The sequence below is a fragment of the Mucilaginibacter sp. 22184 genome (assembly GCF_052045695.1).
GTDB lineage: Bacteria > Bacteroidota > Bacteroidia > Sphingobacteriales > Sphingobacteriaceae > Mucilaginibacter.
In genome coordinates, this window is sequence record NZ_JBQEPI010000001.1 from 57,672 (window position 1) to 115,342 (window position 57,671).

Here is a 57,671-nt window from a genome sequence, read left to right on the forward strand (position 1 = left end):
TTTTTCATGATGATGCAACGTTGCTAAAAATGATGCGTCATTTAATCTGAAACCTGATCAGAAATTTGGAAGCCATATATGTAGATAAGCATTATAACCTGGTGGTTGAATGCAAACAGGGAAGCAAAAAGGCCAGTTACGAGTTGTACCGGTTGTATTCTAAAGCGATGTTGAACGTCGCCTTTAGGATCGTGGGCAATATTGCCGAAGCTGAAGATGTTTTGCAGGAGGCTTTTCTGGATGCTTTTAACAAACTGAAAGATTTTAGGCAGGATACCACTTTTGGTTTATGGCTGAAGCAAATAGTGGTGAACCGATCCATCAACCTGTTGCGCAAGCGCAGGCTGGAGCTGATTGAACTGGAAGGCGACCACCTGGAAAATATACCAGATGAAGAACCGGAAGATGATGAAGAAATACAGTACCAGGTGGCCTGGGTAAAAGAAGGCATGAAACAATTGCCCGATGGATACCGGGTGGTACTGTCGCTTTACCTGCTGGAAGGTTATGATCATGAAGAAATAGGACAAATATTGAATATATCAGAAAACACCTCAAGAACACAGTTTTTGAGAGCTAAAAGAAAGTTAATGGAAATTTTAAAAAGGAAAGGACCCGAATTATGAGCAAGCGATTTGAAGATTTCATTAAAAACAACAGGGAAGAGTTTGACGAGATCGAACCATCGGTTGATCTGTGGAGCAAAATTGAGCAAAGCCTTAACATGCCGGAGGAGTTGCCAAAAAAGCCGGAAACAAAAACTTTTTCGCTTGCATTCGTGCTTCGCGTGGCCGCATCAGTGATCATTGTTATGGGCATAGGCTTCGGAATATACCTCCAAAGTCAAAAAAGCGCAAAAACCGTGGACCTGGCCGCCATAAACCCTGAGTATGCCAAACAGCAAATGCACTATGCATCGCTTGTTGAAACTAAGCTCACCGAGCTAAAATCGGTTTCCAAAGCCGATCCGCAGCTGTATAAAGAGTTTAGCGCCGAAATAGCCAAAATGGATTCTACTTATAAAAGGCTTAATGCCGATTTAGCCACCAGCCCCAACCAGGAGCGTGTTTTACGTGCCATGATCCGGAACTTGCAGGTACAAACAGAGGTGCTTAATCAGCAATTGAGTGTGATAGAACAGTTCAATCAAATGAAAAAAGAGCAAAAAGATGAAATCAAGAATATTTAAACGGTCGATCCTTACACTAATGGCCCTGTTAGCCGTTAACACGATCAGTTTTGCGCAGGAAACCCCTGCACCCGTTCCGGCTCCGGCTCCAGTGCTTCCGCCTATGCCTCCGGTTGCCCCTTTAAACAAGCTTACACCTCCGGACAGCAAAGATTTTCAGCTAAAAATGAAGGATCTGCATGTTAAGTTAAAGGATCTGCAAATACGCATGGGCAAACTTAACCTGCAGCACCAGCAGCAAATGAACCTGAAATTCAAGAATTTTAGTAAGCAGTTTAAACAGCTGGATAAAAATTTTACCTATAAGCTGAATGACAGCATCATGAACTTTGCCTATGATTTCAGCAATATAGCGCCGCAGATAGCTTTAGGCTTTAAAGATTTTGATACCAATTTTAGCTACAGCACCGATACTGATAAACAGCATGATGATGGTGTTGAAAAGGTAAAAAACTACAGTAAAAGTTATTCGATAGATGGTAACGACGTGATCAACCTGGATAACCGCTTTGGCCGGATTACGGTGAACACCTGGAACAAAAGCGAGGTTAAGGTTGATGTACAGATAAAAGTGGGCGCCAACGATGATGATCTGGCTCAGAAACTGCTGGATAATGTAACCATCAGAGATAGCAAAGATGGCAATGGTGTTTATTTTAAAACCAGTATCAACAGCGACGACAATGGTGGCTCATGGTCGTTATTTGGTGGCAAACGCAATAATGTGCGCAAAATTGAGGTGAATTATACGGTATATATGCCATCCAGAAACCCATTGAATGTAAGCAATAAATATGGCGCCACCAGCCTGCCCGATCTGGATGGAAAGCTTACCGTTAACAACTCCTATGGCAGCCTGGTGGCTAAAAACCTGAGCAGTCCGGGTAACCAGATCACGGTAAAATATGGCAGCGCTACTATTGGCTCACTTAATGGCAGCGACCTGGATGTTGCTTACGGCAGCCTTAGCCTGGGAGAATGCAATAAACTCAATGCCGACATCAGTTACGGCTCGGCCAAAATTGGCCGTATTACCACTTCGGGTAATATCAACGTAAAGTTTAGCGGCAATTTGAATATTAATGAGGTTGATAAAAACATCAAAAGCCTATCGGTAAACTCCTCTTACTCCAGTGTAAAACTGGGTATCAGCAATGATCAGAACGCCGACTTTGATGTAACGGTACGTTACGGTAGTTTTAATTACGGGGGGCATGATATCAACATTACCAGCAAAAGCCCATCTGATAACGATAGGGGTTATAACCCAACTAAAAATTACAAAGGCCATCTGGGTAAAGGATCAAACGATAAAAACATAACTATTAACACCAGCTACGGCAGCGTAAGCTTTGATTAAAAGAGTCAAGAAATAAGAGTCAAGAATCAAGAAAAACAGCCTCACTCCTGGCGCTTGATTCCTGACTCTTATTTCTTGATTCTCTTCACAAACACCTTATATTTTAACATTGATAGCAAGCCTCTGCCATTTTCGGCAGGGGTTTTGTTATTTTAGGGGCAACCAAATCCAAATTACCCTGCTATGGAAATATTCGCTCATGCCGAATCCTGGATATCGCTCATTACCCTAACCCTGCTGGAAATTGTACTGGGGATAGACAATGTGATATTCATATCCATTTTATCTGATAAACTCCCTGCAAATCAGCAAGCAAAAGGCCGCAGGCTTGGTCTGGGCATGGCCATGATCACCCGGGTGCTGCTTTTATTATCCATCAGTTGGGTAATGACGCTTACCTCCCCGCTGTTTAACCTTGCGCATTTAATTAATATTACCGATGCCGATTGGGTAGAAAAATTAGCCATATCCGGCCGCGACCTGATCCTCATCATCGGCGGATTATTCCTGATATACAAAAGCACTGCCGAGATACATCATAAAATTGAAGGCGAAGAAGAAAATACTGATAAAGTAAAAAAGCACAGCTTTTGGGGAACCATCGTCCAGATCATGCTGCTGGATATCGTTTTCTCGCTCGACTCAGTGATTACCGCGGTGGGTATGGCCAGCCATGTAGAGATCATGATACTGGCGGTTGTAATAGCCGTAGGCATTATGATGTGGGCATCAAACGGGGTAGCCAGCTTTGTAAATAAGCATCCAACGGTAAAAATGCTGGCGCTGTCGTTCCTGTTATTAATAGGTGTTTCGCTTTTAGCCGAAGCCTTTGAACAGCATATCCCTAAAGGCTATATCTACTTCGCCATGGCCTTCTCGGTACTGGTGGAAATGCTGAACCTGAAAATGAAAGCAAAAGCGGTTAAGAAAGCGGGAAGCAAGAAATAAGAGTCAGGAAGCAAGAGATTGAGCAATTAATAAATACGTCATTGCTGTAAGGAACGAAGCAATCTCCTCGCGTGCTCTTCAACGAAAATTTCCCTTTGTCATGCTGAACGGAGTGAAGCATCTATTTTTAGAGATGCATAGTTCGTTAACAGATCCTTCGCTCCCCTCAGGATGACAAAATAGTTATAATAAGATTCTGACCTTATATTGCGTCTTGATTCCTGACTCTTATCTCTTGATTCTAAATCAAAACACCCTGCACAGCAATCCCTTCAAATATTCGCCTTCGGGGAAGGATGCCCGTACGGGGTGGTCTTCGGGTTGGTGGAATTGGTAAATGAATTGAACCTGCTTGCCTGCATCCAGCGCGGCCCAGGCAATTACTTGTTTAAAGGTTTCCATATCCATGGCGCCCGAGCAGGAATATGTGGCCAGCAGGCCGCCTTCATTCAGTAACAGCATGCCTAAACGGTTCAGATCTTTATAGGCCCTGGATGCCCGTGTAAGCGCGGAGCGGGAAGGCGCGTACTTTGGCGGATCGAGCACGATAACATCAAATTTTTCGCCCTCATCCCTGAATTTGCGCAGCTGCACATTGACATCTGATTTTATGGCCGTGTGTTTACCAGCATCCAATTTATTTAACAGGATATTTTCTTTCAATGTTTCAATAGCCAATGCCGAGCTATCCACACTGGTTACCGATGCAGCTCCGTTTTTTAAGCTATTGAGGGTAAAGCCCCCGGTATAACAAAAACAATCCAGCACTTTTTTACCATTGGCATAGTTGGCTACTATATGGCGGTTATCGCGCTGATCGCAATAAAAGCCAGATTTTTGACCTTCGGTGATATTGATGCCGTAAACAATATTGTTCTCCAATACTTCTACTATCTCTGGTGGCGGGTTACCAAAAAGCACCTTATTTTCGGCTTCGGTCAGACCTTCATGCGCCCGGGAGGAGTTATCGCTTTTATCAGATATGCTTTCGGGGTTCAGCAGCTTTTGCAGTTCATCAATAATTACCGGCATCACCCGTTCCATACCCGAGGTGAGCACCTGTACGGCCAGGTGACCTGCATATTTATCAACAATCAGCCCCGGCAAGTAATCCGCTTCACTGAAAACCAGGCGGCATGTATTGGTTCCATTATTTAACACATGGGCACGGCTTTTAATAGCGGATACCAGTTTACGGCGAAACCAATCGTCGTTAATTTCAACGGCTTCGCCCCATTCCAGCAGGCGCAGCGCCACCCGCGATTGATCGTTATAAAAACCATAGGCCATAAAATCGCCTTTTGCGTTAAGCAGCCGTACCACATCGCCATTGGCAGGTTTACCCTTTACTTTTTCAACAGCTCCCGAAAATACCCAGGGGTGTTTTTGCAAAACAGCTTTCTCTTTACCTTTGTTTAATAACACATCAATCATAACCGCAAAGGTAATAAATTAGTGAATTGTGAGTGGAGAGTAGTAAGTAGTTACTTTTTTCACTGTTTGATATTAGATTGTTACATAAAAACCGCTCTCTACTCTTGTAACTCGCCACTTACCTCATTAAACTTTCATAAAATTTATTACTCCAATACAATATTTACCGAATAAAAACATTTGGTATCTTAGTATCGAAAACATAACATGAGAAAGACTTACTTATTTTTAGCAACCATGCTATTGGCATGTGCAAGCTATAAAAGCTTTGGACAGGCAGTACCCCGCATTCCTGAGGCCAGTTCAACACAAACCATTATCCAGGATTTTGGATTGGGAAAAGTGACTATTACCTACTCACGGCCAAACGTTAAGGACCGTAAAATATTTGGTGGTATAATACCTTATGGTGAAGTTTGGCGCACAGGGGCCAATGCGGCCACAACCATTACCTTTACAGAAAAAGTAATTATTGAAGGGCATAATGTACCAGCCGGCACTTATTCCTTATTCAGCATCCCACAAAGAAACGGATGGACCATCATCCTGAACAAAACCGTTAAGCAATGGGGCGCTTACAGCTATAAACAAGCCGATGACTTTTTACGTTTTGAGATAAAATCCATCCGCGTAAACGAAAAACGGGAAACATTTACCATGGCTTTTGCCAACTCTAATACCCGGTCAACAGATCTGTACCTGGTTTGGGACCATACAGCTGCCTTTATACACATGGAGACCGACGATGACGCCAAGATCATGGCCAATATTGATGAGTTGATGAAAGGCGATCGTAAACCCTATTATTTTAACGCCATCCAATGGTATTATGAAAACAACAAGGATACCGATAAAGCATTAGGCTGGGTAGCCGAGGCCGAAAAGGAAGATCCTAAAGGCCCATGGTTTAAACTATGGGAATCGCGCTTATTATTAAAAAAGGGAGATAAAGCCGGCGCTGTAGCTGCCGCCGAAGCCGGAATTGAGCTTTCAAAAGAAAGCAATGATGATGAATATCTTCGATTAAACCTGGAGGCGCTTAGTCAAGCCAGAAACTAATTCAGCATAAAAAATATTACAGGCCCGGTTCTATCAGACCCGGGCTTTTTTGTGGCAACAATTTATTGATCAGATAAGCTACGATCATTACTAAAAAGCAACCTATGGGGTTAAGCCATAAATAAGCAACTGTTTTACTCAATCCTAAATATAATATGATTACTTCGCTTATAATGGCGCCAATAAAAACCGGGGTTCCGCTTACCCGTTTCATATAAAAAGCTACTACAAACACGCCCAATACGGTTCCATATATATAGGAGCCCAGTTGGTTCACGGCTTCCAGTAAATTGCCAAGTTTACCGGCATATAAGGCCATAATTACGCACACTATACCCCAAAATACGGTTGACATGCGGGATACCAGCAAATAGTTTTTATCAGACGCATCCTTATTGATGGTGCGTTTGTAAATATCGATCACGGTAGTTGAGGCCAGTGAATTAAGCGCGCTTGCTGTTGACCCCATCGAAGCCAAAAATATAATAGCTATCAGTAGGCCCACTAGTCCCTGGGGTAAGTATTGCTTTACAAAGGTCAGAAATACGTAATTGGTATCGTTTTCATCAGCGCCTGCATTATTCTTTTTCATGAGCGCAATGGCGTCCTGCCGTATAATGCGCGATTGCTTATCGGCTATCTTTAAGGCACCTTTAGCGTGATCTATCTGTTCCTCATTTTTGCCGTCAAGCGCTTTTACCAGTTCATTCGCTTTTGCTTTCCGCTGTTCAAAAGCCTGGGTATATTGCCGGTCGAGGTAATTATATTGTGTAGCATAGCTGCTTTGTTTTACCCGCGCTACCTCGTAATTATTAAAAAACATGGGTGGCCGGTTAAACTGATAAAAGGCTAAAACCAATACGCCAATGAGCAGGATGAGGAACTGCATAGGAATTTTGATAAGCCCATTCATAATAAGGCCCAGTCTGCTTTGCCCAATGGAGCTGCCCGTTAAATAACGGCCAACCTGGCTTTGGTCTGTCCCGAAATAGGATAACTGCAAAAAGAAGCCGCCTATCAGGCCGCTCCACACGGTGTAGCGGTTACTCCAGTCAAATTTCCAGTCTATCACATTCATATGGCCAAGCTTGCCCGCCATTTTCAGGGCATGTGTAAAACCCACGCCCGATGGCAGTAAGCGTACCACCAGTATCCCGGCCAAAAACATACCTGCAAATATGATACTCATTTGCAGCAACTGCGTGTATGATACCGCTTTACTGCCGCCATAAACGGTGTAAAATATTACCAATCCACCTATAAACAAGGTGGTATAAACCGTATTGATATTAAGTATGGTTGATAAAATAATGGCTGGCGCATAGATAGCCACACCTGTTGACAGGCTGCGTAATACCAAAAAAAGAAACGAAGTAAGCGCACGGGTCTTGAGATCAAAACGTTGCTCCAGGAACTCATAAGCCGTATAAACTTTTAGGCGGTGGAATATAGGGACAAAGGTTACGCACAGCACAATCATGGCCAGCGGTAAACCAAAGTAAAACTGTACAAAACGCATCCCATCTGAATAAGCCTGGCCGGGAGCCGAAAGAAAAGTGATGGCACTGGCTTGGGTAGCCATAACCGAGAAACCCACATGGTACCAGGGTAACGAGCGGTTACCCATCAAAAATTGATCGATATTTTTATTGCTGCCGCTTTTCCATACGCCATAAGCTACTATGGCCAACAGCGTAAGTCCTAAAACTATCCAATCGGGTAAACTCATTCAAAAGATTTTGTAATGAGCCAAAATACTAAAATTAAAAAAACCAGCCACACGACTACAATGCCGTAAAACTGGTTCCAATTTTTTATAAAAGAGGGCAGATCAGGATCAGGCCTTTTCACCACGGCCTTTAACCAATACAGTTAAAAAGAAACCGGCGGTTAATAAGCCCAAAACACCACCAACGGCTATCCAGGTAAATCCTTTATCAATTATAGCTCCTGTAAAAAGCCCGGAAACTAAGCCAACAAGATAAAATACAAAATCAAGGCTTTTTTCTTCTTCTTTGTGTTGTTCCATATTACTGTTATTATAACGTTTGCAAAAATAGATGATTAATTGATTTTTTCAACATTTTATTTAATGGTGATTTACAATTGTTACGCATAGCTGCTTATTGAAGACTTACGAAGTTTTTGAAACTTCGTAAGTCTTATCTGTCTGCTGTCGCGGGCTTCCAGTCTGTGGTAACTATGGTTTCAGCTTTCAGCTGAAAATATAAGCTGAAAGCTTATAACATGCGCCCCACGAGATACGCTGCGCTAATCTCGCGGGAGCAAAAGAGGTGTCATGCTGAGCCTGTCGAAGCATGGCGGGCAGGCCTCTGCGCCCGAGTCTTCGACAAGCTCAGACTGACAGCCCCCTCTTTTTCTTATTACAACGACTGCCCCTTCGGCTTACTCAATAAATTGATGAACAAGCGATAAGCTCCCGGTACACCGGCAGGTAATTCCCTGAAAAAGGCCAGCGAGGTGTATACAAAACGTCCTTTACCATAATCGCCTACTATTAACGATCCGTTATTGGGCTGCTCGCCTTTATCGTTCATCTGTAAAACGGTTTTATATTGTGAGTCGATATCGCTTACAAAATATAGCCCCCGCTCCTGGATCCAGCCTTTAAAATCGTCCTGGGTAATTTTGTTGGGATAGTTGAGCACCGGGTTTTGTTTGTCTAATATGGTTACTTCGGCATTTTCGTCGGTAACCCTTTCGTTTACCACCCGGAAAGGATATGGACCTATTTGTTTTATTACCAGACCCGCGTTATTATTGTATTGTACCAATAAATTACCCCCGTTTTTAACATAATCCATCAGGCGGCTTTGCTCATAGCGCAGGCGCTCATTCACATTATAAGCGCGTACCCCGGTAATGATGGCATCATATACAGAAAGATCGGCATTCATGATCTCATTTTCCGAAAGCAGGTGTACATCATAGCCTACCTGGCGCAGGGCCTCGGGCATCAGATCGCCGGCTCCTGTAATGTAAGCCAGTTTTTTACCCGCGATTTTCAGGTCGAGGTTTACCAGCCTGGTTTCGGCGGGTGGGAACAGCGTAATAGCCGGCACATGATCATACCGGATGCGGCGCAGAGCCAGCGAAAAAGTTTTCCCGTTTACCGTTACCACAGCCTGTAAATTATTAACGCGGGGTTTATTATCTGTTGGAGCGATGGAAAAAGTCACCGTCCATTCATCGTTTTTATTTTTCCCGGTAAACTCAATTTTTTTGGGGTCGATCTTCCAGCCTTCAATAGGTTTTAAGCTGATGTTACCACTGGCAGCGGTAAAGCTTTTTAATTTGATTTGAACCTGCTGTTCCTGCTGCGAGTTAAAAATATAATCCTGGTTTTCGATATTGGCGGTAACCGGCGGGGTTATTTCCAACGGCTGGTATACTTCGCCTCTCACCGGGTCGACATATTTATATAGCAATCTGCGCTCAAAACGCACCGGCTTACCTTCTATAATAAATTCAAAATCAACTTTGGGCAAATCGGGGTTTTCGGGATTGCCTGCCAGTGTTTCGTCAGCTAAATTATAAGCACCTAAACTGTGAGGTGTTTCCAACCAGTAAGGCTGTGTCAGTTTATCGGCAGTACCGCTTTGCTCAAATGTTTGTTGCTGATTGGCCGGGATCACCTGGCTGTTGAGGTTGGAAACATTGTTTTGAAATGCGATGCTATTGATCTTTACGCGGTTGCTATAACGGTCAACCACCTGGGCGCGTACCTGTATCTGATCGCCAAGAGCATAAGTTGGTTCGGTGGCGTAAGCTTCAAACCACAAGCCAGAGCAGGCGGCAATCAGTTCGCTTAGTTCTTTTGTTTTTTGGGTGCGCCAGTATATATCAGAGATCTTTTCCACCTTGCTCAACAATTGCACCAAAGCGGGAACTGATTTTTCAGGGGCCTCCGGATTAAAATCACGGTTAACAATACCTATACCGGCGCCGATAGCCTCGCCATCCTTCACCCGTTTCCAGGTAGTATTTACGCCATCCATCAGATCGTTCTGCGGGGCATCACCCAAAATGGTCTTGAAATATTCATAAAACTCACCACGCTGCTTAGCTGAGCCAAAACCCTGTGTTTTATGGTTGCTGCGGCTTTCGGCAGCAAGTTCGCCATACCCCTTACCTAAAATGGGGTTATAAACACCTACATTGATCTTAAACTGATCGCTTGCCGTGGTATTTACACTGCCAAAACTAAAAGTGTTCCAAAGCAGGCGTTTGGCTTGCCAGGGCTGTACGTATTTTAATTGTTCGGGATAACGCTTAGGATCGGCGGCGGCGGCGAATGCTTCCTGAGCCAATATAGCCGATGAGGTATGATGACCATGGCCACCTTCGCCGGTGGTTGGAAAACGGCAGATCATCACATCAGGCCTGAATTTGCGGATCACCCAAACCATATCGCCCAGCACCTTATCCTTATCCCATATTTTCAGCGTCTCTTCGGGACCTTTAGAAAAACCAAAATCATTGGCCCGGGTAAAAAACTGTTCGGCGCCATCCACACGGCGGGCGGCCAGTAACTCCTGCGTGCGGATCAATCCCAAAAGTTCACTTTGTTCATTTCCAATGAGATTTTGGCCTCCATCGCCCCTTGTGCAGGAAAGATAACCCGTACGGTAATGTTTTTCCTGGGCCAGGTAAGCCAGCAAGCGGGTGTTCTCATCATCGGGATGAGCGGCTATATACAGCACGCTGCCCAGTGTATTGAGCTTTTTGAAATTTTGCTGTATGGCAGCCAGATCTGCCGGCGGCGAAGTTTGTGCTGATACTATGCTGGTGGAAAGGTATAAAAAGATGGTAATGAGGTTTATCCGCTTCATGCTGGCAAATATATTTGAAAGATGGAAATTTATTATCTTTATATCAATAATATAACATTGCATCAATATGGAATGCATTATATTTCAAAAGGATAAGGGACAATCCATAATAGCTGCAATAACCTAAAATTTCGGCTGATTAGTAAAACAAATCTGTCATTCATGAGTAATCTTAATCAAGTGATTAGCTTTTTGGCCAAGATTACTATGCTTTAATCAATCGTTTGATTAATTTTGTGCCGTTAAAAGAAAATGGACAAAGATAAGATAGATAAAAAAGACCACATCCTGGACGTAGCCGAGCGCGTGTTTTCAGAGATGGGTTTTGACGGCTCTTCCACCCGCATGATCTCGGGCGAAGCCGGCGTGAACATGGCCATGCTCAATTATTATTTTGGTTCAAAAGAAGGTTTATTCCTGGCAGTTATTGAACGTAAGATCACTTCGTTTCAAAATATACTGCAAATTTTAGGTAACGACGAAAGCATCAGCTCCTGGGCAAAAATAGAATCATACATTGATATCTATGGCGAACGGGTAGTGAACCATAACTGCTTCCAGAAATTACTTTACCAGGAACTCACCATGAACCGCCGCACTGAGCTTGCCGAAACGATACGCAACATGTTGATGAAAAGCGTATCCGAACTGTTCAGGATAATACAGGAAGGAATAGATAATGGTGAATTTCGTAAAGATACCGACATGCAAATGGTTGTATCTACGCTTTACGGAACCAAAAACTTCATTTTAAATACCCCGCTAATGTCATCAACCATGCTGGGGTACGATATACAGGACGAAAAAGTGCTGGAGGAACAATTTAAGCCCCGTATTAAAAAATATTTAAAAACCCTCTTAAAAGCGTACTTAGTTAATGAAACCATCATGAGCTAAAGCTCACCAACCGAATGTATAAAACGGCTCATGATAGCTTCATTACCTTTAAAAAACAAATTGCTCCAATGAAAATGACAACTCTAAATAAAAAACCCAAGCACCTATCACTGTTTAATGCAGTGCACCCCTTCTGCCTGTATGCTGTTACGTTTGTAATAACAGCTACGCTATTTGTGGGAACCGCAAACGCGCAGGACAGAACCATCACCCTGGATGAGGCTATAAAACTTGGTCTGGATAACAGCAAGACTTTAAAGCTTTCACAATCAAAAATTGACCAGGCCGTTTCTGAATACAATCAGGCTAAAGACCAATCGTTGCCAACCGGTAAAATAAGCTATGGCTACACCCATGCCGAGATTCCGGCCAACAGGCTGGCTTTAGGTCCCGAAAGCTTTAACTTACCAAACAGAGCTGACGCTTACCTGGGTATACTGACCTTGAATCAAACCATTTTTGAAGGCAATAAGTTGAAGTATGCCCGCCAGTCGACCGATCTGTTAACCCAGGTTGCCCGTTTGGATGTGGTGAACGATAAAGATCAGATCACTTATGACATTATCAGCTCTTACTACAGCTTGTATAAAGTACTGCAAAGCAAAAAGGTAGTTGCCCAGAACTTAACCACCGTTGACGCCCAGATAAAACAAGCGCAAAGGTTTTTTGAGCAGGGACTGGTAACTAAAAATGATGTACTGCGTTTTCAACTGCAACGATCAAACATTGAGATTAACGGTGTTGATCTGGAAACTAATCGCCGCATTGTTAACTACAATTTGAACGTGCTGTTAGGGTTACCAGAAGGCACACAGCTCAACATTGATCAGATAACCGAAGCCGACAGGCAGATTGCTCCATTCAGCAATTACCTGGATACCGCTATGAGCAACAGGCCCGAACTGCAACAATTTGATCTGCGTACCAAAGTAGCCGAAACAAACATTAAAAGCATCAAAGGTAATACGTTGCCTACACTGGCAGCCTCTGTTGCAGGCTATTATGTAGATGCCAATATCAACCCTATACCTAAAAGCGGCAACTACATTACACCGCTAACAGGTGGTTTAACCCTGTCATGGAGCTTTAGTTCATTATGGACCAACAAAAACAAGGTTACCGAAGCCAAGATACAGCGCGAACAATCTGTTATCAACAAAAACATCATGGTTGACCGTATCAAGGATGAAGTGAACCAGGATTACCAGAACTATACTTCGGCTTTAAACAAGATTAAACTTTTACAGGTAGCTATTGAGCAGGCCGGTGAAAACAATAAAATACTGGAATCGAAATATAAGAGCAATATATCATCAGCTACAGACCGTGCCGATGCCGAAACATTGCTTTATCAGGCACAGATAAACCTGGAACTGGCTAAAGCCGATGCAGGTTTGGCTTACTATACCTTATTAAAATCAACTGGAAAAATTAACAAACAATAATACTAAACCAATCAATACTATATACAATGGCAAAGGAACAAGAAACACAGGAACAAGCACCAAAAAAGAAACCGAATAAAGTTATTCCGATTATATTAGGCGTATTACTTATTGGCGGTATCATTTTCGGTATCAAAGAATATATATATTTCGGTAAACACATCGATACTGATGATGCGCAGATCGACGGCGATATCAGCCCGGTTGTTACCCGCGTTGGTGGTTATGTAGATTCGATATATTTTGAAGAAAACACCCACGTAAACGCCAACCAGGTACTGGTTAAAATAGATGACCGCGACTATAAAGTTAAACTGGAGCAGGCACAAGCCGCGCAGGTGGGTGCAAGCGCAGGCATTAACGTAAATCAATCACAGATCTATGCTAACGAGGCCAACTCGTCAAGTGCAAGGGCAGAAGTTGCTTCAAATGTTGCCAAGTTAGAGAAAGTGCAAAAAGATTACGTGCGTTATGCCAACCTGGTAAAAGATGGTTCTGTAACCCAGCAACAATTTGATCAGGTTAAATCTGATCTGGATGTGGCTAAAGCTAACCTGCGTGCTTCACAAGATCAGTACAAAGCAGCCCAGGAACAAATTGGCACCACACGCAGCCAGTTAAAGGTTACCAATACCGGCGTAAATCAAAGACAGGTTGATATTGATTTTGCTAAACTGCAGTTAACCTATACCACTATTAAAGCGCCTGCAGGGGGACTGGTATCTAAAAAAAGCATTCAATTGGGTCAATTGGTGCAGGCTGGGCAAACATTGTTTTCGATCATTAACGATAACAGCCTTTACATTACCGCCAACTTTAAAGAAACTCAGCTTACTGATATGAAAAGCGGCCAGAAAGTTGACATTGAAGTTGATGCTTTCCCGGATATGAAACTGGAAGGTGAAGTTTACAATTTTTCGCCTGCTACAGGTGCCAAATTCTCTTTACTGCCACCAGATAACGCTACCGGTAACTTTGTAAAAGTTGTACAACGTGTACCTGTTAAAATCAAAATAAAAGGTACAAAAGAACAAATAGAGAAATTACGCCCGGGTATGAGCGTAAATGTATCTGTAATTAAAGGATAATCGAGGGTTTGGGATTTCGGGTTTAGGATTTCGGATTTATTATTCTGTTAATTCTTTAATTCTGTAAATTCTGATTCTGATCCAAAGTTTAGGAATTTAGAATTTAATAAAATCATGGCTGAAACAGGCTTTAAAAAATGGATCATCACGATCACGGTAATTACGGCTTCGTTACTGGAGCTGATTGATACCACCATTGTGAATGTAGCGTTGCCCAAGATACAGGGTAACCTTGGCGCGACTCTCGAAGACGTTGCCTGGGTGGTTACCGGTTATGCTGTTGCCAACGTAATTGTACTTCCGATGTCGGGATGGCTCGGCAACCGTTTTGGGCGTAAAAATTATTTTATAACATCAATTATCGTTTTTACCATCGCTTCATTCTTATGCGGTAATGCTACAAGCCTTGGCGAGCTGGTATTGTTTCGGATTATACAAGGTATAGCCGGGGGCGGTTTGATATCAACCTCACAGGCTATCCTTATAGAAACCTGGCCGCGCGAACAAATTGGTACAGCTACAGCTTTATTTGGTTTAGGCGCGGTAGTAGGGCCAACTGTGGGCCCTACCATAGGTGGTTATATAACCGATCACTTAAACTGGAGCTGGATATTTTATGTAAACATCCCGGTAGGTGCCGTAGCCGCGTTTTTTGCTTATACCTTTGTGCGCGAAACCCCTAAGGATGCGAAAGGAAAACCGGTAGACTGGTGGGGCATCCTCTTCCTGGCCATATCTGTGGGTAGTTTACAAACCATCCTGGAAAAAGGTGAAACCGAAGATTGGTTTGCTACAACCTATATTACTGTACTTACCATTACCGCTATATTGGGACTGCTCCTTTTTATATGGCGCGAAATGAGCATAGATTACCCGATAGTAAACTTTGCCATATTAAGGCACCGCAGTTTCGCGGTAGGTATGTTCACCTCTTTCATTCTCGGATTTGGATTGTACGGGTCGGTATTCGTGTTCCCGGTATTTTGTCAGAACCTGCTTGGTTTTACGGCACAACAAACGGGCGAGATCTTGTTTCCGGGCGGGTTATGTACCATTATCATGATGCCGTTCATCGGTAAAATGCTTAATAAAGGTATCCCGGCACAGTTTATGGCTACGGCGGGTATGTTCCTCTTCTTTGTATTTACTACCATGCTCAGCAATTCAACGCTGGCGGTGGGTACAGGCAACTTTTTTATACCATTGGTAATACGTGGCGTAGGTATGGCGCTGTTATTCGTACCGCTAACCACGCTGGCTATTGCCGATCTGAAAGGTGCCGAAGTTGGACAGGGAACCGGCTTAAACAACATGATGCGCCAGTTGGGCGGTTCATTTGGTATTGCTACCCTTACCACTATTATTCACGTTCGGCAGGGGGTGCACCGTAATAATTTGTTAACCAATATTACGACAACCAACCCTGCCTTTACCGAGCGTTTTAATGCTTATTTGCATGGCTTTATGGCCAAGGGACATTCCTTAATAGATGCTACCCGCATGGCTTATGGAGCAATTGAAGGTGCCGTTACCCGGCAGGTATTGCTGTTAACCTATGATGATGCCTACTGGATATCAGGGTTGGTGATGCTATTCTCGATACCGTTACTGTATCTGCAGCCATTCAAAAAAGCTGTTAAAATGCCGGTCGACGCGCATTAATAAAATGATAAAAGCCGTTCCTCTATTACCAGGAACGGCTTTCCCCAAAAAAAATTAACAATTAAAATTTAAGTACTGCCCCCAGTAAACACTTTGCTTTATGAAAAGATTCCGCAGATCCAGGGGGCGTTTAATCTTAGGTATAAATTTAGAAGTTTTTAATTAACAAACGCAAATTTAATTAACCAATTAAGCATAATTTATGAAAAAGGCATGAAATTTTTAAACCTCATGCCTTTTTTTATTAAATCCTGAATTATTCGTTCAAAAAATCACCTTACCGGCAGATGTTACCAATGAGGCGATACGTACCGCGTCAAAAATACGCTCTTCGGTAGTAGATAATTTGATCAGTGAATCCTCATGAGCGTTCACACACATCTCGCAACCATTAACCGCGGATATAGCCAGACTCATTAATTCAAAAAACTCCTTGCCGGTTACCGGCTTCATCATCAGCTGCATGCGGATACGGGCCGGGATCTGCGTATATTTCTCTTTCTGAGTAAAATGCCTGAACCTGTAGAATACATTGTTTGAAGCCAGCAAAGAGGCGCAACCAACGGCTTCTGCTACTTCTGCAGCATCAGCACCTTGTTCCTGGGCATAATTTGTAAAAAACACGGTAAGCGGTGTGTTATTATTATTAACAGCGGTGCTTAAACCCAGCAAGGCACACTCTTTAGTGCTTAAATGAGCCGAGGTAAGGGTGCTCGTAAAATTCAATTTCAGATCGCGCAGGTAACGCGACTCGCCTTTTTCCAATAGGGTAAGGGCTTCTGTTCTGTAGTTTTTATCTACTCCAATACTCTCCAGCAGTTCCTGGATCACTTCGGTACTTTCGTTCATGTCTTTTATGCTTAAAGCTAAAAGCCGAGGGCCTAAAGCTCTGATTAAATGATGGCTGCAAAACAGCTTTCAGCTTGTATAAATGGTATAAAAAATCCCCGCACAAGTTTGCTGTACGGGGACGTATCTTATATATCGGTATTAAACGGTAAGGGTTTCTTGTCCTTTTTCCCAGTTGCAAGGGCAAAGCTCATCTGTTTGCAAGCCGTCAAGTACGCGTAAAACTTCGTTAACGTTACGGCCAACGCTTAAATCATTAACTGATACCCAACGGATGATACCTTGAGGATCGATAATGAAAGTAGCACGGTAGGCAATTTTCTCGGTTGGCTCTAATATACCCAGATCTTCTGCCAATGATTTTGAAGTATCAGCAAGCATCGGGAATTTCAGGTCGCGCAGGTCGTTATGATCACGTCTCCAGGCAGCATGTACAAATTCAGAATCTGTAGAAGCACCAATTAAACGGGTTTCACGATCACGGAACTCGCCATAGTTTTTGTTGAATTCAGCAATTTCTGTTGGGCACACAAAAGTGAAATCTTTTGGCCACCAGAACATTACAGTCCAAACGTTATCGTCATTCACCAGGTACTCAGAAGTTAATGTTTCAAACTCTTTACCTTTTTCAAGACTTACCACAGCGGTTTTAGAAAATTGAGGGAATTTTTGTCCTATCGTTAACATATTAGCTATTTTATTATTATTTATGCAACAAAGATACGCTTTTTAAAGAAAGCTATTAATTCTAAAAATCTATAGCGTATCAATTTTTTCTATATGTACTCCATGTCATATCATGCTATTCTATCCCCCTGACCTTCATCGGTTTTCGACGATTTTTTTCTATTAAAAAAAATACTTTACCTTGGTTGTATGAAAACTAAACCTGTAATCATAGTAGTAGCCGCCGTGGTGATTTTGGTATGCGGCTTCCTGTTTATCCGTAGCAAGTACCTAAGCAAGCCCGAAAAAGGCGAAATAACCCAGTTCTTAAACGCCTTTAACGCGCAGATAAAGGCTGGCAATATTGATTCGGCAAGCCTTTATTTTGAGGCAGATCAAAAAAGTGGCCGGCTGGTAAAAACCCTGCTTAAAGTGCTTACCAATAAAACCAACACCGGCGGTAAAGAAACTCCTATCTTTAAAGTAAGTTTAAATACCGAAGATGCGACAGTTAAATTTGTAAACCCCGAACTGGCCACTGCAAATATCACTGCAAATTTCAATCATGATGCGCTGAAGGCAGAAAAAGCAACCCTTGTATTTACTATTCACAAAACGGGCAGTCATCAATATAAAATAAGCCAGGTAAATGCCACCAATTTTGTAAAAGGCTACATTGCTTTTCAAAACAAGGTGATCAACAAAACCATACCCGAAAAAGATATTTATGACCCTATCACCCTGGCAGCCTTTAAAACAGCCGATCAATTAAAAACCAAATATGATACCGTGTTGTGGTTTGAGCATATAAATGGCAAAACCTATTTCTACGTATCAAAAAGCCCGCTTGAAAAGGAAACTTATTGGGGAGCTGACAATAAAGATGGTAAAGTACCTACCCACCAGATGGCCCTTTTAAATCCTGAGCTTAAGGAGATCATCCCGCCGGAGTACGACCTGATACACAATATCGGAGGTACCGTAGATGGCCTGATAGAGGTTGAAAAAGGCAGTAAAAGAGGCTTTTTTGACTTGACCGGCAAATTGGTAGTACCTGTGGATTATGATCAACTTTATCCCCTGAGCGATGAGGAGAACCTGGCGTTACTCAAAAAGCAGGACGATTATTTTTATCTGAAAAAAGATCTGACTGTAAGCGAAAAGCTAACTGACTTTAAAATAGCCGATGTTTTATCTAAAATAAAGCTCTACGGATCATCTGTTAAACTTTCAGACAAGAGCTCAAAGAACCTCATGGAATATAACAGCAGGGAACGCACCTCCTCTATATTGATACCCCCTTCTTATTTGACCGACTGGCAGATCACCTCCAAATTGATCGACTTCCAAAATCCTTTAAGAAAAGGGGTAAAAAGTATGGATGAGGGCGATGGTGAGGGCAGTTTAAGTTTGGCTATTACCTTTGGCGGAACAAAGCAACCAGGTGATAATTGGTTTGAAAGCGCTTTTTACTCTATTGCAGATGACTACCTGGGCGGGCGGTCAGGTCTGTACACCACCAAGGAAGTGCTTTTGGTTGACAAAAAACAAAACCGCATACTAGGTTTTAATGCAAGCACTTACATGGGCGATGGTGAAGGTGGCGGTGCCTTATCCGGTCCATGTAATGAAAATACATTGAGGGCTATCAACGATTCGTTGTTTGAGTTTAAAACCACATCGCAGCTTTATCAGCCCCTGTTAGACACTACTGAAACCCTGGACGAAGGACCATACTACCATTACCTGCAAATAAAAGATGGTAAACTGGTACCCGCATTTCAAAAGGGCGACCGCATATTTCCAACACAATATGTAAAACTGGATGATTCTTATCTGCAAAACTGTTATGTACTGTCGCACTATACTAACAACCAGTCCACAAGCAGAACCGTTGACCATGTTACCCCGGCCATCTTGCAGCTGATGAAAAATGAGATCTATGCATCGTACCAGTACAAATTTAAAAACCAACGCTGGAACGACGTATTTATGAACAAATTTAACAGGTACGAAAAGGGCAATCTGGCTAACGTTGATGATTCCCTTACCGTTATTGATAAGTACAATATCAGCTTTATCAACAGCAAACTAAACGCGCAAAAAGGCAATACGCTTGCGGCTAAATGAGTATTACCGTGCGCTTATTACGGTATTTTGCTTTCTTCTGGATCGCGGTATTGAGCCTGGGAACTCTTTATCAATATCTTGACTTTAAGCAGGATACAGTCTTTTTAGGTTTTAAGCAGGCGGCCATTAAAACAGGCTGGTATATGCCGGCCTTTTATTGCCACATTTTTGGCAGCAGCATTATTTTGCTGGCCGGCTTTTTCCAGTTTTCAAAAAAGGTGTATAACAACCGTCCCTTGCATAAGGCGCTAGGCAAACTATACGTTTTTGGTGTTTTGTTTTTCGCAGCACCTGGCGCGTATGTCATGACACTATTTATTAACCGGGGCAAGGGCGTATTCGCCTCCTTTTTAATACAAAATACCTTGTGGGTGACTTTTACCTTATCCGCTTTCCTGCTGGTGAAGAACGGCGAGATAGACGACCACGTTAAAATGATGCGCCGTAGTTACGCACTGGCCTTTGCCGCGGTAACGCTGCGCTTTTATATTTGGCTGTTCACCGTTTTAGGCAACGGCGTAAACTTTGAGAACAATTACCTCATTATCGCTTTTTTAAGCTGGGTGCCTAATTTAGTGCTGGTGGAACTGATTAACAAGTATTCTAAGTCTCCTTACGAAATAATATAAAGCCATGTCATTGTGAGCGATAGCGTGGCAACCCCTCGCTTGTTCATTGGATGAGAATAGCTACTAGATTGCTGCGTCGTTCCTCCTCGCAATGACATGGTTCAAATTTGGGCTCTACAGTATAAACTTCGTGCTCAGGAAATTGGAATCGCTGCTGTTCACAATTTCGTTGATGATCTGTTTATTGGTTTCGTTCAGTTTGGTAGCCACCAATGAGCGGATAGAGAATGCCCGTAGCGCGTCAAATACAGAAAGCGTACCCTCGGCACTGTCTTTACGACCGGTAAACGGAAACACATCTGGCCCACGCTGACACTGGCTGTTGATGTTTACCCGGCTCACCAGATTCACAAAAGGATCAATCAACGACGAGATCTCCTGCGCATCGTTACTGAATATACTCACCTGCATACCATGCGGCGAATCGATCTGGTATTCGATCGGTTCTTCTATCGATTCAAACGGGATAACCGGGATAACCGGGCCAAACTGCTCTTCGCGATACAGCTTCATTTTTTCGTTCACCGGGTAAACTATAGCCGGGTAATAGAATGAAGCTACGCTTTCGCCGCCATTTTCATTGATGATTTTCGCGCCATGGGTTATGGCATCGTCCACCATTTCTGTTAATGATTCGGCTTTGTTCAGCTCGGGCATGGGGGTCAGTTTTACGTCCTTATCCCATGGCAGGCCAAATTTTAGTTTGGATACGGCATCGCTGAGTAGTTTCAAAAACTCATCGGCAATATCTTTATGTACAAATATCACTTTGATGGCTGTACAACGCTGTCCGTTAAATGAAAGGGCGCCCAAAACACATTCGCTCACGGCCAGTTGCAAATCGGCATTTTTGGTAACGATAGCCGCGTTTTTCGCATCCAGGCTTAACACCGCCCGTAAACGGTTTATTTTAGGGTGGCGCTTTTTCAGATCGTTGGCCACTTTGCTGGAACCAATAAAGGCCAGTACATTTACCTTACCGGTTTGCATCAAGCCAGGTGTAACCACCGCGCCACGACCATAAACCGTATTCACCACACCCTTAGGAAACGATTCCTGGAAGGCTCTTAACAGTGGGTAATGCAACAGCGTACCATGCTTTGGTGGTTTAAATAAAATGGTATTGCCCATAATAAGGGCGGGGATCAGGGTGGTAAAAGTTTCGTTAAGCGGATAGTTGAACGGCCCCATACACAGCACCACACCCAATGGCGAGCGACGGATCTGGGCTATCAGGCCTTCGGCCATTTCAAAGCGGGATGATTTACGGTCGAGCGCTTTCAGGGCATCAATAGTAGCGTTGATGTATTCGATGGTACGGTCGAACTCTTTTGCTGAGTCGCCATATGATTTACCAATTTCCCACATCAGGAGCTTTACCACCAGGGTGCGCTGCTCAATCATTTTGTAGATGAAACGTTCCATGCATTTGATCCGTCCATCAACACTCATGGTAGGCCATTCGCCGCGACCATTGTCGTAAGCTTTAATGGCTGCCTCCAGGGCGTCGTTAGCTTCGGTTTCGGTACAAACAGGGTAAGTACCTATTAGCTTGCGCTTAAACCCATCCGGGCCGGGAAAACAAACAGGCGAATACACCTCGGTCACAGGCCCGTTCCAGGGCTTCATCTCTCCATCACACAGGTATTCACGCTGATGCACTTCTGATATCTGGAATTCGGCCGGTATCTGGCTTTCCTCCACGAATATCGAACTGATCTGTTCTTGAAAACTCATATTTTAATTGGCGTTTGATTTCTATAAAGGTAAAAAAAGCCCGCTTTTATTAGCAAGACTTTTTATTGCGATATGCATTATTAACAATTTCATAATTTAAAACGCAACAACGGTATCGGAATCTACCTTTTTATTAATGGCTATGGACATAAAAAATCAATCCATCAGTAAAACCCGAAAAATCTTTTTTTAACTGTCGCGAAACAACCTTTACCGAATCACGGGATGGCTCTACTTCCAGATAATGGAACATAGGTTTATAGTTTTCCGAAATATCGGGTGTTTTCATCTCCCGGGACAAGGGCTGATGCGGACCTCCGCCACCGCCTATCACCAGGAAATCTTTACCCCGCACCTTAAAATGTTCAAAATTATGGGAGTGCCCCGACAGAAAAAGTATCCCCTTTTTGGAGCTTACAAAAGCAGGAACGAATTTTTGCTGTACCAGGTCTGCCGGCGCCACTACTTTGCTGTTAGTATAAGGGGAATGATGGCAGCCGACGATAACCCATTTTATCGCCGCGTCTTCATCTAAGCGATGCATCGTATGAATATACCAATCATCCTGCTTTTTGATAAGGGAATCGGGCATTTTACTAAAATTGGAATTCAGTAAAACCACCGCAAACGAATCAACTACCTCTACATAACCTGCAGGATCATGCATCGGGAATCTCGATTGAAATTGCGTGGCTCCCTTGCGGGCGTTGAGCATGAGTTCGTGGTTTCCCAATAGGGCATAAACCGGGATATGATTTTGGCTGCATGCCAGGAGATAGGCATCCATTTTTTGCCATTTGCTGTTTTGGTAGCCCAAGGATACCACATCGCCCAGTATAAACAGGCTTGAAGGATGAGTATTGACAATGTCCTGGAAGATGAGTTCTGTTGCCCTGGTATTGTGCTGCAGCTTGCGGATCACATGCTCAACCAGCAGAGGCGCTTGCGTATCGCTGACAAAAACTATGGCTGGCCTTTTATCCTGGGCCTGAACTGGGGCAACAATCCCCAGCCATAAAATATACACGCAGAAATTACGCCATTTGATCATGCTACCTGGCTGTATTTTAATAGGATACCTTTTGTGAAGATACCATAATATTAAATACAATTAGTTAGCCTAATGGTAAGCCCGGCATAGCCGGGCTTTTAAGCCGATTCTTTATATAAAACCATGCCCGCATGGTAAAATACATTGCCATCAAAATCGCCATCGGCAGTAAAACCGGTATCGTCCAGGTATTCGATATGTTTACCCCTGATACTGTAAAAGCCGGTGTAGGCTATTTTACGGTTACCGCGGGCCTCAACATAGCGGCCGTTTGGTAATAACTCGTGGCGTATGTAACCATCACTTGTTACCCAAACGCCTATATGCTGATCCTTTTCCATATTTATACTATTGCTGTTGAGGTTGTTAATTCTTTCCAGGTTTCCAGGTCGCCCTGAACAAAAGCTATCTTGTTATTTGCTGCATTGTAGGCATCTTCACCCAAAAACAAATTAACTGGTGGGTTTTCGGCCTGCACAATAGCTATCATAGCATCTGCTGCTTTATCCGGATCTCCGGCTTGCTGCTGATTCAGTTCGTTTTGGTGCAGATCCTGCGAAGCGCGCACGTTTTGGTAAGCATCTATCTGGTGCTTTGGCACCACCAATGAACCTTCTGACAGAAAGTTGGTGCGGAAATAACCCGGTTGTACTATAGTTACCTTAATACCAAATGGCCTCACTTCCTCGGCTAATGACTCAGAAAAACCATTCACCGCGAACTTGGTAGCGCAATAGATACCAAAACCCGGGAAGCTACCCGTAAAGCCACCAATAGATGATATATTGAGAATATGACCCGATTGCTGTTGGCGCAGGTAAGGCAACGCTTTACGGATCACATTCAGGGAACCAAATACGTTTACATCAAAATTGTCGCGAGCTTCCTGATCGGTTAATTCTTCCAGGCCGCCAACCAAACCGTAACCCGCATTGTTCACCACCACATCGATCTTGCCAAACGTGCTGATCGTTTTTTCAATGGCTTCCTGTACACTTTCTTCGTTTTTGATATTCACGGCCAACGGCAAAAACTGCTCGCTATGGGTGTCAACGGCTTTGCTCAGATCGCTCAGGTTTCTGGAGGTGGCAGCTACAGAGTAGCCTTCGTTTAATAATTTTTTTACTAAGGAGAGTCCCAGTCCTTTGGAGGCTCCGGTTACAAACCAAACTTTTTTATTGCTCATTTTCTTGTTTTCTAATTGTTTAAAATATTACTGTTATTGCTTAACGGGTTTGCCCCAGCGGTCGTAATACCAGATCGTTAATAACCACATTGCCCGGCTGACTGATCGCATAGATCACCGCGTCGGCAATGGCTTCTTCATCCATTTTGGGCATGTTTTGCAGGTTACCATAGATGGCTTTGATCTTAGGGCTGGTAATATCATGCCCCAATTCAGATTGTGTAGCACCCGGGAAAATAGTAGTTACTTTAATGGTTTGTGCTACTTCCTCACGCAGGCCTTCCATAATAGCCCGCACCGCGAATTTGGTACCCGAGTACACGCCAATTCCGGGAGAAGTTTTTAGGCCCCCTACCGATGAGGTTGACAGGATATGCCCTTGTCCGCGTTGCAACATGTGCGGCAGCACCGCGTTGATGCCATACAATACGCCCTTGATGTTAATATCGATCATCCGGTCCCATTCTTCCACTTTTCCCTCATCAAAAAAGGAGATCGGCATCACACCGGCATTGTTCCACAGCACATCCACATGGCCAAATTTGTCAATAGCCTGCGCAATCAGATTATCCAGATCGGCACGTTTGCACACGTCTGTTACTACATACAGGGCGTTTTCCCCTAATTCGTTTACGAGCGTTTTCAGCTGATCTTCGCGACGGGCAGCCAAAACAACTTTGGCGCCCAGCTGTGCTAATTTGCGTGCCGCAGCTGCACCGATGCCACTGCTGGCACCGGTAATTACAATAACCTTATCTTTAATATTTTCCATTGTTTTATAGGCAGATATAGGGCTTGCAGGTATTATTAAAGATCAGTTGAGCAGGTGAGCTCCTCCCACTCGTGAACCTCTTTGTATAGCGAATCCAGTTTGGCTAAAGCCCGGTTGTAGGCATCGCCGCCCAAAAGCAAGTACAGCGGAGGATTTTCCATACCGGCAACTTTAATGATAGACGCGGCAGCTTTTTCGGGGTCACCGGCCTGCTCGCCATCCATTTTCAGGTATTTGGCATGTGTTTCCCGTACATCCACATAATCAGCTATCGGGTTTTCGGTGATGCTTAATGAATCAGGTGTCAGGAAACTGGTTCTGAAAGCACCCGGTGCAACTACCGTAACTTTAATACCGAGAGCTTTTACATCAGCTGCCAATACTTCAGACAGACCGATCACCGCGTATTTGGCAGCACCATAAATGGCCCAGCCTGTTCCCGGAGCAATGCCGGCTATAGACGATATATTGATGATATGACCTGAGCGTTGTTTACGCAGATAAGGCATTACAAACCTGATGACATTTAAGGTAGCGAATACATTTACGTCAAATGCTGTGCGGGTTTCTTTATCGGTCAGTTCTTCGATTGCGCCGCCGATGCCATAACCGGCATTGTTGATCACTACGTCTATCTGGCCAAAAGTTTCATGGGTATGCTGCAGGGCCAATGATACACTGGCTTCGTTCACCAGGTCGACTTGCAGCGGTAAAAAATTATTGTTGGTGTTGTTAACTGCTTTTATTAACTCATCCCTGTTTCTGGAGGTGGCGGCAACAAGCTGACCAGCATCCAGTAATTGTTTCACTAAACTGAGCCCAAATCCTTTGGAGGCGCCAGTGATAAACCATACTTTTTTGTTGTTGTCCATTTTTTGTTCTAATTGATAGAACAAAGGTAGGGTGACAGGCAAGCCTTGGCATTACATCAATCAAACCAATGGTTACGAAATTCAAACAATTTGAAATTTTGCCTGATATTTTGTTTTTGTTGTGAATGGGGAGATATAGCGCGGTTATAACAAATATAACGAATTGTGGTGATGAAAACAAATGGACTATAGTAATTCGAAATAGTATATGGCAGATGACTCACGGCTTACGTTTCGCCGAAAGGAGAGTAAAAACTACGTGCGTCATTGCGAGCGCAGCGTGGCAATCCCCGACTTACAGAGGCGCTCTGCATATTGGGGATTGCCACGTCGTTCCTCCTCGCAATGACGCGCAGAAACAAGAGGCCTGTAAGCAAATTGATTCATTGCGCCGTCCTTTACTTACACGTTCCTGAACGACGAGGGCGTGAGCTGGGTTTGTTTTTTGAAAAAGTTATTGAAATGCGTAGGCTCCTCAAAACCCAGGCAATAGCCTATTTCGGATATGTTCCAGTCGGTGTGTTTGAGGAGTGATTTGGCTTCACTGAGTAAACGCTCGGCAATATGATCGGTAGTGGTTCTGCCGGTGGTTTCGCGGATGGCACGATTGAGGTGGTTTACATGTACCGACAGCTGCTGCGCGAAATCATTGGCTGAGCGCAGCGAAAACCTTTGTGCGGGGTTCTCTATCGGGAACTGACGCTCCAGCAGTTCGGTAAATACCGAAGTAATGCGGCTTTTGGCGTCGGCATGTTTGTATACGTTTTCTGATGGCTGCGTTTTGAGGGCGTAATAGGCCATTTCGGTCACGTAATTGCGGATCAGGTCATATTTAAAATCGTATTCAGAACCTATTTCATCCAGCATTTTGGTGAATAAGCCGGTCACGTACCTGTCCTGATCGTCATTCAAATTATATACCGGCTTGGCACCCAGGGCAAACATCGGCAGTTCACTTAAGCCACCCCGGAACCGTTCGGTAAAGAAAGCTTCGGTGAAGATGCAGAAGAAACCCGTACGGTCATCAGACAGATGCTCAAAAGTATAAGGCACATGCGGACTAAAAAACAGCAGCGAAGTGCCCGTCAGTGTAATGCTTTTATCGGCATAATGGATAATGTTATCGCCGCGCATCAAACTCACCTTATAAAAGCTCCTGCGGCTGTAAGTAACCGGCTTGGCGTTGGGGCCAATACAGTCCTCAATCCTGAAAACGTTAAAGTGACCGATGTTCTGCTGCAGGTTATTGGGCAGCCAGTCAAATTTATTCTTGTAAAACTCTTCGAGTGTTTCTGTTGCCATACCCAAAGTTACAAAATTCAAACACAGGCACAAATCAGCATTGTCTACAAAAGGTCATTTTGACCCTGTATTTTAACAAATTTTAACACTTTTTGAGCCGTTTTTGCTCCAAACTCATTCAAAAACCCTTCGTTTTAATCCATTTTAACAAATTTTAACATGGTTTTAGTTAGTTATTGATGAGTTTGGAATAGGGTCAGGAATCCCTTTAAAATACAAGCCGACGGTTGGGTATGTTGGGAGGTTACTTGTTTGCGAAACCCCTTCCTCCCCTTCCCGAGGGAAGGAATCGCACGGGCTGTTGCCTTGCCGGATCAATTTTGCTTGCGCTCGTTTGCAACCACAGGTGTTGGGAAGACGTAAAAAAAGCGGTGGGCAGTGCGATTCCCCTCTTTAGAGGGGTGGAGGGGTGTGTTCTTCTGCTTCATGAACACACCCCTGCTACTACACAATTCACTGCGCCCCCTCTCAAGAGGGGAACTTAACAAAATATTTTCTTCAACTTTGTGCTCCTTTGCAAACGAGCGCAAGTAAGTAACGCACAAAAAAAGAGACGCATGTGATGCGTCTCTACAGTATTTTTTAATCCGGGAAATCCCTTAATCTATCAAATCGGGGTTCAGGTATTACTCCTGCTCTTCCAGATTGGCCGCGGCGGCTTCGTCTAAAAACCATAGGGTTTCGCCGGCAATGGAATCGATCAGCTGTGCTGGATATTCTTCAATATCCTCGTCATCTTCCAGTACATGGTGTACCGCGATGGCTTTACCTTCGCCATAAACCAGGAACGCGATATGACGGCCTTCGTTGATCAACGGAGCATTCAGTGTAATGCGCCATACCTGCTGATCTTCCAGCCAAACTTCTTTTACGCCCACTTTGGTATCATGCAATACCGGTGTGTGCGGGAACAAGGAAGCCGTGTGCGAGTTATCGCCAAGACCAAGCAGTACCAGGTCAAAACTTGGCTCATCTTCATCAAAAAAGGTGCTGATCAGGTTCCAGTATTTGGCCGCCGCTTCTGCCGGTTCAAAGGTAGTATCAACAGCAAATACATTGGCCGGACTAATCAGCAAAGGCTCAAACAAGGCTTTTTTAGCCATCAGGTAATTGCTGTCCTTATGATCCTGCGGTACGTTACGCTCATCGCCAAAAAAGAAAAATACTTTTTCCCAGTCCAGCTGGTCGGCGTAGGATGTAGATGCCAGCAGCTCATACAATTTTTTTGGTGAACTGCCGCCCGACAGGGCTACGGTAAACCTGCCTCTTTCGGTGATGGACTCGTTACCTATTTTAACAAAATAATCTGCCAACCCGGTTAGTACCTCATCAGCAGTATTAAAAATATTTAATTTCATTATTAGTGCATTAATAGTGTTGAGACCTAATCATTAAGTCTTTATGACTATGAATTTTAGACTTATATTAAAGAAAACTATGTCATTTCGAACGAGGTACGAGGAGAAATCTTATACGTTATGCTATCATTTACAGCATTGAGCAAAAGATTTCTCCTCACCCCATCACACTATCCATCTCTGTTCGTTCGAAATGACATTTAGAGTTTTTATCTGAAACTCCTGTTTTATTAACTTTTCTTCCCATTTACCGGCAGGGTGAACCAGGTAAATCCGTCGCGGGCAATTAATGCTTCGGCGGCTTCCGGTCCCCATGAATCGGCAGAATAGTTAGGGAAATTCAGGCTCTTTTTATTTTGCCAGGTACTCAGGATCGGCATAACCAGCTCCCATGCAGCTTCTACCTGGTCGCCACGCATAAACAGGGTTTGATCGCCCAGCATGGTATCCAGTATCAGTGTTTCATAAGCTTCGGGGGCCTGGTTGGTATAGGTACCTTTGTAATCAAATACCATATCAACGGCGTTCAGCACCATATCAATACCCGGGCGTTTGGCCTGCACCTGTAAACGAATGCTCATTTCGGGCTGTATGCTGATGATGAGCCTGTTTTGCTGCCAGCTTTCGGCGGCTTCGGTCGGGAATATCAGGTGAGGCACATCCTTAAACTGGATGGTAATAACCGATGACGGCTGGTGCAATCTTTTACCTGTACGTAAATAGAACGGAACACCCTGCCAACGCCAGTTATCAATAAAGAATTTGATGGCTGCAAAAGTTTCAGTGTTTGATTCCGGGTTAACTTTTGGTTCTTCGCGATAGCCGGGAACTTCCTTCCCTTTCATCCAACCGCTGCCGTACTGGCCCCTAACGGCCGAGTTACGTACATCCTCCGGGCTAAACTTGCGCATAGCCTTTAATACGTCAACCTTACGGTCACGCACTTCGTCGGCGCTAAAGCTAACCGGTGGTTCCATAGCTATGTGGCAAAGTAATTGCAACAAGTGGTTCTGGATCATATCGCGCATAGCGCCCGATCCGTCATAATAATCACCACGTTCTTCCACACCCAGTTGCTCGGTAACCGAGATCTGTACGTGCTCAATATAATTACGGTTCCACAGCGGCTCCATGATGGAGTTGGCAAAGCGGAAAGCCATAATGTTCTGAACGGTTTCTTTACCCAGGTAATGGTCGATACGGTAGATCTGTGATTCATCAAAAATGCCCGACAACAGCTTGTTCAGCTCTTTAGCGGTTTCCAGATCGTGCCCAAATGGTTTCTCGATGATGATCCGTACGCGTTTTTTATCGTCGGCCAGTTTGGCTTTTGATATGTTCGAGGCGATGATCGGGAAGAAGTTTGGCGCTACAGCCAGGTAAAATATAACGTTGGCTTTAGCTTTCCAGTCGGTGTTATGTTTCTCGATGCGTTTGCCAAACTCTTTGTAAGTTTCAAAATCGTTAGCATCCGATACCTGATAATAAATGTTTGCCTGGAACTCGGCCCATTTTTTCTCGTCGACTTTGCCGCTGCGCGAAAACTGGTTGATATCGTTATGCAGGTTCTCGCGGAATTGCTCGTCGGTAAGTTTGGTACGACCGGTACCTATAATGGAATATTGTTTTGGCAGCCATCCATCTAAAAATAGATTATACAGGGCCGGCGCAATTTTCCGTGAATTTAAATCCCCCGTGCCACCAAAAATGATGAATATAGTAGGATCTGATTTAGTTTGTGTGCTCATTGTTGTTTTTTCTTAGTATCAAGTAGTTAGTATCAAGTATCAAGACTTTTTTTAGGTGGTGAGGCTTTTTTGCAGGCCATACACCATTTTTTGTATCTCTGTAATTATTGTGCTGGTTTCATCCAGCTTTTTCTGGCTTATATAATTAAACTCCTTAGCAATAATTAATTGCGTTTCCAATTCAAAGGAAGATCCTAATGCTATACTTAAAAAGTGGTATAGCTCTTTGTCTGATCTTCGTCCGCAACCTTCGGCAATATTAGAAGGTATTGAAATAGCCGAGCGTATCATTTGGGAAATTAATCCATATTTCTCTTCGGCAGGTAAAGCTTTGCATAGTTGAAATACAATTTTTGATATTTCGATTCCTGCTTTCCATACTTTCAGTTCCTTGAAATTATGCATTCCTGTTCTGATACCTGATATTAACTCTCTTTATTTATTAGTATTTAGCTAGTATCAAGTGGCTAGTATCAAGTATCAAGACTAAAAACGGCATTGATAGCACATGAAAAATCTTGATACTTGATACTAGCTACTTGATACTAATTCACTCCGCTGCCCATTGTGTGTGGAAGGTGCCTTCTTTGCCGATCAGCTCGTAGGTGTGCGCGCCGAAATAGTCGCGCTGAGCCTGGATCAGGTTGGATGGCATCCGCGCACTGCGGAAAGCGTCAAAGTAACTTAATGATGCGGCGTAAGCTGGTGCAGCTACTCCGGCAGCAATAGTTTTTGACAATACTTTTCTGATGCCCGGCACCACGCTTTCTACAATCGACTGTACGTTTGAATCTAACAGCAGGTGTTCCAGTTTGGCATCTTTTTCGTAAGCTTTGAAAATATCGTTCAGGAATTTTGAACGGATGATACAGCCGCCTCTCCAGATCTTGGCAATCTCGCCCAGGTGCAGGTCATAGTTATACTCTGCCGACGCGTTCGACAGCAAATGCATGCCTTGCGCGTAGCTGATGATCATGGTGAAATAGAAGGCCTGCTCCAAAGCTGCTACCAGTTCGGCTTTATCAGCATCCAATACAATTGGGTCTTTGGCGTACAATGCAGCCGCTTTTTCGCGCAGTTGTTTGTATTTTGACAGGTCGCGCATAGCTACCGCGGTATCTACCGTAGGGATAGGGGCCTGCAGGTCCATAGCCACTTGCGATGTCCATTTACCGGTACCTTTAGCACGGGCCTCGTCCTTAATATCATCCAACAATAAATGATCGGTGCCCGGAGCTTTGAATTTGAAAATATCCTTGGTGATATCCAGCAGGAATGATTGCAGACGACCTTCGTTCCACTCGGCGAAAATTTTACCGATCTCGTCGTTATCCAGTTTCAAGCCTTTTTTCAGGATCTCGTAGGTTTCGGCAATCAGTTGCATAATACCGTACTCGATACCGTTGTGTACCATTTTCACAAAGTGACCAGATGCACCCGGGCCAATATAGGTTACGCAAGGTACGCCATCAACTTTGGCGGCAATGGCCTCAAAAATAGGCTTCATTACGTTGTAGGCATCTTTATCGCCACCCGGCATCATGCTCGGGCCACGGCGTGCGCCTTCTTCGCCACCAGAAACACCCATGCCAAAGAAATGCAGGCCAATGGCTTCCAGTTCTTCTACACGGCGGTTGGTATCGGTAAAGTGCGAGTTACCACCGTCGATCAATATATCTCCTTTCTCCAATAGCGGAGTCAGTTCTTCAATTACGCTATCCACAATTTTACCGGCCGGTACCAGCATCATGATGGCACGCGGCGTGGTTAAACTCTGGATAAATTCTTTTACATCGCTAAAACCTTTAGCGGCACGGTCGCCGGCTTCTTCGTTCAGTGATGCTACTTTGGTGGTATCTTTATCATGCCCGGCTACTGCAAAACCGTGGTCGGCCATGTTTAGCAGCAAGCTGCGGCCCATAACACCCAAGCCTATCATACCGAAAGCATATTTATTGTCTGTTGCGCTCATCTTTAATGGTTCATTAGTTTATTTGTTCATTAGTTCATTAGTTAGCTTGTTAGTTCATTAGTTCACTGGTTTATTAGTGAATACTTTATTAATATATTGCTCACTGGAAAAGACCAATGAACTAATGAACCAGTGAACTAATGAACGCCGTTCTCTTTCTTCAGATCTTCTAGTATTTTTTTGGTGGTTTCGAAATCGGTGTGCTGGAACGCGCGGATCCCCAGTTTCTGGGCCGTGTTCACAAACATGATCCTGTCGTCAAAATACACGCATTGCTGCGGCGAAGCCTGGGCAATACCCATAGCCAGCTGCCAGATACCCGGATCGGGCTTGCGCATTTTAACCTCGCACGATGATACAAAAGCATCAAAGCACTCATGCAGCTTGAATTTCTTAACCCGGTAATCGTTCAGTTCCTTGCCTTCGTTGTTGAGCGAAATAATGCGGAAACCGCAATCTTTTTTCCACTCCTTAAGCCAGGCCAGTGTATCGCCTAACACAACTGATTGAGAAAACATGAACTCTTTAAAATCCTCGCGAACAAAATCGCGGGGATGGTTAAAAATTACCGTATCCAGGTATTCGTCGAGCGTGATGCTGCCAATTTCATATACGTTGAATACAAAGTTGTGCAGCTCATTCACTTCGGCATGATCGAGCCCGAATTTTTCGCAGGCCAGCTTACGCGAATCGCGCCCCCAACCGTTGGTGAGCAAAATGCCACCAACGTCAAAAAAGAGGATTTTAATATTTGCTGCTTCCATGGTGCAATTAGCTTACTTTGCTTTTTTGCTCCTCGATAGCGTTCAGTAATTTTTCAAATGGCTTGTTGAATTTCTCGATGCCTTCGTCTTCCAGTTGCTGGGTGATAGCGGCAAGATCGATACCTAAGCTTGGCAGTTTAGCTAAAACTTCAGTGGCTTTATCTAAACCGGCTTCTAAAGTATTAGCAGCAATACCGTGATCACGGAAAGCATCAACAGTTTCCAATGGAACGGTATCTACAGTGTCCGGACCAATCAGGGCCTCAACATATTTGGTGTCTTTGAAAGCAGGGTTTTTGCTGCCGGTACTTGCCCAAAGCAAGCGTTGTGGCTGAGCGCCTTTGGCTGCCAGTTTTTTCCACCTTTCGGTGCTGAACACTCTTTTGTAAATTTCGTATGCTTTTTTTGCTGACGCGATAGCAACTTCGCCAACCAGGTCTTTTTCGCCTTTAGCTTCCAACAGCGGATCAACAATAACGTCGATACGGCTCAGGAAGAAACTGGCTACTGATGCGATGTGCGCGATCTCGTGACCAGCAGCCAAATGATCCTCTAAACCAGAAATGTAGGCTTCGGTAACAGCTTCGTAACGCTCTAAACCAAATAGCAAGGTTACGTTGATGTTGATCCCTTTAGCGATCGACTGTCTGATAGCAGCTAAACCAGGTTGTGTTCCCGGAATTTTGATCATTACGTTGTTACGATCAACTTTTTTCCAAAGTTCTTCGGCTTGTTTAGCGGTACCTTCGGTATCCAAAGCTAAAAACGGAGAAACTTCCAGACTTACGTAACCGTCAACTTTGTTTGATTCGGTGTAGATACCTTTAAACAAATCGGTTGCCTGCTGGATGTCTTTTACGGCAAGACCAAAAAACAGCTGCTCATTGTCGTCAGTAGTTTTTGACAATTCAACAATATCATTATCATAATCCGAGCTGCTGGTGATGGCTTTTTCAAAAATGGCCGGATTTGAGGTTACGCCTCTAACGCCATCTTCGTCTATCAGTTTTTGTAACTTTCCGGATGCCATGATCTCCCGATCAATAAAATCAAGCCAGATGCTTTGTCCGAAACTATGTATTTGCTTTACATTATTAGTTGCCATTTTATTAGGTTGTTTTAAAGTTCAAAATTCAATTTATGAGGTAGATGTATTTATTGTGCAAATGGCGGTTTCACCTCCCCAACCGCCTGCATTTGTATTATAGGTTAAAGTTCCTAATTTATATTGTAAAATAGGTAACCTGAGTATCATTTAGCCTCAGCCTCACCTAAATCCTCTCCAAAGGAGAGGACTTTGCTTTGCAAGTTTTTCAAAGCCCCATATATTTAAAGCCCTCTCCTTTGGGGAGGGTTTGGGTGGGGCTTTCATCCCCGTTGTTTGTGTCCTCACAAACAACTATTCCTGATTGCCTAAACGCGGGTTGTTTGTGTCCTCACAAACAACGGGAGAGGCTGTCACCCTGAGCCTGTCGAAGGGTCACGCGCAGAGGCCACTACACCATGCTTCGACAAGCTCAGCATGACACCCTTTTTCTTTTCAAAGTCCTTGTTCCTTACTCCCCAAATCCTTGCTCTCTCCTATGTATTCGACGCCACCAGGATTTGCAGGTTATAGCCTATAAAAAGACCGCTTTCAATAACGCCTGTGATTGATTTGATATCCCGCTCCATAGTGCTGCCAATCTCATCAAATTTGCAATCCAGTATCATGTTGCCGTTCTCGGTAATTACAGGTCCGTCCTTTCCCTTTGCCGGGCGAAGCAGAATGTCGTTAGCGCCTAATTGCTGCAGTTCTTTTTCTGCATACAACAAGGCCTGCGGAAATACCTCAACCGGAACGGGAAAATTCGCGCCTAATTTAGTCACCATTTTCGAATCGTCAACAATAATATAGCTTACCTCGCTCGAGCTGATGAGTAGTTTTTCCTTAAACATAGCCCCGCCGCGACCCTTGATCAGGCTGTTGTTGGGGTCAACTTCGTCAGCGCCGTCAAACAGCCAGTCGGGCTTGTTTTCATACAGGGATGTTAAAGGCACGCCCAGCTTACTGCAAAACATGGATAGCTCCAGCGATGTAGGGATAGCTTTTACGTTCAGCTTTTCTTCCTTTATCCGTTTGGCTATAGCTACAAGGGCCAGGTATGCGGTCGAGCCCGAGCCCACGCCCAGGATATCGCCATCCTTAACCTTCGCGGCAATTTCATCGGCCACCTTCTGCTTACCGCTGATGTGGGTGATCTCCGACGACCATTCCAGGTTTGTGATTAAATTGCTATTCCAATCCATTTTTTATTAGTATCAAGTAATTAGTATCAAGTATCAAGACTTTTCATTGTTCTTTTAACCAATACCAAGTATCAAGATGTAAAACATTTTCTTGATACTTGATACTAGCTACTTGATACTAAACCACTATAAAAGTGCTTTAGCGCGGGCTACTACGTTTTCAACTGTAAAACCAAAGTGTTTGTACAGGTCTTCTGCAGGTGCCGACTCGCCAAAGGTGGTCATGCCCAGCATATCGCCTTCGTCGGTAGTGTATTTATGCCAGCCCATTGGGGATGCCATTTCTACAGCTAAACGTTTGCGGCTTGCTTTTGGTAATATTTTTTCTTTATAAGCAGCATCCTGTTTCTCGAACAGCTCCCATGATGGGAAACTTACCACGCGTGTGGAGATACCTTCGGCTTCCAGTTTTTCCTGGGCCTGCATAATCAACGATACTTCAGAACCGGTTGCTATCAGGATCAGATCAGGGCCTTTGCTGCCTTCTGATACAATGTAAGCGCCTTTTTCCAGATCGCTGGCTTTACCATATTTATCCTGATCAAGGATAGGTAAGCCTTGGCGGGTGAACACCAGCACAGTTGGGCCGCCTTTTTTCTCGATAGCCACTTTCCATGCAAATGCACTTTCGTTAGCATCAGCCGGACGGATAACCGTTACGTTAGGGATTGCACGCAAGGTTGATAAATGCTCGATAGGCTGGTGGGTTGTACCATCCTCACCTAAACCGATACTATCATGGGTATAAACAAATATCGGGCTGATCTTCATAATGGCTGCCAAACGGATCGGCGGGCGCATATAATCAGCAAATTGCAGGAAGGTAGCGCCAAACGGCAGCAAGCCTTTTGTTAAAGCCATACCATTCAGCGCCGAACCCATGGCATGCTCACGGATACCAAAGTGGAAGTTACGGCCATGCCTGTCTTCAGATGTAAATGAAGTATACTCTTTCAGGTTGGTTTCTGTTGATGGCGCTAAGTCGGCCGCGCCACCGATCAGGTTAGGCAAAGCTGGGGCAATGGCATTTAATACTTTACCAGATGCCTGGCGGGTTGCCATTTTGGGGTCAGACCCTTTAAATACCGGCAGCTTATCGGCCCAGCCTTTTGGCAGTTCGCCTTTAAAGGCGGCTTCGTACTCGGCAGCTAATTCTGGATATTTAGCTTTATAGTCGGCAAATAATTTGTTCCATTTTTCTTCTTTGCCTTCGCCTTTTGCGCCTACGCCATTGTAATATTTGATTACTTCATCTGGTACGTTGAATGATTTTTCGGGGTCGAAACCGAAGAACTGTTTAACCAGCTTTATTTCGTCGGCACCCAGCGGCGAGCCGTGTGAACCTGCAGTACCCGATTTATTTGGGCTACCATAAGCGATCAGTGAACGAACACGGATCAATGATGGTTTTTGTGTTTCTGATTTAGCGTTGATCAATGCCAGCTCTAAAGCGTGGGTATCATTTACATCGCTTACTTCCTGTACCTGCCAACCGTATGCACGGAAACGGGCGCTTACATCTTCGTTAAAAGCAATATCGGTGCTGCCTTCAATAGAGATGTGGTTATCATCATACAGGTAAATTAAGTTACCTAACTGTAAGTGACCGGCCAGTGATGCTGCTTCTGATGTTACACCTTCCATCATGTCGCCATCGCTGGTGATAGCGTAAATATTATAGTTAAAAAGGTCGAAACCTGGTTTGTTATAACGTGCTGCCAAATGTTTTTGCGCTATGGCAAAACCTACACCATTGGCAAAACCTTGTCCCAGCGGACCGGTAGTAACATCCACACCAGGAGCTAAACCATATTCGGGGTGACCGGCGGTTTTGCTATTTAACTGGCGGAATTGCTTGATATCATCTAAACTCAAATCATATCCGGTTAAATACAAAAAGCTGTACTGTAATATACAGGCATGGCCTGCCGAAAGGATAAACCTGTCGCGGTTTGCCCAATCCGGGTTTTTAGGGTTGTAGTTTAAAAACTTCGACCATAAAACGTGACCCATCGGAGCCAGCGCCATCGCGGTGCCTGGGTGACCAGAGTTTGCTTTTTGTACTGCATCGGCCGATAATACCCTTACGGTATCTATCGCCAATTTTTCAATGTCCTTAGAATTTTCCATTGTTAATTCGGTATTGTATGATTTTATTTAGTTGGTGTTGCTTTTGTAATTCTGCTCTCCGCGTCAGACAGCCACAGTCTGGAGCCGCCTTTTATACCATCGGCATTGGTCACTATCCTCATATTCTTATCCAGCTTAAAAGTAAGCTTGTCTGAGTTGCCGCCGCCAATATATAAAGTATCGTAGTTAAATACAGTTTTTAAAATTTCAAAAACCTTCTCCATGCGTTTGTTCCATCTTTCCTTGCCATGCTTTTCCAGCGCTTTTTCACCAATGTATTCATCATAATTTCTATCAGTTTTAACCGGTAGCTGCGACAATTCCAGGTGGGGCAATAAATGGCCATCCATCAGCAAAGCGGTACCAAACCCGGTTCCCAGGGTTATTACCATTTCCAGGCCCTTGCCATCAACCACGCCCAGGCCCTGCATATCCGCATCATTTACCACTTTGGCAGGTTTGCCCAATGCCTCGCTTAATTTTTTGCTCAGGTCAAAACCGGTCCATAATTTGGTACCCAGGTTAGGTGCCGTTTTAATAACACCGTTTTTTACGTAGCCCGGAAAACCTACCGATATATAATCATAGGAAGGAAAATCCTTTACCAGGGTTTTGATGGCCTTTATTAAATTTTCGGGACTGGCGGGCGCTGGGGTTACAATTTTATCATAATCCATTTTAAGCTCGCCTTTTTCATTCAGGATGGTGGCTTTGATATGTGACCCACCGATATCGATGGAGAGAACTTTTAACTTAGTTGGCGTGTTCTTCATTCGTATAGATTTACAGTATTTAGGTGAGGGATATCGTTATATATAAACCGGTTAAAAAATCCCGCACGTAAATATCACATTTTTAATAATATCTGACTGTTAATTATTCAATTAAATTAGTGTAGTTAATACAATAAGCAACAATCAGTACAAAGGTAAAGTTAGCGCAGCTTTTTTCTTTTCAAACCGAAATCCAAAGTATTTTACTCAATAATGGCAAAAACACCATTAAATGTTATTTCTGTTAGAATTGATTGTTCTTATTACACTTTTTATAAACTTTTAAAAAGGGAAGTTGTTTGAGCAAGGGTTGGATTGAATTTGTCTATTGCTGCCGCAAGCGTGCCGCTTGTGGTAATAAATGCAGCTTTTCTCCCCTGCGTCATTGCGAGGAGGAACGACGTGGCAATCCCCAACTATACAGAGCGGCTCTGCCTCCCGGGGATTATTAATGTTGTTAATTATTTTAAAGGCATTAATGAGCTCCCTCCAGTCGGTTGTCCACGCTATCGCTCGCAATGACGTGATTTTTATTTATCCCGCTACGCTTAATTCCTTTCGTCTGGTCCAAAAGTAAATGGCGAAGCAAACAGATACAGCGGCTATAACTACCCCAAATTCATCGGCAAAATACTTGGTCTGCGCATTCGCGATCGTCATCGGGGTAAAAAAAGTTTGAACAAAAAGATTATGGCTGGCATGCAGCATAACGCCGGTCCACAAGCTACCTGATTTTAGCCTAAACCAGGTGGCAATGAAGCTTGCGCTTACTATCGCTACTGTAAAGCAGGTTAAGCTGTACCAGAAGGGTGTGCCGCCGTTATAGCTTCCCCATACAATTAAAGGGTAATGACATACGGCCCAGATAAGCCCGGTTACCAATGAGGTAGCAGTAAAGCCTGTAATTTTGCTGAGCTGGGGAACAAGAAAACCCCGCCATCCTATCTCCTCGCCCAGCGCTGTAGACATGCTTGCAAAAAAACCCACAACCCCGTTAACCAGGAAAAATAACGGGATAAAAACACTGTCGGGAAGATTACTCCACCCCAGCGATTGCGCGGCTTCTTTGATGAACTGTTTATTATAAAATCCACCCCATCCCATCATCCAGATAATGCCATAGCTGATTGCCGCATATAGCAGCGGTACAAAATAAGCCCACACCTGGTATTTTGGGTTTCCCCATTGCCAGCCTAAACCCTTAAAGTCGAGTTTGAGGATCTTACACGTTAGGTAAGTTGCCAGGGCAGGGCACCACATAATACCGTATCCATATATACGCCCGCCAATCCTGCCTGTGCCCTGGTGCAGGGTCAATATCCAAACAATAGCACTAAACAATAACGTGAGCAGGAGATATAGGTAGATTGATTTCTTGATTTGTGGTTTTGTTTGACTTAATTCCATCTTCAAATATAAATAAGTACGCTAAACGGTAAATAATGGCGCGGTCACATTTCCGCTGTCAATCGCAACATGATTATCGCTAACAAAAAAGCCCCCTTTTCATTGCAGGCGAAAAGGGGGTACCTCATCCAAAGATGGGGGTGACGGGGTTAACCTAATCTTCAGTACTAATTTCCTTCGTAATATTCAAAGGCATCAATGATATCCAGGTAAACACCATCAAAACCGGCATTGAGTATCTTTTTCAAATACGAAGCATCGTTGCCGTAAATGATTTTTTGCCAGTCCTTATTCCAATATTTCACTTTATAATTTCCTTTCCATTTAGGATTCTCCGCATCCAGCCAAACCGGGTTACCGGGTTTCCAGGTATTTTGCCAGTAATAGCGGTAATTCTCCGCTTCGCCGATAGACATGTAGGAAATAACGATGCGTTTGCCGCCGTTGGCTTTCTTTTTCAAGGCATTAATTTCGGCGCTGGTAAAGGCAGCTTTATCAAAATAGGCATCCATGATCAAAGCATCATAATTTGTAGCTGTAACTGCCTTTATAAAATCAGCTTTGGAATTAAAATTATCAGTATTATTGAGTAGGTACAGGAAATTTTTGGCCTGGCTCAATGAGGTAACGACGTTCGCATTCTCATTATTAATCTTTGCGGGGAAGTCTGGAATGTTATTCAGCTCTCTTTCATCGGCTGCGAATGAAATATACCCGTTAGTAAAGTTAACCTGGTAAGATCGGGTCATGTTTGATGGCGTTGAGCAATAATCGGTTACCAGAATCTTTTTCCCGTTCTTTTTGGAGATATCCAGGAAGCTCCTTAAGTCATTGTTAACGGTGGCAGGTGTAGGCTGGTCATCATTGTCATAACCATAGTACAGGTCTTCCTGCCCGTTGCCGTCAATAGCGTTGAGGTAGGCGGTGCTGGGGGCGCTTGTTTTCTCGCCATCAACCGTTACCAATGAAATACCGTTTTGCGGTATAATTGCAAATTTGGGATTAGCATTCTTTGCGTATTTACTTATCCCGATCACAAAATTGCGCATCTCCTGCGCGTAATCAATATTTACGCTCGCGTCAGTCTTTTTTCTTTCGGCAGTCATTTCCTGGTCGCTTTTTTTACAGGCGCACAGTAGCGCCACGAGCAGTAATAGGGGTATTTTTTTCATACGGTATGTAATTTTTTTGTTACATAACGCTGAAAGACCTGTTAAATTTTGCTGATCGCCTTTTAAAAAAAAAATATTTTATCTGCGCTCGTTTGCAACGAATACTTATTATAGCACAACGATTGCATCGTCATGGCGTTGTAAACGCAAACCGAGGTAAGGATTGCTTCGCGCCTGGAGGGCCTACTCAAAAAACGCTTTAACCCCTGTAGCTACTAAAAATAAAACTATTGGCTTTGCGGGTGTTATGACAGTTAAAACATTGTTCTTTTGTAGGATGCAGCGCCTTTGTGGTTAAACTATCTTTATAGATAAATTCCTCATATCCCCAGCCGCCCGTTTCGTTAAACTGCGAGTTGTTTTTAACCATTACATCTATCAGTTTTCTTTTCCCCTCATAAATATCCCCGTTTTTTTGGGGCAGGGATTCCAATACATCAAACACAATGATAGCGCCATCTGCAAACTGGCCCGTTTTATAACCCTCTAAGGCTTTTGCGTTGGCATAGATATGATGAAAGCCCGAATGTGATGCAAATGCAGGATTGTTGACAGCGGTTTTCACATGGGTCCAATTACGGTAACCTTCCGGAATTAAAATATCTCCCGACGGTTTCTTTTCGGCCCGGCTAAAGGAATACATCATGATCACCACGAGGCTTAACGAGCTAACTATAATTATCTTCTTCATAGGTTTGGGTTTAATTGGCTATATCAAACTTACAAATATTTGATAATAAACACATTATGCCAATATCACCTTTCAGAAGGGTAACGATTCAAAATCTGTCATCCTGAACGAAGTGAAGGATCTATTAACGAACTTTACAAGCGCCCAACAGATGCTTCACTCCGTTCAGCATGACAAATTAGTGCTATTTCTTCACTATTATTATTTTAAATACTCAATTTGTTCTCACCTGCTTTAACCGGGTAACTTTTACCCTTCCATATCAACAGCCCCGATGTATTTGGCGGCAGATTGATCAAAACTGTCCATTTGTTTTTTATCAATTGATACTTTACAGACAGCTTGCCATTAGGATGCGGAATTTCGCCGCTTACGCTTTTCAGATCGCCTAAATGGGGTTCAATCTTAACCTGGTTAAAACCGGGGGCATAGCTATCCACTCCCAATATCGTCCGGTAAAACTCAATATTCGGACTGGCGCCCCAGGCGTGGCAGTCGGAGCGGTTATGTTCCAGGTCGGATATTTCGGCCCAGGTCGTGAGGCCCATATCGATATTCTTGCGCCATATATCCAGCCATTGCAGGTAATTGTTACCCAAACCACCTTTTATTAGAGCCTGGTGCAGGTAGTATTTAAAATAGATAGTGCATTTGGTGATGGAGGTATCGGTAAGCATTTTTTTGCATACTGCTGTAGCATCGGCATCGGCCAGCATGCCGGTTAGTACAGCCAGGGTGTTGGTGTGCTGCGAAAACAGTTGTTTATCTTCTGTATCGCCATATAGTTGCCGGCCCGCATCCCAGTATTTATTTTGTATAGTAACTTTCAACTGTGCGGCTTTAGCCTTGTACATTTTGGCAAAGGCGGGCATACCCATTTTTGCTTCCATCTCGGCCGCCTGGTTGTAGGCCCACATTAGTTGCAGATCCAATACCGCGGAATGGCCTTCTTTACTTTGGGGAGCTTCGCCAAAATCCCAGCCTTTATCGCTTACCCAATCTACAAAGGTCCAGTAGGGTGTATCTTTCAGGGAGCCATCGGCTTGCTGGTATTTGCTAAAGAAAGCGAGTACAGTCCTTGCCCCTTCCAGCTTATCTTTTACAAAGATGCTATCGGGCCGGTACATCCAGTAATCATGCAGCATGCCGATGTACCATAGAGAAAAGGTAGAGATGATCTGCGGCGAGAACGACGGATGACGGCTCAGGGTTAATCCCTCGGCAATGCGCGATTGATCCATCTGGTTGATGGCGTTGCGGGCCAGGCGGTCGTCGCCGCTGTTATAGTACGATACCAGGGCTTGTATACGGGTGTCGCCAACATATTGCAGTTGTTCGTAGTAGGGGCAGTCGGTGTAAGTTTCGCCGGCGCAAAGGCGGGCGGTGCGCCAGCCAATGTCCAGGATCTTTTGCATTTCGGGCTTGCCGGTTTCCAATTTGGCATTCAGCTGAAAGGGGTAACCGGTGAAGGTGCCGTAAATATCATCGATGATTAAAGGATCATCCCCCGTTTTAACCTGTAACTGGATGTACCGGTAAGTGCGCCAGGCCAGGGTAGTGAATGTTTGATCGGTCGAGCCATCAGCAATAATACTATCCCGGCGACCGGCAAAAATCTTCCCGTCCACATCGTTCCGGTTACCTTTAACTATACCGTGAGCCAGGCTATTGAACATGGATTCGGCATAGGTTAATTTGATCGATGCATTTTTTCCTTTGCTAAAGTTGAGCGTAACAAAGGCATTGGTTAAATAAGTCTGATCGAGCAGTAAAGTAGCCGTAGCATTAGCGGGTATGGTAAGCGCTGTTTTTGCCGAGGGAAAAGATTTGGGGGCACTTACACCTTCGGCCTTGCGAAGCACGGGGATGCGCTGATATTTCAATTCCATTTGCGGCAAGGAGGATGGCACCAGCATCCAGCCAAAAGCATTCACGGTACCTTTGGGGTTACCATAGTCAACCCTGGTAGCATTTTTCCAGGAGCTGTCGTCAAAATCAGCAGCATTCCAGTTTTTGATAGCGGCGTTCATATCCACCAGTTCGCCCGGACCTGCAACATAATATGGATGATAACCGATACCGGTAAGCGGCCGGTAAGCTTTATCGCGGATGCATTTCCAGGTTTTATCGGTATTCACTATTTCTTCGGCGGCGGTATTACCCTGCATAATAAAACCCGTGCGGATAGAGATCTGCGCTTCGGGCCGGTAATCGCCTTCGTTCCAAACCAGGGCAGCTATACTGTTATTGCCCGTTTTGAGATATGGAGCCAGGTCGACGGTTTCATAATTCCAGTAATAGGTATCACCACGGGCAGGTCCCAATGATACCAGTGTTTGGTTCACGTACAGTTTATACCGGTTATCGGCCGATACATGGACTATGAATGATGCGGGCTTAGCGGTCAGGCTGATGTTTTTTCGAAAATGATAAACGCCATAATCTTTTGCCGGTTCATCGGCGGCGGTGATCCATACGGCTTTCCAATGGCCGCGCAAGAGTGATGGGGAAACGGTTTGCGCATTGGCAGCCGTGGTGATCAATAAACAAAAGAGCAGCAAGATGTGCTTAAAAACTGGCTTCATCATCAGGTTTTATTTACGGTAATTAGCGGCAGGGGAAAGCCGTTGGCATATAATTTATAATGATAGCTAAAGTAATTAATTGATTTAGCCTATATCTTATCTGCAAAATCAGAATGCACGGCATTCTGACGTTATTTTTTTGCCTTATGCAGTTCGGACCGGACACCTGAATTGATGAACCAGCCACCGGTCACAGAACCCGTTTTATCAGTTTCAAATTCTATCTGCCTGTCGGTGCCATCAGCATAAAAGAATTTGATGTTTGATTCGGGTTTCAGTTCTACATCCTCTGCGCCATGCTGATGGCGATATAGTTTCCCATCTTTTTTGATGATATCGAAATTTAAGGTTAAAGCCTGGAGCTTGCGCGAATAACTACCCAAATACTTATTTAATATAGCAGCATCAACAGTTATTTCTTTATGCACATAGGGTAATGCCACCCGCATATCAAACAAGACCCCGGTAATACCATAAGCTATCGCCGATACCTCCGATTCGTTATTGGATAAAACAATAATGGTAATATCTTGTACCGGGTAGCGGGTTAAAATAGTGTGGTATCCCGGCCATCCGCCGCTATGACTGATAGCAACCCCAAACTGATCGGCCCCGATGCTCACACCATAACCGTAATACTTTTTTGTTAAGGTATCCATTAATGATTGTGTGGAAAGCATCTCGTTCTGCGTAGCCAGGCTGAGTAATGTACTATTTTTTATTGCCCTATCCCATTTTAAGAGATCGCCGGTTGTTGAATTAACGGTGCCATCTCCTGAAATACCATCCAGGTAAAAAACAGCATCGTCTTTTTTCGAGCTATCGGGAATTATATATTTTTTCAAACTATCTGCAAAAACATATCCATAAGCATAATTGGCAAGGGTGTCTGTTGATGAACGCCTGGTATTATAAACCTGTGAATGATCCATCCGCAGCGGGCCAAAAATATTTTTATACATAAAATACCGGTACGTTAAGCCGGATACTTTTTCAATGATGCTGGCCAGGATAGCATAACCGGTGTTGGAGTATTCAAACTTTTTACCGGGGGCAAAATTGGCCGGGATTTTTTCTGAAGCCAGAAAATTGATCATATCATCATTAAAAGCGATCTTTTTATGATCCCATTTATTTTCCATGGCGCTCATATAATCGGGCAAACCGGATGTGTGTGTGAGCAGGTTTTGTATGGTTACACCTTTATATGGCAGCTGCGGGAAAAACTTTCGCAGGGTATCTGTTAAGGAGAGTTTGCCTTTTTCCATCAACATCAGGATACCCATGGCCGTGAATTGCTTGGAAACGGAGGCCAGTTCAAACACGGAGTTGGTATCAAGCAATTGTTTTGTATCGTAGTTACGGTATCCAAATGCTTTTTGGTAAATCACTTTTCCGGCCCTTGCAACCAGTACATTGCCGTTGAAGCCATTGATATTAACCTGGGCCTGCATAAAATTATCAATAGTGGCAGGATAATTCTGCTGAGCCAGCGAAGTTAATGGCAGTAAAAAGAGCAATAAAAGTATGTTTTTCATGGCCTTTAAAATTAATAATTACCCCTGTTAATAAAAAGCGAGCCTGACATAATAATACCTATAAGCAAAAATGCGAATCACCTGTAAATCAGCGTTAAATATTTTTTTATGTACTTGCCTTACATAAATCATCTATATTTAACTTTTGCCAAACCTGTATCTATGGAAATTGTAACCGTACTTTTACTGCTGCTTATTATTTATTTGGTGGTAAATAATAAAACCGCTATTAACCATAAAATAGCCGATCTGGAGCTAAAAATACTGGAGCTAAAGGTAGTAATTGAGCGTTTAAAGGCATCGCGTTTTACTGATGAGGAGGCCAGGAAAACGGAGGAACCTAAACCGGCCATCACCCCAACGCCGCCTGTTGTTAAAGATGAACCCATTAATGTTCCCCAGCCCGAACCTGTTGCACCTCCCGAACCACAACCGGAACCCGAATTTATTAAACCAGATCATATTGAGCGCCAGCCCGAAGTGATATCAGATAGCCTGTCGGCCATTCACAGACCTGTAAAAACCGGCGAACATACGGCGCCGAAACCCAGGGAACCGAAACCATCTTTCTTTGAAAGTCACCCCGATCTGGAAAAATTCATCGGCGAAAACCTGATCAACAAAATTGGTATCGCCATACTGGTTTTGGCCATCGGTTTTTTTGTAAAATACGCTATTGATAATGACTGGGTAGGCCCTATCGGTCGTGTGGGTATCGGCGTGGTGTGCGGAGCCATTTTAATTGGCATTGCGCACCGCCTGCGTAACAGCTATAAAGCATTTAGCTCGGTACTGGTGGGCGGCGGTCTGGCTGTGTTTTACTTTACCATAACGCTTGCCTTTCACCAGTTTAACCTGTTCAGTCAAACAGTAGCTTTTATTATTCTCATCGTGATCACCATTTTCGCGGTGGTGCTTTCGCTGCTGTATGATAAGCAGGAATTGGCCGTGATTGCCCTGGTAGGTGGTTTTGCCAGTCCGTTTATGGTAAGTACCGGGCATGCCAATTACGATGCCTTATTTATATATCTGCTGATTTTGAATACCGGCTTGCTTGTCATATCTTATTTTAAAGCCTGGCGGGTGCTCAACATTATCAGCTTTGTATTTACGGTTATTGTTTTTGCATCGGTACTATATACGCTTACCGCGCCATCGTACCACATCGGCTTTATTTATGCCAGCATTTTTTATGTGCTATACTTTATTATCAATGTGGCGCATAATGTTAAGGAAAATAAAAAATTCATTGCCTCGGATTTTACCATCCTGCTGAGCAACACTGCGCTTTATTTTGCCGCAGGCCTGTATTTGCTTACGGTGATGAAGGAAGAGCAGTTCCGCGGCTTGTTTTGTATAAGCCTGGGCGTGGTAAACCTGGTATTGTCCTACGTGCTGTTCCGCAATCGCAAGGTTGATACCAATATTTTGTACCTGCTCATCGGCATAACGCTTACCTTTATTTCGCTGGCTGCGCCAATACAGCTACATGGGCACAGCATCACTATATTCTGGGCATCCGAAACGGTACTGCTCTACTGGTTGTATCAGCGCTCATCCATCCAGCTCATGAAACTTACCTCGCTGCTGCTTTGGGTAGCTATGCTGCTGAGCCTGCTGATGGATTGGTACCAGATATATGTAGACAATGATTTAAGCCTTACCGTTATTGCCAATAAGGGTTTTATCACTACACTGGTTGCGGCTATCAGCTCGTACCTGTTATCGGTGCTGGTGAGTAAAGACAAAGCCCCCGCGCCGCAGGAGTTTGCAATCGACCGGCATGTTTTCAGTATCACTGCCCTGGCGCTTTTATTTTTAAGCGGCTTGTTTGAGGTGAACCATCAGTTTGTACATCATTTCCCAAATACCCCGCTTAACATTTTATATATGATGCTGTATACGCCTGCATTTGTGTATGTGTATTACCTGGCATCGTTAAAAGTAAAAGCGCTCAATTTTAACGAAAAAATAAGGCTGGCCATACTCCTGATATGCGTTACAGTTTATCTGGCTTTAACCCCGCAGTTTTTCGACTTGCAGCGCCTGATGCTCGAGCAGCACAAAGTGCCTGCCGGTCATTTTACCGCGCATTGGATAGCCGCTATTTTTGTTGGTTTGTTGTTTTACCGCATTATTCGCCTGAGCCAGAAAAACCTGGATGCCGGCATGAAGGTATTGTTCACCTGGCTTATCAGTGCGGCGGTGGTATTGTTTTTAAGTTTGGAGATCAGCCTGCTGAGCAATTTGCTGTTTTATGGAAATAGCCACTCTATAAATCGTATCGAAACGGTTTATATCAAAACCGGCCTGCCTATTTTGTGGGGATTGCTGTCTTTCGCGCTGATGTGGCTGGGAATGCGCCACAAATTAAAAGTAATGCGGATAGTATCGTTAAGCCTGTTTTCGTTAACGCTGCTTAAATTATTTTTGTTCGATATCAATAACATACCGGTAGCTGGCAAAATAGCGGCCTTCTTTTGCCTGGGCATTATACTGCTGGTGATATCATTCATGTACCAAAAGGTTAAAAAAATTATTGTTGATGATGAAGCCAAACCTAAGGATGAATAAAATATTAACCCTCACGGCGCTATTTTGCGGTTTGATGCTGTCGGCATCGGCACAGCAAAATTTCAAGTACCAGGCGGCCTTGCCCAAGGTAGATAGTCCCGGTTTTTATCGTATCAATCTGCTGCCTGCCTTTGTGGCCAAAGCAAAAGCCGATCTGTCCGACATCCGGATAGTTGATGCCAAGGGTAATTTTATCCCTTATATACAGGCCGGAAGCCTGCCGCAGAAAGACCAGAAAAGTTTTGTGGTTTTTAACCAGGTTGATACAAAGCTGAGTACCGATACCGGCACCACTTTTACCATTGAAAATAAAACCGGACTGGCGCTTGATCGTCTGTGGATAAAACTGCAAAACACGGCAGTACAGCGCAAAGTAAACCTGGTAGGCAGCGACGATCTGAAACAATGGTTCGCCATTCAGGAAGATATCCCATTGCAAGAAGCCGTGGTAAACAGTGAGGGTACTTACATGCAATCGCTGTCGTTCCCGGCAAGTAATTACCGTTATCTTAAATTGCTGGTAAACGATAAAAACAAAACACCTATTAAATTTTTGCAGGCCGGTGTGTATACGGAGTACGCCGCTACTTTAAGCTACACCCCGGTTTCGCCCGTTCAACTAACCCGGGCCGATAGCAATAAAACCACTTACATCACCCTAAAACTAAACGACAGTTACCAGGTCAATAAACTGCATTTAAACATAAGCGCACCCAAATATTTTAAGCGGGATGTATGGGTTTACCAGTTTACCGGGCACGATAAACAATTACTTGGCGAAGCGGAACTAAACTCCGCCAAAGCTACCGACCTGCTGATAGCAGCCAAGGCCAGCTATTTGCTCATCCAAATTGACAATGGTGATAATTTACCTTTAACTGTTGCGAGCGTGGATGCCTACCAATCTGCCGAATCGCTGATCAGTTACCTGGATGGTAAACAAACCTACCGTTTACTCGCCGGCGATCAATCGGTACAGGCGCCAGAATATGATCTTAAGTTTTTTGCCGATAGTATCCGGGATAACACCCCGCAAATTAGTCATGAAACGGTTGGGCCAAACACAGCCTATCAAGCTAAACAACCAGCCAAAGCGGGTCGTGATTACACGGTATTCATCTGGGTAGCTATTGTGATTGCTGCTGGGCTACTATTGTTTTTAACCTTAAAGATGACCAAAGAAGTGAATAAAAAAGCGGGGGAAAAGAAGGAGTAAAAGTTTATCCTACCCGTAATTGCGAGCGCAGCGTGGCAATCCCCTACTTCCAGAGCAAAAATGCTAAAGCTATTCATTAGCCAACCCATCATATAAATCCTTCCATTCAGGATTGAGCTTATTGATCAAATCTATCTTTGATTCCCGTTTACGATCTTTAAGAATCTTCTCAGCAGCAATAGCTTCTTCAATGTGTGGGTAAAAATTATAATAAACCAGCTTTGTGCAATTATATTTGGCAGTGAAGCTTTTAGGGTGGACCTTATTCTTATGCTCCCATATTCGCGTTATGATATCAGATGTTACACCTATATACAAAACCGAATGAGTTAGATTGGTGACGATGTAAATGCATCCACCTCTTTGCATGACCATATCACAATATAATAGTTATTTATGGAAATTATAAGTAGGCTATAAGAAAAGCGCAAGTAACGTGCTGACTGGGGTTACCATGCCATCGCGGAATAAGAAAATAACCATTACGTCATTGCGAGGAGGGACGACGTGGCAATCCCCTACTTACAGAGCGGCCCTGCTAATTGGGGATTGCCACGCTATCGCTCGCAATGACGTGATGTGAAAGGATCCGCTCCCGCGAGATTAGCGTAGCGTATCTCGTGGGTGACATGATTAAAGCTTTCAGCTTTAGTATTCAGCTGAAAGCTGAGGCCATAATCACCACGGGCTGAAAGCCCGCGGCAGTGGAGAAATAAAAAATATTTGTCATGCTGAACGGAGTGAAGCATCTATTCCGCACCTTGCAAGGTTCATAAATAGATCCTTCGTTCCTCAGGATGACAAATAATATTCTTTATCTACACAAGAAGCGAAAGGCTTCCCACTCACCCCTTTATACTCAAAATATCATGCACCGCATACTCGGCTTTTTCATATTGAAAGGTAAAGCCAGAGTCGAGCAGGCGTTTGGGTTTTACCCAGCGGCTTTTGAGTACCAGTTCGGGTTCGGTACCAATCACTACGGCACCAATGTCAAGCAACCATTCAGGTGCAGGCAGGCCAAATGGCATGCCATAGCTTTTGCGTATGGTTTGCATCATATCGGCATTTTTTATAGCGGCTGGCGCAGTACAGTTAACTACCCCTTCAATTTCGGAATGATCAAGCAGCCATTGGGTACTGCGGGCTACATCCTGCTCATGTACCCAGGCAATATATTGTTTACCGGTACCTTGTTTGCCACCAAGCCCAAACCTAACCAGGTTCAATAAACGTGGAAAAACACTATCGCTGCGACCCAATACAATACCCATGCGTAAAGCTATCTTGCGGGTATGCGGCGTTTCGCTTTTCAGGAAAACCTCTTCCCATATTTTACATACATCGATAGAAAAACCATAACCAATTTCGCCGGTTTCTTCATCCTGTGGACGGTCTTCTGCATAACGGTATATGGTGGCAGAAGTTACATTGATCCACAATTTTGGCGGATTGCTCATTTTATGTATGGCATGCCCAAGCAGCTCGGTAGGCAAAACACGTGATGTAATGATTTCGGCCTTGTTTTTTTCGGTGTAGCGGCAGTTCACATTTTTACCACAAAGATTGATCAGCATATCGGCCCCGGCCAGTTGTACTGTCCAGCCATTTTCGGCTTTACCGTCCCAAACTACCGTACGGACGTTATCAACAGTTTTAGCCTGTTTACGGGCCAGTATAACCACTTCGTTTGCCTTGTCTTTATAATAACTCGCCAGTACGGTACCCAGATAACCGTTAACCCCGGCGAGTACAATTTTTTTGTAGGGTTTCATTAGTTCAGGTTTAAGATCAGTGCCAATAAAATAATACGGTATGCAACCCAGGTAATGGTTAATGTCCAACCCAGGTTTAATAACTTAGTTCTGCGGATGTGCTCCAGGAACATTAATCCGGCCACCCCCATAAAATACAAGGCGTACACCTCAGACCCGAATTGAAGCCAATGGTTTACTGCCATCGGAATTAAAAGCAATAAACTACCTGCAAAAGAAATAGTCATCATGTTGCCCAGGTAGGTCCAGGTTTGCCGGCGATCCCAAAAGCTCATTATCGTTCCCTGAAAAATGATCTGCCCGCCGCATATCATATACTCGCGATAAGCATTGCCCAAAGCTACCATCGGACTTAAGAAATGCGCATAGGCGGTAAGCGTATAGCCCACAATGAACCAGGTAAACAACAAGTAAGCTATACGGTAATGCAGTTTAAATGTAGACTGATATTCAAACCCATCGCCAACTTTGGGCGGCGGAATAATAACCCGTCTGTTGTATGATATAAAAGCATAAAGCTTGCTCATCAGCCAAACAAACGGCTTAAACCCGAACAAGGGTGCGAATACAGGACAGCTGTTGCCAATTATTTTAAACAGGCTCCTGATCCCATAACTTACTTCGCCGGTTTTCAAGCTAACCAGAGCAATCTCGTCAACGGCGCGCTGGCGGTCATACACAGGGCAGCTGCTTTCGGGTACCTGCTGGTAAGCCTGCCGACCACCAGCGGCCAGCATGCCTGTTTTAACAAAAGCTTTGGTATATACACTGCACATGGGGCATTCGGCATCAAATAGTATCACATGATCTTTTAGCGTTTTCATACTGCTGTAATTTTATGTTCTTGCGATTCAATAACACAAAATTACTATTTATTTTGAATTTTCAATAATTATTGAAAATATAATTAAAATAATCAATGCTTCGATTTCTTCTTATTTCACCACGCCGTATCATCATCTTAGTCATGTCTTCTTAAGGCTCTCCGTTTGTTAGCAGGAAAACGCGGGGTGGAGGCGATTAATTAATGAATTAGCGTTAGTGATTTCTGAACCATGATTTTTCACTTATCGTTTATTTTCATTGGTGTTCAAGAGGGCTGCGCCGTTTTTAGGATTAAAGGATTACCATGATTTAATTACTGAGTTGGTGAATTACGGAGTCGACATTATAAGGTTTTTTTTCCCATCAGCAGATAAGCCTTATTAGTTATTGAATTAATGATTTATTGAATTGGTTTTGGCCTGTCTTGATTCTTGTCTCTTGATTCTCACCTCTACATATGGCGTTACCTTCGGCCCGCGCTATCCGCTCATACGCCACAAGGCGTTAGTCACGGGCCGGTATCCACTGCTATCGCTAACGCAGTTTAATTATTGAATTAGTGAATTATTGATTGAAAGTGCTTTTTCTTCCCCTCAGCAGGTAAGCTTCGGGCGAAAGCGGGCAGAACAATGGTGGCCAAGTGCCATTGGAGGGGCATAGCAAGTTTTTACTGAAGCGAGGGGAAATGCGCGAACGAAGTTGGGCAAAATAATTGCAGCCCTGGTTCTATCCGATTTGCGGGGCAAAGGCTATGAGCGCAAAGAAGCATTTCTGCTGAAAGCCTTTTGGTTACTTTGTGGCTGCAAAGTAACTGGCCCTCCAGCGGCCAAGAGCGGGTATACGCTGTGCAAACCGACGAATAGATCCTTCGTTCCTCAGGATGACAAATCTAAACTTCGTACCTGTAACGTTTTATTCCCTCCGCTTGCAATTCCAAACTATCTTATTAACTTTGAAAATCAAAGCACTTTCAATGGAAGAAAAAGACATTCACGCCGAGCTCAGCTCTATCCGCGACCTGATGGAGCGCTCGGCCAAGTTCATTTCGCTCAGCGGCCTGTCGGGCGTTATGGCGGGTATTTATGCACTTATAGGTGCGGGTATCGGCTACAACCTGCTCAAAACTGGTAATTATGAGGGCGATAATATTGTATTTATCACCGAGTTATTCCTGGTAGCCTTCGCCGTCCTTATTTTTTCCATTGGTACAGGCTTTTGGTTATCGTACAAAAAAGCCCGTAAAATCGGGCGTCCTTTCTGGAGCACCGGTAGCAAAAGATTGCTGATCAATATGGCCATTCCATTGGTAAGCGGTGGCTTGTTTACTTTTATCCTCATTTACCATGGTCATTATGGTATTGTTGCACCGGCCACGCTGATATTCTATGGCCTGGCTTTGGTAGCCGGCAGTCATTATACCTATTCGGGCGTAAAGAGTTTGGGGATAATTGAGATTTTATTAGGTTTGCTTGCCGCGCTGATTCCAGGGTATGGCCTGTTGCTCTGGACCATCGGTTTTGGCGTGCTGCATATTATATATGGTGCTGTGATGCACTTTAAATACGATTCGTGAAAATATCGTTAGACCAATTTGATAAAGCATTTGAAAACCGTATACGCCTGCAGATCATGAGCGTATTGGTTGCCAATGAAAGCTACGATTTTAACTCGCTTAAAGAGTTACTGGAGCTTACCGATGGCAACCTGGCCTCGCACCTGAAAGCATTGGAAAAGGAGGCTTATATGGAGGTGCAAAAAAGCTTTATCGGCCGTAAACCCAATACCCGCTATTCGGTGACTGAAAAAGGTCGCGCCGCATTTAAAAAACACCTGCAGGCACTGGAAAACCTCATCAAACAACAAAAATTATAAGTCTTATTTTCCGCTCACTTCTTTCAGCATAAAATCCAAAGCGGCCTTATCAGGCAGGGTTGTGGCTACCGGCTTTTCGCTTAATATCATAATCTGGTTATCACGCGTATTATAGGCAGGCCACACGGGCAATCCTTTACCATTGGGATTGCCCGTTTTGGCGAAATTCACCCAGTAAGTTGATATTATTTTGGCTAATTGATGATCAACGGGCTGCCATGGGCGGTTTAAAAACCGGAGGTTATCATAAGCATAAGCCACCTCGCCAGAGTGGAAGGCCCTATACTTTACAAAATCGGCAGTGGCAGGCAGGCGGCGGGTAAAGCGGTAAACGTACGCTTTTGCCTTGCCCTTTTCGCTTTGCGCATTGGCCCAGGTATAATTCTGTGTGCCGAATAGTTTGTCGCGGTTTATCCTGATCTGCGCAGTTGCAGCATCGGCATCGGTATTAGCCGGGTAAAGTTGTATAAAAGCATTGGACCGGATCCCGTATTGTTCCAATACGTCGGACCGGTAATCTGCCGCGTTTTTTAGTTTGCCCACAAACGCGTCGTCTTCGTTCCAACCGGTGAGCAGCGGCACATCGTTCTGTTTACTTTCGGCAAAAATTTGCGCTATACTTTGAGGCAATACATAGCCATCAACAATGGGGCGGTTTTGTTGACCTTTGCCCACCAGTTCGGCTGCTGGTTTTGCCCGTAATTCAGCAATGGAATTTGCGCCTAATGCCTGTGCTGTTTTTACACCATTGGCTTCAGCCCCGGCTAGTTCGGAGTTGTTCTGACCGATAAACCCTGCGCCGCTTTCGGCAATAGCCCTTTGAAATAAACCTTTACCTAATGGTGATGCCACCAGGTAATTTACACTTATGGAACCGGCAGATTGCCCGGCAATGGTTACGTTATCGGGGTCGCCGCCAAAAGCTCTGATATTTTGTTTAATCCATTTCAATGCCGCCAGCTGATCCATCAGCCCATAATTTCCGGAAGCACTATGGCCCGACTCTTTGCTCAGCTCCGGATGGGCCAGGAAACCAAATATGCCAACCCGGTAATTGATCACCACAAATATTACCCCCTTTTTTGCTGTGGCCTCCCCATCATAAATGGGTACGGCTGCACCTCCTGTCGAAAAGCCGCCGCCATAGATATAAACCAAAACCGGTCGTTTTTCTGCGGATGACCGGGCTCCTGTCCATACATTAAGATACAGGCAATCCTCACTGTTGGGTTCAGCGGGGATCAGGAACTCTTTGGTGTAAACCCCAAACTCACGGGGCGTAGGCTGCATGGGGCTAGCCGAAAAGGCTGTACATTGTTTTACGCCTTCCCATGACTTTACAGGTTGTGGCGCTCTCCAGCGCAGATCGCCAACCGGCGGGGCAGCGAAGGGAATTCCTTTAAATATATGTATATCTCCTGCCGCGTTGGTACTACCCGAAACTAACCCTGCATCAGTTTTCACTATGGTCAGCTCATTTTTTTGAGCCTTAACCAAAGTACAGCACAACAACATTACAGATAATAACAAGCAGTTTTTCATAGTCATATTTTAAGGTTTACTATCAGCTAATTTATGGTTTTAACCTTGTCATTTTATACCCATCTGTGCAGACAGCCCCGGATTCATTTTACCCCTGTCGCAAAACACCCTGTAAAATGTCCTTTTCACCCGTTTTACAAATGCTGTTTAGCCGGTACTTTTACTCATCCAATTACCCAAACAAATCATTATGAAAATAGTAAGAGTACAGTATACCACCACACCAGAATTTGCGCCGATTAACCAGGCCAATATCGCGGGCATTGTAAAGGAATTAAAGGAAATTAAGCACCCGGGTATTAAGTACGGCTGCTGGCTGCTACCCGACGGTAAAACATTCATGCATTTTGATCAATTTGAAAATGAGGCAGCCCATGATTTGCTGACATCTTTAGCATCATTCAAAAAATTCGATGCAGACCTATGGGCCAGCAAGCTTGAAATTGAACCTGTGCTTGAGCTGCTTTCTCCGGTCGCATCTACTGAAGAATCTTGGGGATAAAGTAAAAACATTCAGAAGAGATAAAAAAGTTGTCATTTCGAACGAGGTACGAGGAGAAATCTTTTACTATTTGCAATTGAAGCCCTGCACAATGCAGAAGATTTCTCCTCGTACCTCGTTCGAAATGACATGGAGTATTCTTATGTTCAATTTAAGGCTTTACCCCAGTCTTTTTATACTTAGCCGTACGTGCATCATTAATAACACCTTTCCAGTTCAAACCGAAACCAAAATCGTACGTATTGCCCTGATCGTCCACATAGCATTTCATATCATGGGGTACGTCCTCAAATTGTTTTTCAACCGTGTGCATATCCGCGGGCATTTGTAGCGGTAACAGTGCCGATGGCTCACTGTTGCCAGTCAAAATATCTAAGGTAGCTTGTCCCTGTACGCCAAAATCAACCACAATAGCATTAGCATTTTTTTCAAATTCCGAAAACACCATCGGGTTGGCCATATTCACAGAAACAATAACCGGCTTGCCTTTCATTTTGGCATAAGTATCATTCACCATAGCCAGATCAGTTACATTGATGGCCGTTGCGGATTTATCCTTATACGTACGATTGATAAATTTTTCCAGTGGATCACCGCCTGCTATGCTGGTAGCACGGGCATCGGTAGCCATGTATTTTTGATATTGTAAACTTACCGGCACATAACCATTGCCGCCGTTTTTGGCATCGTCGCTATTATAACCACCGCCGCTGTTTGGGCTATTGATAAACACCAATGCGTAATCTGCCTCATCAGGGTTTTCGGTTACTTTAAAATATTTCTTCACCGTTTCAATATTCACCGGGTATTCCAGTTTCTCGGGCGTTGTCATACCCAGGAAGTTTTTGCCCGCCGGGGTAAATTGCTTAGGCACATACACCATTTTGTTTTTGGTAAGCGGCAGCACATTATTTTTGTTCTTGAGCATCACGATGGATTTCAATTGCGCCTGGTAACCAGCATTCATAAAATCCGGATTACCTACAACGCTTTTGGATGTCTCCGGATCAAGATAGGGATTTTCAAAAAGTCCGGTACGGAAGATATTACGCAGCAAGCGCACTGCCGACTGCTCAAACCGTGCACGCATAAAAGTTTCGCCATGTTCTTTTACGCCCATCTGGTAAGCGGCCACTACAGGCGCCACTTCATTATTACCGCCAAACTGATCGACCCCGGCCATCAGTACTTTATAGTGACGTTGTGCAACCGTCAACCCTTCCACACCCCATGATTTGCCCGACAAAAACTGATCAACCGCGGTTTCATCGCCCGTTACCAGCCAGTCGGTACATACCACGCCATCAAAATGATATTTTTTCCGGAGCAGGTCATTGATAATATAAGAGTTATAATTATTGGCTACGTTCTCCTTGTTTTTAGTATCCTGGTTAAAGGATATGGTATAATAAGGCATTACCGATGCGGCCATACCTGTTTTGCCCTTTAGCTTAAAAGCACCTTCGGTAAAAGGGATGAGGTGTTGTTTAAAATTATTACCCGGGTAAACAGCATATTTACCATAACCATAATGCGCGTCGCGGCCACCCTCGCCTGCACCACCACCTGGCCAGTGTTTTACCATGGCATTCACGCTGCCATATCCCCAACCACTATTAATCTCTTTATCACCAACAGAGGTTTGAAAACCATCAATATACCCACGCGCCATATCAGCCGCCAGCTGCGGATCTTCGCCAAATGTACCGCTCACCCGCCACCAGCGCGGATCGGTAGCGATATCAACCTGGGGCGAAAGCGCGGTGGCAATCCCCAACGCCCGATACTCTAATGCTGCTATATGACCAA

The 57,671-nt window shown here is 44.1% G+C and carries 48 protein-coding genes (1 of these 48 only partly in view); 16 read left to right on the forward strand and 32 right to left on the reverse strand.

The features are described 5' to 3' along the window. The first annotated feature begins 65 nt into the window (after positions 1-65). The 4 genes from ACTJKG_RS00230 to ACTJKG_RS00245 all read left to right on the forward strand — a co-directional run bounded on the left by ACTJKG_RS00230 (position 66) and on the right by ACTJKG_RS00245 (position 3,497). Positions 66-626 carry an RNA polymerase sigma factor gene (locus ACTJKG_RS00230; protein ID WP_172337627.1) on the forward strand — a complete coding sequence of 187 codons (561 nt, stop codon included), beginning with the start codon at positions 66-68 and terminating at the stop codon, positions 624-626. Continuing rightward, entirely contained in the window at positions 623-1,189 is a 567-nt protein-coding gene (locus ACTJKG_RS00235; protein WP_172337628.1) for a hypothetical protein, read from the forward strand. The genes ACTJKG_RS00230 and ACTJKG_RS00235 overlap by 4 nt, the downstream gene beginning before the upstream one ends. Next, the gene (locus ACTJKG_RS00240; protein ID WP_440738025.1) at positions 1,170-2,549 is read left to right on the forward strand and encodes a hypothetical protein; all 1,380 of its coding nucleotides are present in this window, start codon (positions 1,170-1,172) and stop codon (positions 2,547-2,549) included. Before ACTJKG_RS00235 ends, ACTJKG_RS00240 begins: the two co-directional genes overlap by 20 nt. A gap of 183 nt (positions 2,550-2,732) precedes the next feature. Next, the gene (locus ACTJKG_RS00245) at positions 2,733-3,497 is read left to right on the forward strand and encodes a TerC family protein (RefSeq protein WP_172337630.1); all 765 of its coding nucleotides are present in this window, start codon (positions 2,733-2,735) and stop codon (positions 3,495-3,497) included. A gap of 246 nt (positions 3,498-3,743) precedes the next feature. Here ACTJKG_RS00245 and ACTJKG_RS00250 read toward each other — a convergent pair whose 3' ends face one another. After that, complete coding sequence (locus tag ACTJKG_RS00250) at positions 3,744-4,931, reverse strand: class I SAM-dependent rRNA methyltransferase (RefSeq protein WP_172337631.1); 1,188 nt, start codon at positions 4,929-4,931, stop codon at positions 3,744-3,746. A gap of 207 nt (positions 4,932-5,138) precedes the next feature. On the opposite strand from ACTJKG_RS00250, the gene ACTJKG_RS00255 reads away from it, so the two are divergent. Further along, complete coding sequence (locus ACTJKG_RS00255; protein WP_172337632.1) at positions 5,139-5,990, forward strand: DUF2911 domain-containing protein; 852 nt, start codon at positions 5,139-5,141, stop codon at positions 5,988-5,990. Between the two features lie 16 nt (positions 5,991-6,006). Here the strand turns inward: ACTJKG_RS00255 and ACTJKG_RS00260 are convergent, their stop codons facing one another. The 3 genes from ACTJKG_RS00260 to ACTJKG_RS00270 form a co-directional block, all read right to left on the reverse strand. Further along, positions 6,007-7,719 (reverse strand): sodium:solute symporter, encoded by a 1,713-nt coding sequence (locus ACTJKG_RS00260; protein WP_172337633.1) that lies wholly within the window; start codon positions 7,717-7,719, stop codon positions 6,007-6,009. 108 nt (positions 7,720-7,827) lie between these two features. Then, positions 7,828-8,019, reverse strand: a complete 192-nt coding sequence (locus ACTJKG_RS00265; RefSeq protein WP_172337634.1) for a hypothetical protein — start codon at positions 8,017-8,019, stop codon at positions 7,828-7,830. 355 nt (positions 8,020-8,374) lie between these two features. Beyond that, the gene (locus tag ACTJKG_RS00270; protein WP_172337635.1) at positions 8,375-10,843 is read right to left on the reverse strand and encodes a PIG-L family deacetylase; all 2,469 of its coding nucleotides are present in this window, start codon (positions 10,841-10,843) and stop codon (positions 8,375-8,377) included. Positions 10,844-11,095: 252 nt separating this feature from the next. Between ACTJKG_RS00270 and ACTJKG_RS00275 the strand changes: the two genes are divergently transcribed. From ACTJKG_RS00275 to ACTJKG_RS00290, 4 genes are all read left to right on the forward strand, one after another. Beyond that, positions 11,096-11,740, forward strand: coding sequence for a TetR/AcrR family transcriptional regulator (locus ACTJKG_RS00275; protein ID WP_172337636.1), 645 nt, complete (start codon positions 11,096-11,098; stop codon positions 11,738-11,740). Between the two features lie 68 nt (positions 11,741-11,808). Next, positions 11,809-13,185, forward strand: coding sequence for a TolC family protein (locus ACTJKG_RS00280; protein WP_253952313.1), 1,377 nt, complete (start codon positions 11,809-11,811; stop codon positions 13,183-13,185). Positions 13,186-13,211: 26 nt separating this feature from the next. After that, positions 13,212-14,273, forward strand: coding sequence for an HlyD family secretion protein (locus tag ACTJKG_RS00285; RefSeq protein ID WP_172337637.1), 1,062 nt, complete (start codon positions 13,212-13,214; stop codon positions 14,271-14,273). Between the two features lie 114 nt (positions 14,274-14,387). Beyond that, positions 14,388-15,935 carry a DHA2 family efflux MFS transporter permease subunit gene (locus ACTJKG_RS00290; RefSeq protein WP_172337638.1) on the forward strand — a complete coding sequence of 516 codons (1,548 nt, stop codon included), beginning with the start codon at positions 14,388-14,390 and terminating at the stop codon, positions 15,933-15,935. Between the two features lie 264 nt (positions 15,936-16,199). Here the strand turns inward: ACTJKG_RS00290 and ACTJKG_RS00295 are convergent, their stop codons facing one another. Both ACTJKG_RS00295 and ACTJKG_RS00300 read right to left on the reverse strand, forming a co-directional pair. Beyond that, positions 16,200-16,784 (reverse strand): carboxymuconolactone decarboxylase family protein, encoded by a 585-nt coding sequence (locus ACTJKG_RS00295; RefSeq protein WP_440738026.1) that lies wholly within the window; start codon positions 16,782-16,784, stop codon positions 16,200-16,202. A gap of 141 nt (positions 16,785-16,925) precedes the next feature. Further along, entirely contained in the window at positions 16,926-17,471 is a 546-nt protein-coding gene (locus ACTJKG_RS00300) for a peroxiredoxin (protein WP_172337640.1), read from the reverse strand. Between the two features lie 189 nt (positions 17,472-17,660). Between ACTJKG_RS00300 and ACTJKG_RS00305 the strand changes: the two genes are divergently transcribed. Both ACTJKG_RS00305 and ACTJKG_RS00310 read left to right on the forward strand, forming a co-directional pair. After that, a complete protein-coding gene (locus ACTJKG_RS00305; protein ID WP_440738027.1) occupies positions 17,661-19,580 on the forward strand; it encodes a WG repeat-containing protein in 1,920 nt (639 codons plus the stop codon). Then, positions 19,577-20,209, forward strand: coding sequence for a DUF2306 domain-containing protein (locus ACTJKG_RS00310; RefSeq protein WP_172337642.1), 633 nt, complete (start codon positions 19,577-19,579; stop codon positions 20,207-20,209). Before ACTJKG_RS00305 ends, ACTJKG_RS00310 begins: the two co-directional genes overlap by 4 nt. A gap of 114 nt (positions 20,210-20,323) precedes the next feature. Here ACTJKG_RS00310 and ACTJKG_RS00315 read toward each other — a convergent pair whose 3' ends face one another. The 21 genes from ACTJKG_RS00315 to ACTJKG_RS00415 all read right to left on the reverse strand — a co-directional run bounded on the left by ACTJKG_RS00315 (position 20,324) and on the right by ACTJKG_RS00415 (position 45,556). Further along, positions 20,324-21,946 carry an NADP-dependent glyceraldehyde-3-phosphate dehydrogenase gene (locus ACTJKG_RS00315; protein ID WP_172337643.1) on the reverse strand — a complete coding sequence of 541 codons (1,623 nt, stop codon included), beginning with the start codon at positions 21,944-21,946 and terminating at the stop codon, positions 20,324-20,326. A gap of 133 nt (positions 21,947-22,079) precedes the next feature. Then, positions 22,080-22,997, reverse strand: coding sequence for a metallophosphoesterase family protein (locus tag ACTJKG_RS00320; protein WP_440738028.1), 918 nt, complete (start codon positions 22,995-22,997; stop codon positions 22,080-22,082). A 98-nt stretch (positions 22,998-23,095) separates the two neighbouring features. Continuing rightward, the gene (locus tag ACTJKG_RS00325; RefSeq protein ID WP_172337645.1) at positions 23,096-23,338 is read right to left on the reverse strand and encodes an Atu4866 domain-containing protein; all 243 of its coding nucleotides are present in this window, start codon (positions 23,336-23,338) and stop codon (positions 23,096-23,098) included. 2 nt (positions 23,339-23,340) lie between these two features. Continuing rightward, the gene (locus ACTJKG_RS00330) at positions 23,341-24,183 is read right to left on the reverse strand and encodes an oxidoreductase (protein ID WP_440738029.1); all 843 of its coding nucleotides are present in this window, start codon (positions 24,181-24,183) and stop codon (positions 23,341-23,343) included. A gap of 40 nt (positions 24,184-24,223) precedes the next feature. Continuing rightward, positions 24,224-24,955 (reverse strand): SDR family oxidoreductase, encoded by a 732-nt coding sequence (locus tag ACTJKG_RS00335; RefSeq protein ID WP_172337647.1) that lies wholly within the window; start codon positions 24,953-24,955, stop codon positions 24,224-24,226. A 35-nt stretch (positions 24,956-24,990) separates the two neighbouring features. Then, positions 24,991-25,827 carry an SDR family NAD(P)-dependent oxidoreductase gene (locus tag ACTJKG_RS00340; protein WP_172337648.1) on the reverse strand — a complete coding sequence of 279 codons (837 nt, stop codon included), beginning with the start codon at positions 25,825-25,827 and terminating at the stop codon, positions 24,991-24,993. A 402-nt stretch (positions 25,828-26,229) separates the two neighbouring features. Then, the gene (locus tag ACTJKG_RS00345; protein ID WP_172337649.1) at positions 26,230-27,129 is read right to left on the reverse strand and encodes a helix-turn-helix domain-containing protein; all 900 of its coding nucleotides are present in this window, start codon (positions 27,127-27,129) and stop codon (positions 26,230-26,232) included. A gap of 626 nt (positions 27,130-27,755) precedes the next feature. Continuing rightward, positions 27,756-28,487, reverse strand: a complete 732-nt coding sequence (gene pgl / locus ACTJKG_RS00350) for a 6-phosphogluconolactonase (RefSeq protein WP_172337650.1) — start codon at positions 28,485-28,487, stop codon at positions 27,756-27,758. Positions 28,488-28,717: 230 nt separating this feature from the next. Then, positions 28,718-30,235, reverse strand: coding sequence for a glucose-6-phosphate dehydrogenase (gene zwf / locus ACTJKG_RS00355; protein WP_172337651.1), 1,518 nt, complete (start codon positions 30,233-30,235; stop codon positions 28,718-28,720). 51 nt (positions 30,236-30,286) lie between these two features. Continuing rightward, entirely contained in the window at positions 30,287-30,640 is a 354-nt protein-coding gene (locus tag ACTJKG_RS00360; RefSeq protein WP_440738030.1) for a four helix bundle protein, read from the reverse strand. Positions 30,641-30,785: 145 nt separating this feature from the next. Next, positions 30,786-32,207 (reverse strand): NADP-dependent phosphogluconate dehydrogenase, encoded by a 1,422-nt coding sequence (gene gndA / locus ACTJKG_RS00365; RefSeq protein ID WP_440738031.1) that lies wholly within the window; start codon positions 32,205-32,207, stop codon positions 30,786-30,788. A gap of 137 nt (positions 32,208-32,344) precedes the next feature. Continuing rightward, entirely contained in the window at positions 32,345-32,971 is a 627-nt protein-coding gene (locus ACTJKG_RS00370; RefSeq protein ID WP_166092996.1) for an HAD family hydrolase, read from the reverse strand. 7 nt (positions 32,972-32,978) lie between these two features. Further along, positions 32,979-34,076 carry a transaldolase gene (tal, locus tag ACTJKG_RS00375; protein ID WP_172337654.1) on the reverse strand — a complete coding sequence of 366 codons (1,098 nt, stop codon included), beginning with the start codon at positions 34,074-34,076 and terminating at the stop codon, positions 32,979-32,981. Between the two features lie 476 nt (positions 34,077-34,552). After that, positions 34,553-35,260: a ribose 5-phosphate isomerase A gene (gene rpiA / locus ACTJKG_RS00380; RefSeq protein ID WP_166092991.1), complete on the reverse strand. Its 708-nt coding sequence runs from the start codon at positions 35,258-35,260 to the stop codon at positions 34,553-34,555. A gap of 126 nt (positions 35,261-35,386) precedes the next feature. Continuing rightward, positions 35,387-37,390, reverse strand: a complete 2,004-nt coding sequence (tkt, locus tag ACTJKG_RS00385) for a transketolase (RefSeq protein WP_172337655.1) — start codon at positions 37,388-37,390, stop codon at positions 35,387-35,389. A gap of 23 nt (positions 37,391-37,413) precedes the next feature. After that, positions 37,414-38,163: an ROK family protein gene (locus ACTJKG_RS00390; RefSeq protein ID WP_440738032.1), complete on the reverse strand. Its 750-nt coding sequence runs from the start codon at positions 38,161-38,163 to the stop codon at positions 37,414-37,416. A gap of 534 nt (positions 38,164-38,697) precedes the next feature. After that, complete coding sequence (locus tag ACTJKG_RS00395) at positions 38,698-39,570, reverse strand: lysostaphin resistance A-like protein (protein ID WP_440738033.1); 873 nt, start codon at positions 39,568-39,570, stop codon at positions 38,698-38,700. 167 nt (positions 39,571-39,737) lie between these two features. After that, a complete protein-coding gene (locus ACTJKG_RS00400; protein ID WP_440738034.1) occupies positions 39,738-40,742 on the reverse strand; it encodes an endo alpha-1,4 polygalactosaminidase in 1,005 nt (334 codons plus the stop codon). 199 nt (positions 40,743-40,941) lie between these two features. Further along, entirely contained in the window at positions 40,942-41,433 is a 492-nt protein-coding gene (locus ACTJKG_RS00405; protein ID WP_172337658.1) for a cytochrome P460 family protein, read from the reverse strand. A gap of 206 nt (positions 41,434-41,639) precedes the next feature. Continuing rightward, positions 41,640-44,021: an alpha-L-rhamnosidase-related protein gene (locus ACTJKG_RS00410; RefSeq protein WP_440738035.1), complete on the reverse strand. Its 2,382-nt coding sequence runs from the start codon at positions 44,019-44,021 to the stop codon at positions 41,640-41,642. A 128-nt stretch (positions 44,022-44,149) separates the two neighbouring features. Further along, a complete protein-coding gene (locus tag ACTJKG_RS00415; RefSeq protein ID WP_440738036.1) occupies positions 44,150-45,556 on the reverse strand; it encodes a serine hydrolase domain-containing protein in 1,407 nt (468 codons plus the stop codon). Between the two features lie 162 nt (positions 45,557-45,718). Here ACTJKG_RS00415 and ACTJKG_RS00420 point away from each other — a divergent pair, with 162 nt between their 5' ends. Continuing rightward, positions 45,719-48,130, forward strand: a complete 2,412-nt coding sequence (locus tag ACTJKG_RS00420; protein ID WP_440738037.1) for a DUF2339 domain-containing protein — start codon at positions 45,719-45,721, stop codon at positions 48,128-48,130. After that, a complete protein-coding gene (locus tag ACTJKG_RS00425; protein ID WP_440738038.1) occupies positions 48,123-49,346 on the forward strand; it encodes a DUF3999 family protein in 1,224 nt (407 codons plus the stop codon). The genes ACTJKG_RS00420 and ACTJKG_RS00425 overlap by 8 nt, the downstream gene beginning before the upstream one ends. Positions 49,347-49,415: 69 nt before the next feature. Here ACTJKG_RS00425 and ACTJKG_RS00430 read toward each other — a convergent pair whose 3' ends face one another. The 3 genes from ACTJKG_RS00430 to ACTJKG_RS00440 all read right to left on the reverse strand — a co-directional run bounded on the left by ACTJKG_RS00430 (position 49,416) and on the right by ACTJKG_RS00440 (position 51,945). Further along, a complete protein-coding gene (locus ACTJKG_RS00430) occupies positions 49,416-49,721 on the reverse strand; it encodes a GIY-YIG nuclease family protein (protein ID WP_440738039.1) in 306 nt (101 codons plus the stop codon). 470 nt (positions 49,722-50,191) lie between these two features. Continuing rightward, on the reverse strand, positions 50,192-51,121 hold the full coding sequence (locus ACTJKG_RS00435) for a TIGR01777 family oxidoreductase (protein ID WP_440738040.1): 930 nt from the start codon (positions 51,119-51,121) through the stop codon (positions 50,192-50,194). Continuing rightward, the gene (locus ACTJKG_RS00440; protein ID WP_440738041.1) at positions 51,121-51,945 is read right to left on the reverse strand and encodes a DUF393 domain-containing protein; all 825 of its coding nucleotides are present in this window, start codon (positions 51,943-51,945) and stop codon (positions 51,121-51,123) included. Before ACTJKG_RS00440 ends, ACTJKG_RS00435 begins: the two co-directional genes overlap by 1 nt. A gap of 974 nt (positions 51,946-52,919) precedes the next feature. Between ACTJKG_RS00440 and ACTJKG_RS00445 the strand changes: the two genes are divergently transcribed. Next, positions 52,920-53,519 carry a hypothetical protein gene (locus ACTJKG_RS00445; protein WP_172337722.1) on the forward strand — a complete coding sequence of 200 codons (600 nt, stop codon included), beginning with the start codon at positions 52,920-52,922 and terminating at the stop codon, positions 53,517-53,519. Beyond that, positions 53,516-53,818 carry a winged helix-turn-helix domain-containing protein gene (locus ACTJKG_RS00450; protein ID WP_440738042.1) on the forward strand — a complete coding sequence of 101 codons (303 nt, stop codon included), beginning with the start codon at positions 53,516-53,518 and terminating at the stop codon, positions 53,816-53,818. Before ACTJKG_RS00445 ends, ACTJKG_RS00450 begins: the two co-directional genes overlap by 4 nt. 3 nt (positions 53,819-53,821) lie before the next feature. Here ACTJKG_RS00450 and ACTJKG_RS00455 read toward each other — a convergent pair whose 3' ends face one another. Further along, positions 53,822-55,360, reverse strand: coding sequence for a carboxylesterase/lipase family protein (locus ACTJKG_RS00455; RefSeq protein ID WP_440738043.1), 1,539 nt, complete (start codon positions 55,358-55,360; stop codon positions 53,822-53,824). Positions 55,361-55,550: 190 nt separating this feature from the next. Between ACTJKG_RS00455 and ACTJKG_RS00460 the strand changes: the two genes are divergently transcribed. Continuing rightward, complete coding sequence (locus ACTJKG_RS00460; RefSeq protein ID WP_172337667.1) at positions 55,551-55,862, forward strand: hypothetical protein; 312 nt, start codon at positions 55,551-55,553, stop codon at positions 55,860-55,862. 151 nt (positions 55,863-56,013) lie between these two features. Here the strand turns inward: ACTJKG_RS00460 and ACTJKG_RS00465 are convergent, their stop codons facing one another. After that, positions 56,014-57,671, reverse strand: partial view of a glycoside hydrolase family 3 protein gene (locus ACTJKG_RS00465; protein WP_440738044.1) — the 3' portion only. The gene runs 682 nt beyond the window's last position; the window shows 1,658 of its 2,340 coding nt (coding positions 683-2,340); its start codon lies off the right edge, out of view; the stop codon is at positions 56,014-56,016.

What these genes read in the sequence shown, in the direction of transcription:
- ACTJKG_RS00235 (WP_172337628.1), top strand. Translation starts at nt 623, where the DNA reads ATGAGCAAGCGATTTGAAGATTTCATTAAAAACAACAGGGAAGAGTTT.
- ACTJKG_RS00240 (WP_440738025.1), top strand. Translation starts at nt 1,170, where the DNA reads ATGAAATCAAGAATATTTAAACGGTCGATCCTTACACTAATGGCCCTG.
- ACTJKG_RS00245 (WP_172337630.1), top strand. Translation starts at nt 2,733, where the DNA reads ATGGAAATATTCGCTCATGCCGAATCCTGGATATCGCTCATTACCCTA.
- ACTJKG_RS00250 (WP_172337631.1), bottom strand. Translation starts at nt 4,931, where the DNA reads ATGATTGATGTGTTATTAAACAAAGGTAAAGAGAAAGCTGTTTTGCAA.
- ACTJKG_RS00255 (WP_172337632.1), top strand. Translation starts at nt 5,139, where the DNA reads ATGAGAAAGACTTACTTATTTTTAGCAACCATGCTATTGGCATGTGCA.
- ACTJKG_RS00260 (WP_172337633.1), bottom strand. Translation starts at nt 7,719, where the DNA reads ATGAGTTTACCCGATTGGATAGTTTTAGGACTTACGCTGTTGGCCATA.
- ACTJKG_RS00265 (WP_172337634.1), bottom strand. Translation starts at nt 8,019, where the DNA reads ATGGAACAACACAAAGAAGAAGAAAAAAGCCTTGATTTTGTATTTTAT.
- ACTJKG_RS00270 (WP_172337635.1), bottom strand. Translation starts at nt 10,843, where the DNA reads ATGAAGCGGATAAACCTCATTACCATCTTTTTATACCTTTCCACCAGC.
- ACTJKG_RS00275 (WP_172337636.1), top strand. Translation starts at nt 11,096, where the DNA reads ATGGACAAAGATAAGATAGATAAAAAAGACCACATCCTGGACGTAGCC.
- ACTJKG_RS00280 (WP_253952313.1), top strand. Translation starts at nt 11,809, where the DNA reads ATGAAAATGACAACTCTAAATAAAAAACCCAAGCACCTATCACTGTTT.
- ACTJKG_RS00285 (WP_172337637.1), top strand. Translation starts at nt 13,212, where the DNA reads ATGGCAAAGGAACAAGAAACACAGGAACAAGCACCAAAAAAGAAACCG.
- ACTJKG_RS00290 (WP_172337638.1), top strand. Translation starts at nt 14,388, where the DNA reads ATGGCTGAAACAGGCTTTAAAAAATGGATCATCACGATCACGGTAATT.
- ACTJKG_RS00295 (WP_440738026.1), bottom strand. Translation starts at nt 16,784, where the DNA reads ATGAACGAAAGTACCGAAGTGATCCAGGAACTGCTGGAGAGTATTGGA.
- ACTJKG_RS00300 (WP_172337640.1), bottom strand. Translation starts at nt 17,471, where the DNA reads ATGTTAACGATAGGACAAAAATTCCCTCAATTTTCTAAAACCGCTGTG.
- ACTJKG_RS00305 (WP_440738027.1), top strand. Translation starts at nt 17,661, where the DNA reads ATGAAAACTAAACCTGTAATCATAGTAGTAGCCGCCGTGGTGATTTTG.
- ACTJKG_RS00310 (WP_172337642.1), top strand. Translation starts at nt 19,577, where the DNA reads ATGAGTATTACCGTGCGCTTATTACGGTATTTTGCTTTCTTCTGGATC.
- ACTJKG_RS00315 (WP_172337643.1), bottom strand. Translation starts at nt 21,946, where the DNA reads ATGAGTTTTCAAGAACAGATCAGTTCGATATTCGTGGAGGAAAGCCAG.
- ACTJKG_RS00320 (WP_440738028.1), bottom strand. Translation starts at nt 22,997, where the DNA reads ATGATCAAATGGCGTAATTTCTGCGTGTATATTTTATGGCTGGGGATT.
- ACTJKG_RS00325 (WP_172337645.1), bottom strand. Translation starts at nt 23,338, where the DNA reads ATGGAAAAGGATCAGCATATAGGCGTTTGGGTAACAAGTGATGGTTAC.
- ACTJKG_RS00330 (WP_440738029.1), bottom strand. Translation starts at nt 24,183, where the DNA reads ATGAGCAATAAAAAAGTTTGGTTTGTAACCGGAGCCTCCAAAGGACTG.
- ACTJKG_RS00335 (WP_172337647.1), bottom strand. Translation starts at nt 24,955, where the DNA reads ATGGAAAATATTAAAGATAAGGTTATTGTAATTACCGGTGCCAGCAGT.
- ACTJKG_RS00340 (WP_172337648.1), bottom strand. Translation starts at nt 25,827, where the DNA reads ATGGACAACAACAAAAAAGTATGGTTTATCACTGGCGCCTCCAAAGGA.
- ACTJKG_RS00345 (WP_172337649.1), bottom strand. Translation starts at nt 27,129, where the DNA reads ATGGCAACAGAAACACTCGAAGAGTTTTACAAGAATAAATTTGACTGG.
- pgl (WP_172337650.1), bottom strand. Translation starts at nt 28,487, where the DNA reads ATGAAATTAAATATTTTTAATACTGCTGATGAGGTACTAACCGGGTTG.
- zwf (WP_172337651.1), bottom strand. Translation starts at nt 30,235, where the DNA reads ATGAGCACACAAACTAAATCAGATCCTACTATATTCATCATTTTTGGT.
- ACTJKG_RS00360 (WP_440738030.1), bottom strand. Translation starts at nt 30,640, where the DNA reads ATGCATAATTTCAAGGAACTGAAAGTATGGAAAGCAGGAATCGAAATA.
- gndA (WP_440738031.1), bottom strand. Translation starts at nt 32,207, where the DNA reads ATGAGCGCAACAGACAATAAATATGCTTTCGGTATGATAGGCTTGGGT.
- ACTJKG_RS00370 (WP_166092996.1), bottom strand. Translation starts at nt 32,971, where the DNA reads ATGGAAGCAGCAAATATTAAAATCCTCTTTTTTGACGTTGGTGGCATT.
- tal (WP_172337654.1), bottom strand. Translation starts at nt 34,076, where the DNA reads ATGGCAACTAATAATGTAAAGCAAATACATAGTTTCGGACAAAGCATC.
- rpiA (WP_166092991.1), bottom strand. Translation starts at nt 35,260, where the DNA reads ATGGATTGGAATAGCAATTTAATCACAAACCTGGAATGGTCGTCGGAG.
- tkt (WP_172337655.1), bottom strand. Translation starts at nt 37,390, where the DNA reads ATGGAAAATTCTAAGGACATTGAAAAATTGGCGATAGATACCGTAAGG.
- ACTJKG_RS00390 (WP_440738032.1), bottom strand. Translation starts at nt 38,163, where the DNA reads ATGAAGAACACGCCAACTAAGTTAAAAGTTCTCTCCATCGATATCGGT.
- ACTJKG_RS00395 (WP_440738033.1), bottom strand. Translation starts at nt 39,570, where the DNA reads ATGGAATTAAGTCAAACAAAACCACAAATCAAGAAATCAATCTACCTA.
- ACTJKG_RS00400 (WP_440738034.1), bottom strand. Translation starts at nt 40,742, where the DNA reads ATGAAAAAAATACCCCTATTACTGCTCGTGGCGCTACTGTGCGCCTGT.
- ACTJKG_RS00405 (WP_172337658.1), bottom strand. Translation starts at nt 41,433, where the DNA reads ATGAAGAAGATAATTATAGTTAGCTCGTTAAGCCTCGTGGTGATCATG.
- ACTJKG_RS00410 (WP_440738035.1), bottom strand. Translation starts at nt 44,021, where the DNA reads ATGATGAAGCCAGTTTTTAAGCACATCTTGCTGCTCTTTTGTTTATTG.
- ACTJKG_RS00415 (WP_440738036.1), bottom strand. Translation starts at nt 45,556, where the DNA reads ATGAAAAACATACTTTTATTGCTCTTTTTACTGCCATTAACTTCGCTG.
- ACTJKG_RS00420 (WP_440738037.1), top strand. Translation starts at nt 45,719, where the DNA reads ATGGAAATTGTAACCGTACTTTTACTGCTGCTTATTATTTATTTGGTG.
- ACTJKG_RS00425 (WP_440738038.1), top strand. Translation starts at nt 48,123, where the DNA reads ATGAATAAAATATTAACCCTCACGGCGCTATTTTGCGGTTTGATGCTG.
- ACTJKG_RS00430 (WP_440738039.1), bottom strand. Translation starts at nt 49,721, where the DNA reads ATGGTCATGCAAAGAGGTGGATGCATTTACATCGTCACCAATCTAACT.
- ACTJKG_RS00435 (WP_440738040.1), bottom strand. Translation starts at nt 51,121, where the DNA reads ATGAAACCCTACAAAAAAATTGTACTCGCCGGGGTTAACGGTTATCTG.
- ACTJKG_RS00440 (WP_440738041.1), bottom strand. Translation starts at nt 51,945, where the DNA reads ATGAAAACGCTAAAAGATCATGTGATACTATTTGATGCCGAATGCCCC.
- ACTJKG_RS00445 (WP_172337722.1), top strand. Translation starts at nt 52,920, where the DNA reads ATGGAAGAAAAAGACATTCACGCCGAGCTCAGCTCTATCCGCGACCTG.
- ACTJKG_RS00455 (WP_440738043.1), bottom strand. Translation starts at nt 55,360, where the DNA reads ATGAAAAACTGCTTGTTATTATCTGTAATGTTGTTGTGCTGTACTTTG.
- ACTJKG_RS00460 (WP_172337667.1), top strand. Translation starts at nt 55,551, where the DNA reads ATGAAAATAGTAAGAGTACAGTATACCACCACACCAGAATTTGCGCCG.